This is a genomic window from Paracoccus laeviglucosivorans (genome assembly GCF_900182695.1).
In the GTDB taxonomy this organism is placed as follows: Bacteria; Pseudomonadota; Alphaproteobacteria; order Rhodobacterales; family Rhodobacteraceae; genus Paracoccus; species Paracoccus laeviglucosivorans.
Genome location: NZ_FXTK01000011.1, coordinates 55122 through 108619, shown reverse-complemented (window position 1 = coordinate 108619; position 53498 = coordinate 55122). Strand labels below are relative to the sequence as shown.

64 protein-coding genes and 2 tRNA genes (2 of these 66 cut by a window edge) are annotated in these 53498 nt (G+C 63.2%); 36 read left to right on the top strand and 30 right to left on the bottom strand.

From position 1 onward, the window contains the following. The 3 genes from FN835_RS12905 to FN835_RS12895 all read left to right on the top strand — a co-directional run. A protein-coding gene (locus FN835_RS12905; RefSeq protein WP_142663634.1) for a lysophospholipid acyltransferase family protein crosses the window boundary here: on the top strand, positions 1–744 show its 3' portion. Its footprint begins 42 nt before the window's first position; the window shows 744 of its 786 coding nt (coding positions 43–786); its start codon lies off the left edge, out of view; its stop codon occupies positions 742–744. 152 nt (positions 745–896) lie between these two features. Next, entirely contained in the window at positions 897–1835 is a 939-nt protein-coding gene (locus FN835_RS12900) for an ABC transporter ATP-binding protein (protein WP_142663633.1), read from the top strand. Beyond that, a complete protein-coding gene (locus FN835_RS12895; protein ID WP_142663632.1) occupies positions 1832–2593 on the top strand; it encodes an ABC transporter permease in 762 nt (253 codons plus the stop codon). The genes FN835_RS12900 and FN835_RS12895 overlap by 4 nt, the downstream gene beginning before the upstream one ends. A gap of 75 nt (positions 2594–2668) precedes the next feature. Here the strand turns inward: FN835_RS12895 and FN835_RS12890 are convergent, their stop codons facing one another. Continuing rightward, a complete protein-coding gene (locus FN835_RS12890; protein WP_142663631.1) occupies positions 2669–2875 on the bottom strand; it encodes a cold-shock protein in 207 nt (68 codons plus the stop codon). A gap of 169 nt (positions 2876–3044) precedes the next feature. After that, a complete protein-coding gene (locus tag FN835_RS12885) occupies positions 3045–3542 on the bottom strand; it encodes a hypothetical protein (RefSeq protein WP_246098731.1) in 498 nt (165 codons plus the stop codon). A 111-nt stretch (positions 3543–3653) separates the two neighbouring features. Between FN835_RS12885 and rimO the strand changes: the two genes are divergently transcribed. Beyond that, positions 3654–5027, top strand: coding sequence for a 30S ribosomal protein S12 methylthiotransferase RimO (gene rimO / locus FN835_RS12880; RefSeq protein ID WP_142663630.1), 1374 nt, complete (start codon positions 3654–3656; stop codon positions 5025–5027). Between the two features lie 6 nt (positions 5028–5033). Here rimO and FN835_RS21445 read toward each other — a convergent pair whose 3' ends face one another. After that, the gene (locus tag FN835_RS21445; RefSeq protein WP_221930418.1) at positions 5034–5732 is read right to left on the bottom strand and encodes a peptidoglycan-binding domain-containing protein; all 699 of its coding nucleotides are present in this window, start codon (positions 5730–5732) and stop codon (positions 5034–5036) included. A gap of 299 nt (positions 5733–6031) precedes the next feature. On the opposite strand from FN835_RS21445, the gene FN835_RS12870 reads away from it, so the two are divergent. From FN835_RS12870 to chrA, 3 genes are all read left to right on the top strand, one after another. Then, positions 6032–6889 carry a sulfotransferase family protein gene (locus tag FN835_RS12870; protein WP_142663629.1) on the top strand — a complete coding sequence of 286 codons (858 nt, stop codon included), beginning with the start codon at positions 6032–6034 and terminating at the stop codon, positions 6887–6889. Between the two features lie 86 nt (positions 6890–6975). Further along, positions 6976–8631 carry an energy-dependent translational throttle protein EttA gene (gene ettA, locus FN835_RS12865; RefSeq protein WP_142663628.1) on the top strand — a complete coding sequence of 552 codons (1656 nt, stop codon included), beginning with the start codon at positions 6976–6978 and terminating at the stop codon, positions 8629–8631. 82 nt (positions 8632–8713) lie between these two features. After that, positions 8714–9898: a chromate efflux transporter gene (gene chrA / locus FN835_RS12860; protein WP_142663627.1), complete on the top strand. Its 1185-nt coding sequence runs from the start codon at positions 8714–8716 to the stop codon at positions 9896–9898. Here chrA and FN835_RS12855 read toward each other — a convergent pair. Continuing rightward, a complete protein-coding gene (locus FN835_RS12855) occupies positions 9889–10329 on the bottom strand; it encodes an SRPBCC family protein (RefSeq protein ID WP_142663626.1) in 441 nt (146 codons plus the stop codon). The two genes, chrA and FN835_RS12855, sit on opposite strands and share 10 nt — an antisense overlap. Positions 10330–10435: 106 nt before the next feature. Here FN835_RS12855 and FN835_RS12850 point away from each other — a divergent pair, with 106 nt between their 5' ends. Continuing rightward, positions 10436–12169, top strand: a complete 1734-nt coding sequence (locus tag FN835_RS12850; RefSeq protein ID WP_142663625.1) for a hypothetical protein — start codon at positions 10436–10438, stop codon at positions 12167–12169. Here FN835_RS12850 and FN835_RS12845 read toward each other — a convergent pair. Continuing rightward, the gene (locus tag FN835_RS12845) at positions 12166–13326 is read right to left on the bottom strand and encodes a hypothetical protein (protein ID WP_142663624.1); all 1161 of its coding nucleotides are present in this window, start codon (positions 13324–13326) and stop codon (positions 12166–12168) included. The genes FN835_RS12850 and FN835_RS12845 overlap by 4 nt on opposite strands. Positions 13327–13468: 142 nt before the next feature. On the opposite strand from FN835_RS12845, the gene FN835_RS12840 reads away from it, so the two are divergent. Further along, positions 13469–13861: a GFA family protein gene (locus FN835_RS12840; protein ID WP_142663623.1), complete on the top strand. Its 393-nt coding sequence runs from the start codon at positions 13469–13471 to the stop codon at positions 13859–13861. Here FN835_RS12840 and FN835_RS12835 read toward each other — a convergent pair. Then, entirely contained in the window at positions 13858–15744 is a 1887-nt protein-coding gene (locus FN835_RS12835) for an acyl-CoA synthetase (RefSeq protein WP_142663622.1), read from the bottom strand. The two genes, FN835_RS12840 and FN835_RS12835, sit on opposite strands and share 4 nt — an antisense overlap. Before the next feature lie 130 nt (positions 15745–15874). Further along, a complete protein-coding gene (gene lysM, locus FN835_RS12830; protein WP_142663621.1) occupies positions 15875–16423 on the bottom strand; it encodes a peptidoglycan-binding protein LysM in 549 nt (182 codons plus the stop codon). A 132-nt stretch (positions 16424–16555) separates the two neighbouring features. On the opposite strand from lysM, the gene FN835_RS12825 reads away from it, so the two are divergent. Next, positions 16556–17107, top strand: a complete 552-nt coding sequence (locus FN835_RS12825; protein WP_246098730.1) for a CAP domain-containing protein — start codon at positions 16556–16558, stop codon at positions 17105–17107. Here FN835_RS12825 and FN835_RS12820 read toward each other — a convergent pair. Genes FN835_RS12820 through tsaD form a run of 5 tightly spaced genes read right to left on the bottom strand, consistent with a single transcriptional unit; the run spans position 17104 to position 21638 of the window. After that, entirely contained in the window at positions 17104–18891 is a 1788-nt protein-coding gene (locus FN835_RS12820) for an ABC transporter transmembrane domain-containing protein (protein ID WP_142663620.1), read from the bottom strand. The two genes, FN835_RS12825 and FN835_RS12820, sit on opposite strands and share 4 nt — an antisense overlap. Positions 18892–18941: 50 nt before the next feature. Next, on the bottom strand, positions 18942–19367 hold the full coding sequence (locus FN835_RS12815; protein WP_142663619.1) for an EVE domain-containing protein: 426 nt from the start codon (positions 19365–19367) through the stop codon (positions 18942–18944). Then, positions 19367–19642 (bottom strand): YciI family protein, encoded by a 276-nt coding sequence (locus FN835_RS12810; RefSeq protein WP_142663618.1) that lies wholly within the window; start codon positions 19640–19642, stop codon positions 19367–19369. The genes FN835_RS12815 and FN835_RS12810 overlap by 1 nt, the downstream gene beginning before the upstream one ends. Continuing rightward, positions 19639–20577, bottom strand: coding sequence for an NAD(P)H-dependent glycerol-3-phosphate dehydrogenase (locus tag FN835_RS12805; protein ID WP_142663617.1), 939 nt, complete (start codon positions 20575–20577; stop codon positions 19639–19641). The genes FN835_RS12810 and FN835_RS12805 overlap by 4 nt, the downstream gene beginning before the upstream one ends. Next, entirely contained in the window at positions 20574–21638 is a 1065-nt protein-coding gene (gene tsaD / locus FN835_RS12800) for a tRNA (adenosine(37)-N6)-threonylcarbamoyltransferase complex transferase subunit TsaD (RefSeq protein WP_142663616.1), read from the bottom strand. The genes FN835_RS12805 and tsaD overlap by 4 nt, the downstream gene beginning before the upstream one ends. 63 nt (positions 21639–21701) lie before the next feature. Here tsaD and FN835_RS12795 point away from each other — a divergent pair, with 63 nt between their 5' ends. From FN835_RS12795 to FN835_RS12780, 4 genes are all read left to right on the top strand, one after another. Next, positions 21702–22376, top strand: a complete 675-nt coding sequence (locus FN835_RS12795; RefSeq protein ID WP_142663615.1) for a uroporphyrinogen-III synthase — start codon at positions 21702–21704, stop codon at positions 22374–22376. A gap of 119 nt (positions 22377–22495) precedes the next feature. Further along, positions 22496–23878 (top strand): COG4223 family protein, encoded by a 1383-nt coding sequence (locus FN835_RS12790; protein WP_142663614.1) that lies wholly within the window; start codon positions 22496–22498, stop codon positions 23876–23878. Positions 23879–23888: 10 nt separating this feature from the next. Then, complete coding sequence (locus tag FN835_RS12785; RefSeq protein WP_142663613.1) at positions 23889–25640, top strand: heme biosynthesis protein HemY; 1752 nt, start codon at positions 23889–23891, stop codon at positions 25638–25640. A 60-nt stretch (positions 25641–25700) separates the two neighbouring features. Then, positions 25701–25776 (top strand) — tRNA-Thr (locus tag FN835_RS12780). A 199-nt stretch (positions 25777–25975) separates the two neighbouring features. Here FN835_RS12780 and FN835_RS12775 read toward each other — a convergent pair. Continuing rightward, the gene (locus tag FN835_RS12775; protein ID WP_142663612.1) at positions 25976–26155 is read right to left on the bottom strand and encodes a hypothetical protein; all 180 of its coding nucleotides are present in this window, start codon (positions 26153–26155) and stop codon (positions 25976–25978) included. A 44-nt stretch (positions 26156–26199) separates the two neighbouring features. After that, the gene (locus tag FN835_RS12770) at positions 26200–26601 is read right to left on the bottom strand and encodes a hypothetical protein (RefSeq protein ID WP_246098729.1); all 402 of its coding nucleotides are present in this window, start codon (positions 26599–26601) and stop codon (positions 26200–26202) included. A 54-nt stretch (positions 26602–26655) separates the two neighbouring features. Here FN835_RS12770 and FN835_RS12765 point away from each other — a divergent pair, with 54 nt between their 5' ends. Continuing rightward, positions 26656–27969 carry an MFS transporter gene (locus tag FN835_RS12765; RefSeq protein ID WP_142663611.1) on the top strand — a complete coding sequence of 438 codons (1314 nt, stop codon included), beginning with the start codon at positions 26656–26658 and terminating at the stop codon, positions 27967–27969. Positions 27970–28021: 52 nt separating this feature from the next. Further along, positions 28022–29122, top strand: coding sequence for a cell division protein ZapE (gene zapE / locus FN835_RS12760; protein ID WP_142663610.1), 1101 nt, complete (start codon positions 28022–28024; stop codon positions 29120–29122). A gap of 9 nt (positions 29123–29131) precedes the next feature. On the opposite strand, the gene FN835_RS12755 is transcribed toward zapE, so the two are convergent. Beyond that, positions 29132–30394, bottom strand: coding sequence for a bifunctional folylpolyglutamate synthase/dihydrofolate synthase (locus FN835_RS12755; RefSeq protein ID WP_142663609.1), 1263 nt, complete (start codon positions 30392–30394; stop codon positions 29132–29134). Continuing rightward, positions 30394–31329 (bottom strand): acetyl-CoA carboxylase, carboxyltransferase subunit beta, encoded by a 936-nt coding sequence (gene accD, locus FN835_RS12750; protein WP_142663608.1) that lies wholly within the window; start codon positions 31327–31329, stop codon positions 30394–30396. The genes FN835_RS12755 and accD overlap by 1 nt, the downstream gene beginning before the upstream one ends. Before the next feature lie 91 nt (positions 31330–31420). Between accD and cls the strand changes: the two genes are divergently transcribed. From cls to FN835_RS12730, 4 genes are all read left to right on the top strand, one after another. Further along, positions 31421–32848: a cardiolipin synthase gene (gene cls / locus FN835_RS12745; protein ID WP_142663607.1), complete on the top strand. Its 1428-nt coding sequence runs from the start codon at positions 31421–31423 to the stop codon at positions 32846–32848. 12 nt (positions 32849–32860) lie between these two features. Next, positions 32861–33178, top strand: a complete 318-nt coding sequence (locus FN835_RS12740; protein ID WP_142663606.1) for a 4a-hydroxytetrahydrobiopterin dehydratase — start codon at positions 32861–32863, stop codon at positions 33176–33178. 217 nt (positions 33179–33395) lie between these two features. Next, positions 33396–34181: a DUF6478 family protein gene (locus tag FN835_RS12735; RefSeq protein ID WP_142663605.1), complete on the top strand. Its 786-nt coding sequence runs from the start codon at positions 33396–33398 to the stop codon at positions 34179–34181. Positions 34182–34190: 9 nt separating this feature from the next. After that, positions 34191–34571 carry a hypothetical protein gene (locus tag FN835_RS12730; protein ID WP_142663604.1) on the top strand — a complete coding sequence of 127 codons (381 nt, stop codon included), beginning with the start codon at positions 34191–34193 and terminating at the stop codon, positions 34569–34571. A 6-nt stretch (positions 34572–34577) separates the two neighbouring features. Here FN835_RS12730 and FN835_RS12725 read toward each other — a convergent pair whose 3' ends face one another. Next, the gene (locus tag FN835_RS12725) at positions 34578–35294 is read right to left on the bottom strand and encodes a GNAT family N-acetyltransferase (RefSeq protein ID WP_142663603.1); all 717 of its coding nucleotides are present in this window, start codon (positions 35292–35294) and stop codon (positions 34578–34580) included. Beyond that, positions 35291–36031 (bottom strand): competence/damage-inducible protein A, encoded by a 741-nt coding sequence (locus tag FN835_RS12720; protein ID WP_142663602.1) that lies wholly within the window; start codon positions 36029–36031, stop codon positions 35291–35293. Before FN835_RS12720 ends, FN835_RS12725 begins: the two co-directional genes overlap by 4 nt. A gap of 112 nt (positions 36032–36143) precedes the next feature. Between FN835_RS12720 and map the strand changes: the two genes are divergently transcribed. Next, positions 36144–36947 carry a type I methionyl aminopeptidase gene (gene map, locus FN835_RS12715; protein ID WP_142663601.1) on the top strand — a complete coding sequence of 268 codons (804 nt, stop codon included), beginning with the start codon at positions 36144–36146 and terminating at the stop codon, positions 36945–36947. Positions 36948–36984: 37 nt separating this feature from the next. Here map and FN835_RS12710 read toward each other — a convergent pair whose 3' ends face one another. Then, entirely contained in the window at positions 36985–38004 is a 1020-nt protein-coding gene (locus tag FN835_RS12710) for a LacI family DNA-binding transcriptional regulator (protein ID WP_142663600.1), read from the bottom strand. A 95-nt stretch (positions 38005–38099) separates the two neighbouring features. On the opposite strand from FN835_RS12710, the gene FN835_RS12705 reads away from it, so the two are divergent. Continuing rightward, positions 38100–38176: transfer RNA gene (locus tag FN835_RS12705), tRNA-Arg, on the top strand. A 24-nt stretch (positions 38177–38200) separates the two neighbouring features. Here FN835_RS12705 and FN835_RS12700 read toward each other — a convergent pair. Together FN835_RS12700 and FN835_RS12695 are read right to left on the bottom strand one after the other, a co-directional pair. Further along, entirely contained in the window at positions 38201–39292 is a 1092-nt protein-coding gene (locus tag FN835_RS12700) for a tyrosine-type recombinase/integrase (RefSeq protein ID WP_142663599.1), read from the bottom strand. Next, positions 39289–39525 (bottom strand): helix-turn-helix domain-containing protein, encoded by a 237-nt coding sequence (locus FN835_RS12695; protein ID WP_142663598.1) that lies wholly within the window; start codon positions 39523–39525, stop codon positions 39289–39291. Before FN835_RS12695 ends, FN835_RS12700 begins: the two co-directional genes overlap by 4 nt. A 49-nt stretch (positions 39526–39574) precedes the next feature. Between FN835_RS12695 and FN835_RS12690 the strand changes: the two genes are divergently transcribed. Continuing rightward, positions 39575–39871: a DUF982 domain-containing protein gene (locus FN835_RS12690; RefSeq protein WP_246098728.1), complete on the top strand. Its 297-nt coding sequence runs from the start codon at positions 39575–39577 to the stop codon at positions 39869–39871. Between the two features lie 153 nt (positions 39872–40024). Here FN835_RS12690 and FN835_RS12685 read toward each other — a convergent pair whose 3' ends face one another. The 8 genes from FN835_RS12685 to FN835_RS12655 form a co-directional block, all read right to left on the bottom strand. After that, complete coding sequence (locus tag FN835_RS12685) at positions 40025–41038, bottom strand: hypothetical protein (RefSeq protein WP_142663597.1); 1014 nt, start codon at positions 41036–41038, stop codon at positions 40025–40027. Beyond that, the gene (locus tag FN835_RS12680; RefSeq protein ID WP_142663596.1) at positions 41035–41865 is read right to left on the bottom strand and encodes a ParB/RepB/Spo0J family partition protein; all 831 of its coding nucleotides are present in this window, start codon (positions 41863–41865) and stop codon (positions 41035–41037) included. The genes FN835_RS12685 and FN835_RS12680 overlap by 4 nt, the downstream gene beginning before the upstream one ends. Continuing rightward, positions 41862–42104, bottom strand: a complete 243-nt coding sequence (locus FN835_RS12675; protein ID WP_142663595.1) for a hypothetical protein — start codon at positions 42102–42104, stop codon at positions 41862–41864. The genes FN835_RS12680 and FN835_RS12675 overlap by 4 nt, the downstream gene beginning before the upstream one ends. Next, a complete protein-coding gene (locus tag FN835_RS12670; protein WP_246098727.1) occupies positions 42101–42625 on the bottom strand; it encodes an MT-A70 family methyltransferase in 525 nt (174 codons plus the stop codon). Before FN835_RS12670 ends, FN835_RS12675 begins: the two co-directional genes overlap by 4 nt. A gap of 140 nt (positions 42626–42765) precedes the next feature. Beyond that, positions 42766–42915, bottom strand: coding sequence for a hypothetical protein (locus tag FN835_RS21260; protein ID WP_185958663.1), 150 nt, complete (start codon positions 42913–42915; stop codon positions 42766–42768). Next, positions 42915–43112: a hypothetical protein gene (locus FN835_RS12665; RefSeq protein WP_142663593.1), complete on the bottom strand. Its 198-nt coding sequence runs from the start codon at positions 43110–43112 to the stop codon at positions 42915–42917. The genes FN835_RS21260 and FN835_RS12665 overlap by 1 nt, the downstream gene beginning before the upstream one ends. Further along, entirely contained in the window at positions 43112–43300 is a 189-nt protein-coding gene (locus FN835_RS12660; protein WP_142663592.1) for a hypothetical protein, read from the bottom strand. Before FN835_RS12660 ends, FN835_RS12665 begins: the two co-directional genes overlap by 1 nt. 250 nt (positions 43301–43550) lie before the next feature. Continuing rightward, the gene (locus FN835_RS12655) at positions 43551–43850 is read right to left on the bottom strand and encodes a helix-turn-helix domain-containing protein (protein WP_142663591.1); all 300 of its coding nucleotides are present in this window, start codon (positions 43848–43850) and stop codon (positions 43551–43553) included. 57 nt (positions 43851–43907) lie between these two features. Here FN835_RS12655 and FN835_RS12650 point away from each other — a divergent pair, with 57 nt between their 5' ends. The 8 genes from FN835_RS12650 to FN835_RS12615 all read left to right on the top strand — a co-directional run bounded on the left by FN835_RS12650 (position 43908) and on the right by FN835_RS12615 (position 48937). Next, the gene (locus FN835_RS12650) at positions 43908–44213 is read left to right on the top strand and encodes a helix-turn-helix domain-containing protein (protein ID WP_142663590.1); all 306 of its coding nucleotides are present in this window, start codon (positions 43908–43910) and stop codon (positions 44211–44213) included. A gap of 31 nt (positions 44214–44244) precedes the next feature. Then, entirely contained in the window at positions 44245–44523 is a 279-nt protein-coding gene (locus FN835_RS12645) for a hypothetical protein (protein WP_142663589.1), read from the top strand. A 254-nt stretch (positions 44524–44777) separates the two neighbouring features. Continuing rightward, positions 44778–45107: a hypothetical protein gene (locus FN835_RS21255; RefSeq protein WP_185958662.1), complete on the top strand. Its 330-nt coding sequence runs from the start codon at positions 44778–44780 to the stop codon at positions 45105–45107. A 31-nt stretch (positions 45108–45138) separates the two neighbouring features. Then, complete coding sequence (locus FN835_RS12635) at positions 45139–45414, top strand: hypothetical protein (RefSeq protein WP_142663587.1); 276 nt, start codon at positions 45139–45141, stop codon at positions 45412–45414. Then, a complete protein-coding gene (locus FN835_RS12630) occupies positions 45411–45707 on the top strand; it encodes a hypothetical protein (RefSeq protein WP_142663586.1) in 297 nt (98 codons plus the stop codon). The genes FN835_RS12635 and FN835_RS12630 overlap by 4 nt, the downstream gene beginning before the upstream one ends. After that, entirely contained in the window at positions 45704–46858 is a 1155-nt protein-coding gene (locus FN835_RS12625; protein ID WP_142663585.1) for a DUF7146 domain-containing protein, read from the top strand. Before FN835_RS12630 ends, FN835_RS12625 begins: the two co-directional genes overlap by 4 nt. Further along, on the top strand, positions 46845–47084 hold the full coding sequence (locus tag FN835_RS12620) for a hypothetical protein (RefSeq protein ID WP_142663584.1): 240 nt from the start codon (positions 46845–46847) through the stop codon (positions 47082–47084). The genes FN835_RS12625 and FN835_RS12620 overlap by 14 nt, the downstream gene beginning before the upstream one ends. Beyond that, positions 47081–48937 carry a DNA primase family protein gene (locus FN835_RS12615; protein WP_142663583.1) on the top strand — a complete coding sequence of 619 codons (1857 nt, stop codon included), beginning with the start codon at positions 47081–47083 and terminating at the stop codon, positions 48935–48937. The genes FN835_RS12620 and FN835_RS12615 overlap by 4 nt, the downstream gene beginning before the upstream one ends. A gap of 466 nt (positions 48938–49403) precedes the next feature. Here FN835_RS12615 and FN835_RS12610 read toward each other — a convergent pair whose 3' ends face one another. Further along, positions 49404–49637, bottom strand: coding sequence for a hypothetical protein (locus FN835_RS12610; RefSeq protein ID WP_142663582.1), 234 nt, complete (start codon positions 49635–49637; stop codon positions 49404–49406). A 39-nt stretch (positions 49638–49676) separates the two neighbouring features. On the opposite strand from FN835_RS12610, the gene FN835_RS12605 reads away from it, so the two are divergent. The 5 genes from FN835_RS12605 to FN835_RS12585 all read left to right on the top strand — a co-directional run. Then, the gene (locus FN835_RS12605; protein ID WP_142663581.1) at positions 49677–50132 is read left to right on the top strand and encodes a hypothetical protein; all 456 of its coding nucleotides are present in this window, start codon (positions 49677–49679) and stop codon (positions 50130–50132) included. Positions 50133–50404: 272 nt separating this feature from the next. After that, positions 50405–50761, top strand: coding sequence for an HNH endonuclease (locus tag FN835_RS12600; protein ID WP_142663580.1), 357 nt, complete (start codon positions 50405–50407; stop codon positions 50759–50761). Positions 50762–51122: 361 nt separating this feature from the next. Continuing rightward, a complete protein-coding gene (locus FN835_RS12595; RefSeq protein WP_142663579.1) occupies positions 51123–51614 on the top strand; it encodes a hypothetical protein in 492 nt (163 codons plus the stop codon). Beyond that, entirely contained in the window at positions 51614–53341 is a 1728-nt protein-coding gene (locus FN835_RS12590) for a terminase large subunit (RefSeq protein ID WP_142663578.1), read from the top strand. The genes FN835_RS12595 and FN835_RS12590 overlap by 1 nt, the downstream gene beginning before the upstream one ends. Beyond that, on the top strand, positions 53341–53498 hold the start of the coding sequence (locus FN835_RS12585; RefSeq protein ID WP_221930417.1) for a phage portal protein. It continues 1111 nt past the right edge of the window; 158 of the gene's 1269 nt are visible here — the first part of the coding sequence; the start codon lies at positions 53341–53343; its stop codon lies beyond the right edge, outside the window. Before FN835_RS12590 ends, FN835_RS12585 begins: the two co-directional genes overlap by 1 nt.

Below are 53498 nucleotides of genomic sequence, written 5' to 3'. Positions count from 1 at the left end.
GTGCGGGTGGTGGTTTATTACGTCTATGTCGCGCTTGCGACGCTGGTGGTCGGACTTTGGGGCCTGCCGCGCACGCTGATCAACCCGGCCAATGCCAACCGCACCGCCAGCGCATGGCTGCGCCAGATGATGGGCGCGGCCCGCATCATTCTGGGGGTCAGAATCGAATATCGCGGCACGCCGCCTGCGGGCGACATGCTGATCGCGGCCAAGCATCAAAGCTTTCTGGACATCCTTGCCATCGCGCAGGCCTGTCCGCGCCGGGCCTTTGTCATGAAGCGCGAGGTGATGAACGTGCCGATCATGGGCTGGTTCGCACGCAAGGTCGGCAGCATCCCGATCGACCGCGCGCGTGGCAAGGAAGCCATGCGCCAGATCATCGCCGAGGTCGAAACCGCCCGTGCCCGTCCGGAAGGTCTGGGGCAACTGATCTTTTACCCCGAAGGCACGCGCACGCTGCCCGGCACGGCGGTTCCCTATAAACACGGTGTCACCATCGTGCAGCGCGCCACCGGCCTGCCCATCGTGCCCGTCGCGGTGAATTGCGGCATGTTCTGGCCCAAGCGCGGCTATCCGATCCGGCGCGGCACGGCGATCATCGAATTCCTGCCGCCCATCCCCGCAGGCGCGAAGGCCGAGGCGGTTCTGGCGCAACTGACCGACGTGATCGAACCTGCCAGCCTGCGGCTTTATGCCGAAGCGGGCGGTCTGCCACCCGTGCCCGAAACGGTGATCCCAAGGTAAAATTTTCCAAGACCGTTGCGCGGCGGGGAACGGGATACTATCTCGGAACCCGCCCGGCACATCCTTGTCCGGGACCAGCTTTGACACCGGACGAAAAGGCGCATCCCGCACAGACGGGCCGCTTTTCCGACCGTTGACGGAACGGAGGCGGCATGAGCCCCATCATCGACATCGACCACCTGTCGAAACGCTATGACAGCGGAACATTCGCGTTAAAGGACGTCTCTTTGCAGATGCAAGAGGGCGAGATCCTGGCGCTGCTTGGCCCGAACGGCGCGGGCAAGACGACGCTGATTTCGATCATATGCGGCCTTGTGACCCCGACCGAGGGCACGGTCCGCGTCGGCGGCCACGACATTCGCACCGACTGGCGCGCGGCGCGCAAGCTGATCGGCCTTGTCCCGCAGGAAATCACGCTTGAGCCCTTTGAAAAGGTCATCGACTGCGTGCGTTTCACGCGCGGTCTGTATGGCGAGGCGCCTGACGACGCCTATATCGAAAAGCTGCTGCGCAGTCTTGCGCTGTGGGAAAAGCGCGATGCCAGAACGCGCGAGCTTTCGGGCGGCATGAAACGCCGCGTGCTGATCGCCAAAGCGCTGTCGCACCGCCCCAAAGTGCTGTTCCTTGACGAACCGACCGCAGGCGTGGACGTGGCGCTGCGCCGCGAGATGTGGGAAGTCGTGCGCGAATTGCGGGCCGAGGGTGTGACCATCATCCTGACCACGCACTATCTGGAAGAAGCCGAGGACATGGCCGACCGCATCGGCGTCATCAATCGCGGTCAGTTGTTGCTGGTGCAGCCCAAGGCGGAACTGATGGGCGAATTCGGCAAGAAACGCCTGATGATCGACCTGTATGAGCCGCTGGCAAACCTGCCGCCGGAACTGGCCGAGCGCGGCCTGACGCTTTCGGCGGATGGCAGGCAGCTGGGCTATGACTATGACACCCGCGCCGAGCGCACCGGCATCGCGCGGCTTCTGGGCGATCTGACCGCCCATGGCATCGCCGTGCGCGATGTCGCGACCAAGCAAAGCAGCCTTGAAGACATCTTCATGTCCCTTGTGGCCGAGCCGAAAAAGGAAACCGCATGAACTGGCCATCTGTCAAAGCGGTCTATCACCATGAAATGTCGCGGTTCTTCCGCACGGTGTTTCAGTCTCTCGCCTCGCCGGTTTTGTCCACGGTGCTGTATTTCGTGGTCTTTGGCGCGGCCATTGGCGGGCGCATCCAGTCGGTCGAAGGCGTGGCTTACGGCGCGTTCATTGTGCCCGGTCTGATGATGCTGACTGTGCTGCAGCAATCCGTCAGCAATGCCAGCTTCGGCATCTATTTCCCGAAATTCTCGGGGACGATCTATGAATATCTGGTCGCCCCGACCGGCTGGATCGAGGTGACGCTGGGCTTCGTCGGTGCCGCCGCCAGCAAGGCCGTGCTGATCGCGCTGGTGATTCTGCTGACCAGCTTCTGGTTCAACGGGGTCCATATCGCGCATCCGTTCTGGATGATGGCATTCCTGATCCTGACCGCACTGGCATTTTCCATGCTGGGCTTCATCATCGGGCTTTGGGCCAAGTCGTTCGAGCAGTTGCAGATCGTGCCGATGATGGTCATCACGCCCTTGGTTTTCCTTGGTGGCGCGTTCTATTCGGCATCCATGCTGCCGCCGTTCTGGGAAGGCGTGGCCAAGCTGAACCCGGTGCTTTACCTGATTTCAGGCTTCCGCTGGAGCTTCTTTGATCTGGCCGATGTGCCGGTCTTCACGTCGCTGGTGGCCGTGGCCGTGATGATCGTGGTCTGCATGGCGATCATCCGCTGGATCTTTGCGACCGGCTGGCGGCTGCGCGAATAAGCGCGGCCCCGAAAAAAGTTCAGCCCGGCCGATGGGGCCGGGCTGAACGTCAACGTCCGAGAATCAGGCTGGCGATTATGCCAGAGCCAGATTGCGGGCCGACTCGCGACCGTCGCGGCCAGCTTCGATGTCGAAGGTCACAGCCTGACCGTCAGCGACGGATTGCAGGCCGGCGCGCTCAACCGCCGAGATGTGCAGGAACACGTCCTTGCCGCCATCAGCGGGGGCGATGAAGCCGTAGCCCTTCGTTGCGTTGAACCATTTCACGGTGCCATTGGCCATCGTGTCTCTCCTTTTCAAGTTTGTCGCCCCCATCATGTGACGACCCGGCGCAGTCAGATCAAATACAGACTGAACCCGAGAAGGAGACAGGTTGCAAAGAAAAAAACAGGCGCTACGAAATTAGGCTGCGGCGCGCAAAAGATCAAGGTTTCTTGCCTTCAACCCTGTGTCAGTTCCGACACAGCCGAGTCTGGGGGTCCAACCGGACGTATTCTCTGGCAGTGATCTTGTGCATCTCGATCGAGCGATTCCAGCCGCCATTCCATTTTTGCAGGATGCCGTTGCGGTAATAGCGGGCCATCAGTTCATCCACGATCGGCGGGATGATCTGCGTGTTGGGGATGCGCGGCGCGTGAAAACCCACACGGGCCTGCGGGCCAAGGCAGGCATTGGGCAGCGTGATATAGATCGTGCAGGCCGACCGGCAATAACCGCGGATCTCCACCCGACGCCCCGAGGCGGCCAGTTTTTCGCGATATTGCATCGCCTTGACCACGTTGCCGCCCTTGTTGTTCCAGATGACGATCGGGTCGCCCTGACCACGGGTCTGCGCCTGTGCGGCAGGCATGGCCAGCGTCACGGCGATCATCGCCAGGGCGGCAAGTCGGGTCATGGTTCGAAGCATGTGGCGGATCACGATCTGGGGCTGGGCACGCGGAATCATCATGGCAGAATCATTGCCATGACGCCACGGCACTTGAAAATGACGTTCAGGTGTTTGGCCCCGTTACGCTTCGTGCTTAACAACTGCCCCCGTGCGCACTATATGCCGCGCATCATGAGCCAGAACCCGCCCCTGTTGCGCCCCGATCTAGCCCCAAGCCCGATCTTCGACACCACACGTCGGGACGGTCAGCCCACGATTGGTATGGTCAGCCTTGGCTGCCCCAAGGCGCTGGTCGACAGCGAACGCATCCTGACGCGCCTGCGGGCCGAAGGTTACGCGATCAGCCCCGATTACAAGGGCGCGGGTGCGGTCATCGTGAACACCTGCGGTTTCCTTGATTCGGCCAAGGCGGAATCGCTGCAAGCGATTGGCGAAGCGTTGTCGGAAAACGGCAAGGTCATCGTGACCGGCTGCCTGGGGGCCGAGCCCGAATACATCACTGGTGCGCATCCGTCCGTGCTGGCCGTGACCGGGCCGCAGCAATATGAACAGGTGCTGGACGCGGTGCATCTGGCCGTGCCGCCGTCGCCCGATCCGTTCATCGACCTTTTGCCTGCGTCCGGGGTCAGTCTGACGCCGCGCCATTACAGCTATCTGAAGATTTCCGAAGGCTGCAACCACGCCTGCAAGTTCTGCATCATCCCCGACATGCGCGGCAAGCTGGTCAGCCGCCCCGCCCATGCCGTCTACCGCGAGGCTGAAAAGCTGGTCGAGGCGGGTGTGCGCGAGCTGCTGGTGATTTCGCAGGACACCAGTGCCTATGGGCTGGATCGCCGCTATGCCGAGGAACGCGGCCACCGCGCGCATATCGTGGACCTTGCGCGGGATCTGGGCGGTCTGGGTGCCTGGGTGCGCCTGCACTACGTCTATCCCTACCCGCATGTGCGCGACCTGATCCCGCTGATGGCCGAAGGTCTGGTTCTGCCCTATCTGGACATTCCCTTTCAACACGCCCATCCGGACACGCTGAAACGCATGGCGCGCCCCGCGGCGGCGGCAAGGACGCTGGATGAAATCGCGGCATGGCGCGCGGCCTGCCCGGACATCACCCTGCGGTCCACCTTTATCGTCGGCTATCCGGGCGAAACCGAAGCCGAGTTCCAGACCCTGCTGGATTGGCTGGACGAGGCGCAGCTGGACCGGGTCGGCTGCTTCCAATACGAAAACGTCAAGGGCGCACGGGCGAACCTGCTGCCCGATCATGTGCCCGATGATGTGAAACAGGACCGCTGGGACCGCTTCATGGAAAAGGCGCAGGCCATTTCCGAAGCCAAGCTGGCAGCCAAGGTCGGAAGCCGCATCGACGTGATCGTGGACAGCGTGGACGCCGAAGGCGCGACCTGCCGGACCAAGGCGGACGCCCCCGAAATCGACGGCAACCTGTTCATTGACGAAGGTTTCGAGGATTTGACCCCCGGAGATATCGTCAGCGTCACCGTGGACGAGGCCGGCGAATATGATCTTTGGGGACGTCTTGATACCTGAGAGAGATTAAGTCAGGTCGATTTTCAGTTTCTTTGCTGTATTCGGCCCGACCTGTCCATCAACGATCAGGCCTTTGGCCGCTTGATATGCCCCGACTGCTGCTGCAGTCATTGGACCATATTCTTTGTCGATCGGACCTGGATCAAAACCGGCCGCAGCAAGTGCCTTTTGAATCTTCTCGACAGCTTTTCCTGTCGCGCCCAATTTGAAAACAAGAACGGTCTTTTCTTTCATGACGAAACCGGTCGGCGTGTCATAGGTAAAATCCGGGATCAGGACGCCGACATCCCAGACTCGACCGGCTATCTTTCCGCGCCGAACACCGTAGTTTTTTCCCATGGCCTCGACGGTGCCGCCTTTGCCGTCAGATATGGCGATGTGGCCAGTCTTCCCGCTGCCGGGCGGATAACGCAGCACGAAAGCACCACGGATCTGTGCTGCCTGCGATATAGGTATCCTGATCCCAAGGCTCTGGCTATCATTTTGCCAGGCACCCGTGTAGTCATCCGCTGACGCCGGATGGCTGTTATTGTCGGTGCAGCCATATAGCACCTGCCCGATCTGATAAACCAACCATGATGTGAATTCGGCGCAATCCCAGGGACCATGCCAATTCGAATTGTTTTTCGGGACCGGAGCGCCGAGGATATATTTTTCTCCGATCCGCGTTTCTGACAATGCAAACATCTTACTTCCGTCCGACATTTCGAACTCCATAACAAATCGACATTTATATAGGGGGAAGTGACGGCGGATCGGAAATTCAGCACCGTCATTTAATTATCGTCACACTCGTCGGTGATTCGTGCAAGCGGATTGTCTTTTTTGATATGCGTGGCAGCGTATTTTATAATATTGACGCCGATTGCCGAACGGGCTGACTGATCAGCGCAATGTATGGGAAGTATTCGCCTCTGATCCACTCGCGTTGCGATTGAAGGCTTTCCCCTTGCCGCAGCCTGCCGTAACAAAGGCGCGTGACGATCCACGGCAAAGGCGCAGCGATGAACTGGAACCCTGACGGCAAGCCACGCAAACCGGATTTTCTGGGCATCGGCGCGCAAAAAGCGGGCACGACCTGGCTGTCGCAGATGCTGGGCCAGCACCCGGACGTGTGGACGCCCCCCTTTAAGGAAGTGCAGTTCTTCAACCACCGCTTTGTCGAGGAGCACCGCAACTGGCTGCCGTGGCATTACAAGCGCGCCAAGCAGAACATCGAAAAACGCTATGAGACGCGGGGCGAGGATGTGCCCAAGGACATGGCGAAGTACCTGTCCCGCGTTACCCGCGAACCGATGTTCACCAATCACTGGTACAAGCTGGTGTTCTCCCCGGCGCCGGATGACGCGAAAACCATCGACGTGACGCCAGAATACTCGACCCTGCCCGAGGAGGGGGTCGAGTTCGTGTCCAAGTTCCTGCCGGATGCCAAGTTCATCTATATCATCCGCCACCCGGTCGATCGCGCCATCTCGCAGCTGAAGATGAACCTGACGCGGGCGCGGCGCAAACCCGCCTCGGCCGACGAATGGCTGACCGAGGTGCAGGATCCCGTGCTGCTGGACCGGGGCGACTACCAGACCTATGTGCCGCGCTGGAACGCGCATTTCGGCGCCGACCGGATGCTGTATCTGCCCTTTGGCATGATCGCCCGCGACCCCATCGGCTTCCTGCGTCAGGTCGAAAGCTTCCTTGGTCTTGCCCCCTTCGACTATCGCGATGTGGGCAAGAAGGTCTTTGCATCCGATAACGGTCTGGTCGTGCCCGACAAAGCCCGCGCCGCGCTGCGCGAGATGCTGGAACCCCAGTTCGCCTTTGTCGATCAGACCTTCGGCAAGGAATTCTCGGCCCAGTTCCGCTAAGGCGGGTTTGCCCGGACTTTCACTTTCCCTGCGGCCCCGTTAAACAGGCGCGCAGCATCTGAACGCATACTCAACGGGGAAAGATCATGGCCTCTTACCAGTTCGTTTACCACATGGACGGGGTTTCCAAGACCTATCCCGGTGGCAAGAAAGTTTTCGAAAACATCCACCTGAACTTCCTGCCCGGCGTCAAGATCGGCGTCGTCGGCGTGAACGGCGCCGGTAAATCGACGCTGCTGAAGGTCATGGCTGGTCTGGACAAGGATTTCCAAGGCGAGGCATGGGCCGCAAAAGGCGCCAAGGTCGGCTATCTGCCGCAGGAACCGTATCTTGATCCGCAGCTGAACGTGCGTGCCAACGTCATGGAAGGTGTCAAGGAAAAGCAGGGCAAGCTGGATCGCTACAATGAACTGGCGATGAATTACTCGGACGAGACCGCCGACGAGATGTCGCGGCTTCAGGACGAGATCGACGCCGAAAACCTGTGGGATCTGGACAACCAGATCGACATCGCGATGGAAGCCCTGCGCTGCCCGCCCGATGACGCCGATGTGGAAACGCTGTCGGGCGGTGAACGCCGCCGCGTCGCGCTGTGCAAGCTGCTGCTGGAAGCGCCGGACATGCTGCTGCTGGACGAACCGACCAACCACCTGGACGCGGAAACCATCGCCTGGCTGCAAAAGCACCTGATCGAATACAAGGGCACGATCCTGACCGTGACCCACGACCGCTATTTCCTTGACGACATCACGACCTGGATTCTGGAACTGGAACGCGGCCGCGGCATCCCGCACGAAGGCAACTATTCGTCGTGGCTGGAAGCCAAGGCCAAGCGCGTCGCTCAGGAAGCGCGCGAGGACAAGTCCAAGCAAAAGGTCATGGAGAAGGAACTGGAATGGATCCGCGCCGGGACCAAGGCCCGTCAGGCGAAATCCAAGGCCCGTATCGCCGCCTATAACAAGATGGCGGACGAATCGGTCAAGGATCTGGTCGGCACGGCCCAGATCGTCATCCCGCACGGCCCCCGCCTTGGCGGCAAGGTCATCGAGGTCGAAGGTCTGTCCAAGGCGATGGGCGACAAGCAACTGATCGAGAACCTGTCCTTTAGCCTGCCACCGGGCGGCATCATCGGCGTGATCGGCCCGAACGGTGCGGGTAAATCGACGCTGTTCAAGATGCTGACCGGCAATGAGACGCCGGATGCGGGCACCGTGACCATCGGCGATACGGTCAAGCTGGCCTATGTCGATCAGTCGCGCGACAGTCTGGACCCGAACAAGAACGTCTGGGAAGAAATCTCGGGCGGGGCGGAAGTGATCGAACTGGGCGATGCCTCGGTCAACTCGCGCAACTATGTCGGCTCGTTCAACTTCAAGGGCGGCGATCAACAGAAAAAGGTCGGCCTGCTTTCGGGCGGTGAACGCAACCGCGTCCACATGGCCAAGCTGCTCAAATCCGGCGGCAACGTCCTGCTGCTGGACGAACCGACCAACGACCTTGACGTGGAAACGCTGCAAGCACTGGAAGCCGCGATCGAGAATTTTGCCGGCTGCGCGATCATCATCTCGCACGACCGCTTCTTCCTTGACCGTCTTTGCACGCATATCCTTGCGTTCGAGGGCGACGCCCATGTCGAATGGTTCGAAGGCAACTTCGAGGATTACGAGGCCGACAAGATCCGCCGCCTTGGCCCGGATGCGGTCGAACCCAAGCGCGTGAAATACAAGAAATTCACCCGCTGATCCGCGATCACAGGCCTCCGCACCGTGCGGGGGCCTTTTTCATTCTGCCCCAGCCCGTTTCCAGCCAAGGCGCATAACCACCATGAGCGATCAGGGCCGCGTGGCCGAAGTGTTCGGGGCATTCCTGAAACTGGGGCTGACCTCATTCGGCGGTCCTATCGCGCATCTGGGCTATTTCCGCGATGAGTTGGTCACGCGGCGGAAATGGCTGTCGGATGCGGCCTATGGTGATCTGGTGGCGCTGTGCCAGTTCCTGCCCGGTCCCACCTCAAGTCAGATAGGCTTTGCCCTGGGGATGATGCGCGGTGGCTGGGGCGGGGCGCTGGCGGCGTTTCTGGCCTTTACGCTGCCCTCGGCTATTCTGCTGCTGGTGCTGGCCCTGACGGCGGCGCGGCTGGACGGGGTTCTGGCGCAGGGCATGCTGCACGGGTTGAAGATCGTGGCCGTCGCCATCGTCGCGCAGGCAGTCTGGGGCATGGCCAAAAGCCTGTGCCCGGATCGGGCGCGTGCGGCCATTGCCGTGGGGGCGATGTTCGTTCTGGCGCTGGCCCCCGGAGCTATCGCGATGATCTGTGCCATCGTTCTGGGGGCGCTGGCAGGTCTGGGATTGAGGCGCGGGAAACCGGGGCAGGGCGCGACGCTGGCGCTGCCCGTGACGCCGCGTGCGGGCGTTGCCGCGCTGGCGGTGTTCGCGCTGCTGCTGGCGACATTGCCGCTGCTTGCCGGGCTGGGGCCGGGCATGGCGATGGTCGATGGGTTCTATCGCTCGGGCGCGCTGGTCTTCGGCGGCGGGCATGTCGTCCTGCCGCTGCTGGAAACCGAGATGGTCGCCACGGGCCGCGTCGGTCAGGATGCCTTTCTGGCCGGTTACGGCGCGGCGCAGGCCGTGCCGGGGCCGCTGTTCACCTTTGCCGCATGGCTTGGCGCGGTGATGGAGCTGCCGCCGAACGGCGTTCCGGGCGCGGTCATCGCCCTGCTGGCGCTGTTTTTGCCAGGTTTTCTGATCCTGATCGGCGTCTTGCCCTTTTGGGACCGTCTGCGCCCGCGCGCATGGGCGCAATCGGCCATGCAGGGGGCCAATGCGGCGGTGGTCGGCATTCTTGCCGTGGCACTATACGATCCGGTCTTTACCACGGCGATCACCGGCAAGGCCGATCTTGCGCTGGCCGCCGCCTGCTTTGTCGCGCTGGTCATGGGACGCGCCGCACCTTGGGCCGTCGTGCTGATCGCGGCCTTGGGCGGTGCGGCAATCAAGGGCTATTTGTAGAACCCTTGGCGCAGCTTCACGCCATGTTCCAGCCAGACCTTCATCGCGCAAAGCATCCCGGTCCAGCCCTCGCAATTGCCGTAGCTGGCCTTTAGCCCGGCTTCGGTATCGGGCCAGCCTTCTTCGGTGATGCGGACCAGCGTGCGGTCGGGATCGATCGCTTCGAATGTCATGGTGATCGTGGTCCAGACGCCGCCTTCGGCTTCCCATTGCAAGACGATGCGTTCGTTGGCATCGACCTGCTGCACCTTGACCGGAAAGGCGCCGGGAAAGTCATGGAAATCCCATGTCACCGTGGTCCCTGCCACCAACCGGCCCTTGGCCCCGCCAGTGGTGAAATAGTGCGACAGGCTGTCGGGGTCCGCCACAGCCTCGAACACCTGGGCCAGGGGGCGGGCGATCCGACCGCCCACGGTGAATTTCGGTTCCATCCGGCGATCCTCCCATGTCATCGCGGTTCACCATTTATTAACCACCCCAAGGCTAAAGCGGTTCAGCAAATCCCTGTCTTTCGCATGGACGCATCAGGAGACCGCGATGACCGACACAAGATTTTCCAGCATTGATCAGGACATCAAGCTGGTCATCTGGGATCTGGATGAGACGTTCTGGAACGGCACCCTGTCCGAAGGCGGCGCGACGGCGGTGCAGGCGCATATGGATATGGTGAACCTGCTGGTCGATCGCGGCATCATGTGTTCGATCTGTTCCAAGAACGATTTCGACACCGCTCGGGCCAAGTTGCAGGAATTGGGCATCTGGGACCGCTTCGTCTTTCCCCATATCGCATGGTCCCCCAAAGGTGCCGCCATCCGCGACATGCTGGAGCGGATGGGCCTGCGTGCGGCGAACGCCGTCTTTCTGGACGACAACCACCTTAACCTTGAGGAAGTGCGCTTTTTCTGCCCCGAGATTGCCTGCGTCGATGCCTCTGGCGCGGCCGACGGCACGGGGCCGGACCTGTCGGGCCTGCTGGACCTGCCGCAATGTCAGGGCAAGGACGACCGCAAGCACAGCCGCCTCGCGCAATATAAGGTGATGGAGCTGAAAGAGGCGGATCAGAAATCCGGCAGCCTCTCGAACGAGGAATTTCTGCGTCAGTCCGATGTTCAGGTCAGGATCATCACCGATCTGGACGACCAGATGGAGCGGGTGCTGGAACTGATCAACCGCACCAACCAGCTGAACTTTACCAAACAGCGCGTCCACACCCCCGAACAGCGCGCCGAACTGGCGCAGCTTTTGCGGATTCCGGGTGTCCATGCCGGGCTGATCCACGTGCAGGACCGTTACGGCGATTACGGCATTGTCGGCTTTTTCTGCGTGCGCAAGCGGTTCAACGGCACGACGGTGCATCACTTCGCGTTTTCATGCCGCACGCTGAACATGGGCGTCGAACAATGGGTCTGGCACCATCTGGAGCGTCCGCAATTCGACATCGTGCAGCCGGTGGCGAACGGGCTGGAACAACCCGAACGTCCCGATTGGGTGCGGCAGGTGGCCGAGTTCGGGCAGGACGGCAGCCAATCCGCACGCAGCCTTGCGCTGGTGGGGGGCTGCGATCTGCAGCAGGTGTCATTCTATTGCGGCACGCAGCGCAGCGAGTTCGTCAACAAGGTGGACGATAGCGGCGTGATCGTGCGCTATGACGATGCGGGTTTTTTGCTGAACCCGCGCGATCCGTCGCTGGCCGGGAACTGGGTCACGAACACCGTCGCCGGTCATCGCCTGCAAGAGATGCTGGATGCCGACCGCGCCTTTGCCGAGGTGGATCTGATCATCCTGTCGATGTTCTTTGCGTTCCGCACCGACAATATGTTCACCCATGAAGGCCATGAACAAGCCGACCGCTATCTGGTCACGGTCCCGCCCAAGCGGCTGGCTGCGCTGATAAAAGACCCGCGTACCGCCACGCGGATGCTGCGCAGCCTGCGGCATCTGCGGCTTGGGACCGAAGAACGGCTGGACATCATCCGCGCCGCATTCCAGCGGGTCCACTCGCTCAAGCGGGAACAGGCGACGCTGTTCATCCTTGGCGTGTCGCTGCAGGGCACGATTGCTGCGCGCACCAGCGATCAACGCATCGCCTATAACCAGATGTGCCGCGCCTTTGCCGTCAGCCATGCGGGGGTCGAATTCATCGACATCGACGCCACCGTGCCGGCGGGTGAATTCGTGGACAGCGACCACTATACCCGCACCGGCTATTTCAAGATCGCCGAACGCATCAATGCCCACGAGGCGCAGACACCGCTTTTGGAAATCGCCTAGGTCGCGGTGCGCAGGCTGGATTGCCATGGCATTCCGGCCCTCGGCTTTGACGCGCCGTCGCGCATCTGCTGCCACGGGCTTTGGGGCGCATCGACCGGCGATTGGTTGGGGGCACTAAGCTGCGGTCCCGCGTCAAGGCTGCGCGGGTTTTCCCGATACGCCAGCTTGCGCGGGGGCTGCGGGCGGTTCAGCAGACCCGCTTCGGCGGCGCGTTCGCGGATGCCGCGCAGCACCATCGGGCCATAGCCGGTATTGCGCAGCGCCGCCATCAGACGGTTCAGGCGGTCAGCGTTGCCATCGGCGATGATCCGGTCCGCAACGCCGTGGACATACCAAGGCAGCGCACGACCCCGGCGATACAGGCCGAAAAAGCTGCTTTCGCTTAGCGTTCCGGCCATTGCTTCGCGCATGATGGTGGACAAAATCTCGGCCCGGCGCAGGAACAGCGCGGATTTATGGCCGGAATAGCGGGCAGGCAGCCGGATCGCGCGGTCATGGGTAAAGCGGGCGACATGCTGCACATCCGGCCCGAAATGCGGATCATAGATCAGCCAGACGCGCGCCGCGGCGGCGGATTGGGTCGCGGCATCGGCGAAATCGCCCGACCAGTCGGCCTTGCGCCCTGAGGCGAACCGCTCCTCCCACGGGACCAATGCGGGATCAAGCGTCGATTGCGGCGAGAATGCGACCACCGTGCAGCCCGGCACCAATGAGGCAAAGGCGCAAGCCCCATATCCCCCCATCGACGTCCCGGTCAGCGTCACCGAACGAAAGCGGCGAAAGAACCCGCTATCGGCCAGCGTGCGCATTTCCTGAAACAGCGCGGGGTCGCGAAACCAGCTTGGCTTGAACGCCATGAACCCAAGCTGCGACCAGCCGTTCTTGGCGGCGAAGCTGTATCCCCAAGGGTCGCGGTTCATCGCATCGTCGCGCGCCGAGGACAGGTTGTCGAAGCTGACCAGCAGGTGATCGTCGCCGCGATCGGCAAAGACCAGCGCGTGATCGCCCAGCGTGCGATAAAAGCCGCGCTTGCGCTGTTCGCGAAAATCCACTAGCCAGCGCGGCGCCATCTGACGGGCAATGTCGGGGGAAATAGCCTGCAATTCCTGCGGGGGCCGGGTCTCGCCTTCGGGAAGGTCGTCGCGTTCGTCGCTCATCCGGCAACTCCTTGTAGGCATTGCCACTTATTAGACATATGCAGCTTGTGGTTGCAACGCATGATGGTCGCAAGCTGGCGTATATGGGCAAAATGCGTCAGTTTGGCGATGATGCGGCATCGCTTTGCCAAAGGGAGCAGCAATGGAAAATGTCAGCGGCGGTTGTCTGTGCGGCGCGCTGCGGATCACGGCGCGGGGGCGACCTTACCGCACGGGCATCTGCCACTGCCTTGATTGCCGCAAGCATCACGGGGCGCTGTTTCACGCCTCGGCGATCTTTGCCGAAACCGCCGTGACGATCCGTGGACAGGCGCGGGAATATCAGGGGCGCTGCTTTTGCCCCAATTGCGGCTCGTCGGTCTTTGCGCGCAGCGGGGATGAGATCGAGGTCAATCTGGGCGCGCTGGACGCGCCCGATCAGTTCATGCCGACCTATGAGCTATGGACGATCAGGCGCGAAGGCTGGCTGCCGGAATTTCCGCTGGCGCGGCGCTATGACCGCGACCGCGACAGCACCGACCGGGCCGAGGATTAGGCCCATTCCCATGCGCAGGTGAATTTGCCAAGGCAATCGGCTGCGGCCTTTTCGTCGATCTTGCCGCGCCGCTCCAGCCGGGCGACAAGGCCGCGCCGCTTGTCGTCCACCACCTCGCCCACGGCGGCGGGAATGCCGGCTTGGACAAGGGCCGCGTCCAGCACGCGCCGGATCGCCAGCTTGCGCAGATCGGGCTTGAAGATCTTGCCGACCGCCGTCTTGGGCAGTTCTGCCAGCACCTCGACATGTTTCGGGACCGCTGCGCGTTCCGGGATATGTTCGGCGGCATGGGCCAGCAGTTCATCGGAGCTGACTTCGGCCCCGGCGACCAGTTCGACATAGGCGCAGGGCAGTTCGCCCGCAAAGGCATCCGGCTGACCGATCGCGCCCGCAAAGGCGACCTTGGGATGCGACAGCAGCGCGTCTTCGATCACCGCCGGGTCGATATTATGGCCGCCGCGGATGATCAGATCCTTGGCGCGGCCTGTGATCCACAGATAGCCGTCCACGTCCAGCCGCCCCAGATCGCCGGTGCGCAGAAAGCGCCCTTCGGCGAACAGATCGCGGTTCTTGTCGGTTTCGGTATAGGTCGAACCTTCAAAGACGCCGGGGCTGGCCACACAGATCTCGCCGATCTCATCGGTGGCGCATTCGTGGAAACCTTCGGGCGTCTTGCGCAGGATGCGGACATGCGAATAGGGCAGCGGTATCCCGACCGATCCGACCTTCTTCAGCCCGTCCATCGGGTTGCAGGATACAAGGCAGGTCGCCTCGGTCAGGCCGTAGCCTTCGGCGATACCCACCCCGGTCGCGGCCTTGAAGCGGTTGTAAAGCTCGATCGGCAGCGGGGCCGAACCCGAGATCGCGGTCTTGAGCGAGCTGACATCGGCATTCACCGGCCGCTGCATCAGGGCCGAGATCGCCGTCGGCACCGAAATCAGGAATGTCGCCTGCCAGCGTTCGATCAGTTTCCAGAAATTGTCGAACACCCCTTCGCCGCGATACCCGGCGGGGGTCGGCATGATCAGCTGCGCGCCGGATGCGACACAGGACATCAGCACCGGATAGGCCGCGAAGACGTGGAACATCGGCAGCGGGCACATCAGGACATCCTGTTCGGTGAACAGCATTTCCGCGCCAAGCCAGCCGTTATAGATCATGCCCGATTGCTTGTGCTGCGCGACCTTGGGCATCCCTGTCGTGCCGCCGGTGTGAAAGAACGCGGCCACGCGGTCGGGACCGCCTTCGTCAAAGGTCAGGCGGTTATGGCGCTGGCCGCTGGCGGCAGCTTCGAAATCCAGATATTTCGCATGGTTCTGCACGGTCTGCTTGGGCCGGACAAAGGGGATCGCCAGCCGCTTCAGCCCGGACAGGTAGTGCCGCAGATCGACCTCCAGCACGGTCTTGACGTTCGGGGCAAGCGCCACGGCCTGCGCGGCCTTATGCGCCACGTCCGATTTCGGAAAGGGCTTCAGCGTTACCAGCACCTTGGCCCCGGTTTCGCGCAGGATGGCGGCGATCTGTTCGGGGTCCAGCAGCGGGTTGATCGGGTTCACGATGCCCGCCGTCGCACCAGCCAGCAGCACCACCGGGGTTTCGATCGCATTGGGCAGCAGATAGGCCACCACATCGGTCGGCCCGATACCCAGCGTGCGAAACAGGTTCGCGGTTTCGGTGACCCGTTCGTGCAGATCGTTCCAGCTTAGCGTTACGGCCTTGGATCGGGGGTCGGACAACAGCTGAAAGCTGATCGCGGGGCGGTTCGGAAAGCGTTCGCGGGTGCGGCCCAGCATCTGATAGATCGAGGCGGGCAAGTCCCGCCGATCATAGGGCATCTCGGCCTCGACCGCTTCACGATCCGCGACAGTTGCGAACTTGGCCATGTTGTCTTCCCTCCCAGGCATTCCTTGAGGCACTCCCCCTCGGAGGTAAAGAATGGTGCAGAAATGCGTTTCGGGGCAAGGCTTCAACCCCTTGCCCCGATATATCAATACGCAGCGTCAGATGACCAGATCAGGCGGCGGGAATGCGAAGCGTCTGGCCGGGATAGATCTTGTCGGGGTGCGACAGCATCGGCTTGTTCGCCTCGAATATCTCGGGATAGCGGCCAGCTTTGCCCAGATATTTCGCGGCGATCGCCGACAGGGTTTCGCCCTTTTGCACGGTGTGGAACACCGATTTCGGGCCGGGGGCGCTTTCCTTGGGCGCGGCGGCGGGGGCAGGGGCCGGGGCTGCTGCCGCAGCTTCGGGTTCTGCGGCCAGTTCGACCCGTGCGATGCCCTTGATGTTGCCAAGCGCCAGGATCAGCTTTTCCAGCGTATCGTCATCGGCTTCCTTGTCCTTGACGATGACCGTATCACCACCGCGCAGCGTCAGGTGAACGTCTTTCGATGTCAGGCCCAGAGCTTTCAGCTCGGCCTTGAGTGCCGCCACCTTGCGGTCGGTCTCGGGGTCGCCTGCGGCGCCGGCGGCGGCGGGGGGCGTCGTTGGGGCGGCGGCGGCATGCGCCTCAGAGCCCAGAACGGATTTTCCCGCATCCTTGACGAAATCCCAGAAGGCCATGGCAGTTCCTTTCAGCATTGGTTTCGCTGCCGAAAGCTGGCCCGATCGGCAGATGCTTGCAAGTCTAATCATTCGCCATTTGAGCCGGGCGGCCGGAGTTCCTATATCAAGCACAACCAAAAGGGGAACGAAATGCTGCCAAGTAACGCGACAGGAAAGTGGGCCGGAGCGATGCTGACGCTTTCGCTGCTGGCTGGCTGCGCCCAGACCGGCGACACGGTCAGCAGCCATCCCAAGGGCTATCCCGATGTGCAGGCGACGGCTGCGGGTGACGCTACATGCTATCAGACCAGCACCGCGGAAAACCATGCCGTGGCGCAATCGACCAGCGCCGCGCGGCGGGCCAACGGCCTGCCCGGCGTGTCGCCCGACACCGCGCTGGCGCGGGCCGCGGCGGATCATGCCTGCGACATGGCCAAGCGCGGTCTGATGACCCATACAGGCACCAGCACCAAAGGGCCGATGCAGCGCGTCAAGGCGCAGGGCTATGCGCCGCGCCTGACGGCGGAAAACATCGCCGCCGGGCCTTACGGTCAGGCGCAGGTGCAGCGCGAATGGGCCAATTCTTCGGGGCACGCGGCCAATATCATGATCCCGCAGGTGCAGGATGTGGGTATCGGCAAGGCCGTGGGGTCTGACGGGCGGACCGTATTCTGGGCCGCCGTCTATGGTGCCCCGCGCTAGGCTGCGTCCGCGCCTTCGGTGAATTGCAGCCGGGCCAGCCGGGCATAAAGTCCGCCCTGCGCCACCAATTCGTCATGGCGCCCCTGTGCCACGATGCGCCCATGGTCGAATACCACGATGCGGTCGGCCTTTTTCACCGTCGCCAACCGGTGCGCGACGATGATCGTGGTGCGCGACCGCGCCAGCTCATCGACCGCATCCTGCACCAGTCGTTCGGATTCCGCGTCCAGCGCGCTGGTCGCTTCGTCCAGCAGCAGGATCGGCGCATCGCGCAGGATGGCGCGGGCGATGGCAATGCGCTGTTTCTGGCCGCCCGACAGCATCACGCCGCGTTCGCCGACATAGCTGTCGTAGCCTTCGGGCAGGGCGGACAGGAAATCATGGGCATGGGCGGCGCGCGCAGCCGCCTCGACCTCGGCGTCCGATGCGTCGGGGCGGCCAAAGCGGATGTTTTCCCGTGCTGTGGTGGCAAAGATCACTGCGTCCTGCGGCACCAGCGCAATGTCGCGGCGGAAATCGGCACGGGCCATGTCGCGCAGATCAACGCCGTCGATGCGTACCACGCCCGCAGCCGGATCCCAAAAGCGCAGCAGCAATTGCACAACGGTCGTCTTGCCCGCGCCCGAGGGACCGACCAGCGCCACCGTCTCACCCGACGCGATGTCCAGCGAGATCCCCTCCAGCGCGGACACATCCGGGCGCGAGGGGTAATGGAAGCTGACGTTTTCAAAGCTGATGCGACCCTGAACCGGGCGCGGCAGCGTGGCGGGATTGACGGGATCGTTCAGCGTGTCCTGCGCGACCAGCAATTCGCTTAACCGCTCGGTCGCGCCGGCGGCGCGCTGGAGTTCGCCCCAGATTTCCGACAATGCGCCCACCGCGCCCGCGACCAGCACGGCATAGATGACGAACTGCACCAGTTCACCCGCCGTCATCACATCAGTGCGCACGTCGCGCGCGCCGATCCACAAGACGCCCAGCACGCCGGAAAAGATCAGGAAGATGACGATCATCGTCATCACCGTGCGCGTCTTGACCCGCGATATGGCCGAGCCATAGGCGCGCTCGGTCACCTCGGCAAAGCGGGTGCGGGTGGGGTTTTCGTGGGTGAAGGCCTGCACGGTCTGCGCCGATAGCAGGCTTTCGGATGCGGCGCCTGAGCTTTGCGCGATCCAGTCCTGATTTTCGCGCGACAGCACGCGCAGGCGGCGGCCCAGCACGACGATCGGCACGACGACCAGCGGCACCAGCAGCAGCACCAGCCCCGACAGCTTGGCCGATGTCCAAAGCAGCATTGCCATGCCGCCGATCAGGATCAGCAGGTTGCGCAGTGCGATGGATACCGACGATCCGATGACCGACTGGATCAGCGTGGTGTCGGTGGTGATGCGGCTGATGATCTCGCCGGTCAGGACACGTTCGTAAAAGGCCGGGCTAAGGCTGATGACGCGATCAAAGACCGCCTTGCGCATATCGGCCACGACCTGTTCGCCCAGTCGGGTGACAAGATAATAGCGCAGGCCCGTGCCCACCGCCAAAAGCCCGACGATGGCCAGCGCCGCGCCGAAATACTGATCCAGCAGATGCGCCCCTGCATCGAAGCCGTCCACCACCCGGCGCACGGCCAGGGGCAGGATCAGGCTGATGCCCGCCGTGACGACCAGCGCCCCCATCGCGGCCAGCAAAAGCGCGCGATAGGGCCGGATGAACGGCCAAAGGGCGCGCAGCGCGCCGATGCGTTTCGTCGTGGGACGGTCGGGGCGGATCGTCGTGCCGCGTGCCATGCTTCGTTCTTCTCCGGTTGGGACCGGCTGCGGGGCCGGTTGCCTTGTCGTCAGATGGCGCGGGTGCCGCCGGCCATTTCCAGAATGACCTGCCATTCCGCATCCGAGACGGGCTGCACGGAAAGCCGCGAATTGTTGACAAGGATCATGTCCTTGAGCCGCGGCTCGGCCTTGGCGTCGTCCAGCGTGACGGGGTTCACCACCCATGCCACGGCCTTCAGATCGACGCATTCCCATTTCGGATCATCGGCGGTGCTGTCGGGATGCGCAGGGGCGATGACTTCGCAGATGCCCACGACTTCCTTGCCGATATTCGAGTGATAGAAGAAGCCGCGTTCACCCACTTTCATGGCACGCATGTTGTTGCGGGCCTGATAGTTGCGCACGCCGTCCCATTGCTCGCCCTTGTCGCCTTTGGCGATCAGGTCGTCAAAGCTGAAGACATCGGGTTCCGACTTGAACAGCCAATGCGCCATCAGCCGATCACCTTTTTCCACTCGATCACTTCGGCCGATTGGAACAGACCCGCCGCCTTGTAGGGGTCGCCCGCCGCCCAGCCTTGGGCCGAGGCGAGATCGTCGAATTCCACGACCAGAAGCGAGCCGCGCATCTCGCCCTCTTCAAGCAGCGGACCGGCCATGCGCAGGGCGTCGGTCGATTTCAGAAAGGCCAGATGCGCGTCGCGCGTGTCCAGACGGGTTTGCAGCTGGCCGGGTTTGTCACGGCAGATCACAGCGAAAAGCGGCATCATTCCTCCTTCAGGGGGCGGTTCAGCAAAATATCCAGCGCATGTTCCATGGCGATGTGGCCTTGGGCAAGTCCTGCAACCAGCTGGGATATGGGAAGATCGACGCCAAGCTGCGGCGCCAGCGCGGCAACGGCGCGGGCGGTCGCGGCACCTTCGACCGTGGTGCCCGCGCCAAAGTCGCGCCCATGCCCCAGCGCCAGCCCAAAGCGGAAATTGCGCGACTGTTCCGAGGTTGAGGTCAACACCAGATCGCCCAGCCCGGAAAGGCCGGTCAATGTTTCGGGGCGTGCGCCAAGGGCAGTGGCAAGCCGCGTCATTTCGGCAAAGCCGCGCGTGATGACGCTGGCCCGTGCGCTGTCGCCATAGCCCGCGCCGATGGCCGCCCCCGCCGCGATGGCGATGACATTCTTCAACGCGCCGCCGAATTCCGCACCCGTCACATCGGTCGAGCGGTAAAGCCGCAGCGCCCCCGTCGAAAGCTGTGCTTGCAATGCCTCTGCGGCATCCGCGTCCTCGCAGGCCAGGGTCAGTGCCGTGGGCAGGCCGCGCGCGATGTCGGCGGCAAAGCTGGGTCCGGTCAGCACCGCCACCGTGGCATCGGGACAGGCCCCGCGGATCAGGGCAGACGGACCTTGCAGCGTTTGCAGGTCGATCCCCTTGGCGCAGCTGATCAGGTTGCGCCCGTCCAGCATCGCACCGTGCTGCGCCAGAAATCCGCCCAGAACCTGCGCGGGCAAGGCCAGCAGCACCGTTTCGGCCAGCGCATCATCAAGCCGGTCGGTCGGGCGCAGCGTGTTGGGCAGCACCACACCGGGCAGGCGGGGGTTTTCCCCCCGCCAAGCCACGTCGCGGCCCCATAGCGTGACCGGACCCTTCGCCGCCAGAACCACGGCCAGCGCCGTGCCAAAGGCACCCGCCCCGATGACGGAAACGCTCATGCCTTGGCCCCGCGCTTGCCTGCGCCCAGCATGGGGGCGGCGGTCTGGTCCAGCGGCCAGCGGGGGCGGGCGGCAAGGTCCATGCCGTCGCGCTGGCCTGCGTTGTAAGCCTCGATCCCGGCCCATGCGATCATCGCGGCATTGTCGGTGCAAAGGCGCAGGGGGGGCGCAAGGAATTCGGCCCCCGCCGCTGCCGCCACATCCTGCAATGCCGCGCGCAGGGTCTGGTTTGCGGCGACACCGCCCGCCACGGCCAGCACGGGCGCTGCGGTCTGGATCAGGGCGCGGCGGGTCTTTTCGGCCAGAACGGCAGCGACTGCGGCCTGAAAGCCCGCGCAGATGTCGTTGCGGTCCTGTTCGTGCAGGCCGCCCTGCGCGGCGGCCAGTTCGTCGCGCTGACGCAGCACGGCGGTTTTCAGGCCCGAGAAGCTCAGGTCACAGCCGGGGCGGTCCAGCAACGGGCGCGGAAAGGCAAAGCGCCGGGGATCGCCCGCCTGCGCCGCCGCCTCGACCGAGGGGCCACCGGGTTGTGGCAGGCCCAGAAGCTTTGCCACCTTGTCGAACGCTTCGCCGGGCGCGTCGTCGATGGTGCCGCCAAGGCGGGTGAAATCCTGCGGGCCGGAAACCGACAGGAACTGACAATGCCCGCCCGAAACCAGCAGCATCAGATAGGGATAGGCCACGCCATCAGTCAGGCGCGGCGTCAGCGCGTGGCCCGCAAGGTGGTTCACGCCGACCAGCGGCAGGCCCGAACCCACGGCCAGCCCCTTGGCCAGCATCACGCCCGCCAGCACGCCGCCGATCAACCCCGGACCCGCGGTCACCGCGATCCCGTCCAGATCGGCAAGGCCAAGCCGGGCTTCGCGCAGCGCCTCCTCGACGCACAGATCCAGCTTTTCGGCATGGGCGCGGGCGGCGATTTCCGGCACGACGCCGCCGAAATCGGCATGCAGCGCCGTCTGCCCGGCCACGACCGAGGCGAGGATGGTGCCATCCTCGCGCACGACTGCCGCCGCCGTATCGTCGCAGCTGCTTTCTATGCCCAGAAAGGTCAGTGCCATGCTTGTCCTTGGATCAATGCGCGCCTAGGCATGATGCACTAGCACCCAAAGGGGCCGAATGCCATGCCGCCCAGCCTTTTGCTGACCCGCCCGCAAAGGGCCGCAGAACGCTTTGCCGCGCGGGTGGCGGGGCTGGGGCTGGATGTCGTCATCTCTCCGATCCTGCGCATCGTGCCGGTGGCGCATGACGCGGATTTGCTGCGCAATGCGCAGGGGTTGGTGCTGACTTCGGTGAACGCGATCCCTGCGGCGGGGCCGGGCAGGGGACGCCCCGCGATCTGCGTGGGTCCGGCCACCGCCAAGGCCGCCCGCGCCGCCGGTTTCGACGTGACCGAGGGGCCGGGGGATGCGGCGCGGATGCTGCCCCTGCTGCAAGGGCTTGGTCCCGGCTGGCTGCATCCGCATGGCGCGCATGTCGCGGCGGATTTGCCCGTGCCGGGGGTCGTCGTCTATGACCAATTGCCGCAGCCTTTGTCGGCGCAGGCGGTCGATCTGCTGTCGGGGTCCGAGGCGGTGATCCTGCCGCTTTTTTCGCCCCGCTCGGCGCGGTTGCTGGCGGATGCGGCACGGGATGCGCGGGGGCCGCTATGGCTTGCGCCGATCAGTGCGGCGGCGCGGGATGCGTGGCATCTTCGCGCGGCGCGTGTGGCGGTGGCGCGGGTGCCGGATGCTTCGGGCGTGCAGGCGGCGATCGAAAGCTTGCTGGCGGCGGAACGATCCACCGACAGGACGGGTTGAGACGCCTGAATGCCCCGACTAGACTGCGCAAAAGGGCATGATCGGCTGTCGCGCCATCGTCGCGATATCCGCGCCATAAGGCTGAAACGGAACGGGGATTTATAGTGAACGAGCAAGACATGACCTCCAGCGACGCCCCTGCAACCCCCGGAACCGATAAGAAAAAGCAGCCCGTGACCGGCGCTGCCATTGAAAACCGCGCGGCTGACACCGCCAAGGATGCCGCGACGGAGGCACCTGCGGCTAAGCCGCAAATCGAATCGACGCTGGTGGGCAAGCCCGTGTCCGGCCACCCCGCCGCCGCCAAACGCAGCGATACCGCCGCCCAGGCAACCCCCGTCCCCGCCGTCAGCAAGCCCGAAACCAAGGCCGAACCCCGTCCCGAGCCCGTCACGCGCACGGTAGAAACGCGCGTCGAGGTCCGTAAAGGCGGTTTCATGCCGACCTTCCTTGGTGGTCTGGTCGCCGCTGGTCTGGGTGCCGCTGCAACCTATTGGGCTATCCCGCATCTGCCGCCACCGCTACGCCCCGGCGCGGTCGAGGCCGTGTCGCCCGAGGAGCAGCTTGACGCCGCCCGCAGTGCCGGGACCGAAGCTGCCCGCGCCGAAATCTCGGCTCAGGCCGAGGCGCTGAGCAGCCGTGCCGCCGATGCGGGGGCCGATGCCGCACGTCAGGCGCTGGCTGACTCGGCGCCTGCCGCTGCCGCGCCGGCGGGCGTCCCTGCCGAAGTCACCGACAAGATCACCGCGCTGGAGCAGGGCGTGGCCGACCTGACCAACCGCATGGCGCAGCAACCCGGTGCGCCTGCGGATGCCGCGACGCAAACGCCAGCACCGGTCGCAGCCGCGCCCGCAGGTCCGTCGCAGGCCGAATTCGACGCGCTGGCCGCGCGGCTGAACGAGCAGCAATCGCGTATCGACGAGCTGGCAGCGCGTCCGGCGGTCGATCCCGCGACCGCCCAGCAGGTGCAGACATTGGCCAGCCAGGCCGAGGAGCTGCAGAAAACCACCGAGGATGCAAACCGCCGCGCCCAGGCCGCCAGCGCCGCAGCCGCACTGCAATCGGCGATCGAAGGCGGCGCGCCCCGCGATCAGGCGCTGGCCGATCTGACCGGCGCGGGCATCGAAGTTCCTGCTGTCCTGACCGGCGACGTGCCGCGTCTGGACCAGCTTCGCGCCGAATTCCCCGCAGCCGCCCGCGAAGGGCTTCGCGCCTCGATCGAGGCGCAGCCGGCGAATGGCGGCGTGATGAGCGCGGTCGGTGACTTCTTGCGTGTGCAGACCGGCGCGCGTTCCGTTGAACCGCGCGACGGAACTGATCCCGATGCTGTCCTGTCGCGCGCCAATGCGGCGGTCGAGGCGGGCAATATTCAGGGTGCGATGACCGAAATCGCAGCTCTGCCGCAGGCCGGCCAGCAGGCCATGGCGCAATGGACCGGGCGGGCACAGGTCTGGGTCGATGCCAATGCCGCGCTGAACGCGCTGGTTTCGGGCAGCAGGTAAGGGGCGGGCCATGCTGCTTTCAGCTTTGAAAATCCTGATCTTTTTCGCGGTCGTTCTGGCGATCACCCTTGGCGCGGCGCAGCTTGCCGAATACGGTCACGCGCTGCGCGTGGTCTATGGCGGCGTCGAATATTCGCTGGGGCCGTTGCAGGCGCTGATCGGACTTGTGGTGCTGTTCGTGATCGGCTGGCTGCTGTTCAAGCTGGTCGGCATCCTTGTCGCCTTCCTGCGGTTTGTCGCGGGCGACCAGACCTCGATCAATCGTTACTTCGACCGCTCGCGCGAGCGTAAAGGCTACGACGCGCTGTCCGAAGGGATGCTTGCCGTCGCCTCGGGCGAGGGGCGGCTGGCACAGGACAAGGCGGCGAAGGCCGCGAAGTTTCTGGACAAACCGCATGTCACCGACCTTCTGGCCGCGCAGGCTGCCGAAGTGGCGGGCGATCATCGCAAGGCCGCTGAGGTCTATCGCCGCCTGCTGTCCGATGACCGCACCCGTTTCGTCGGCGTTCGTGGCCTGATGCGGCAGAAGCTGGCCGATGGCGATACCGCCACCGCGCTGAAGCTGGCCGAGAAAGCCTATGCGCTGAAGCCGAAACATGCCGAGGTGCAGGACACGCTGCTGCAGTTGCAAACCTCTCAAGGGGATTGGAAGGGCGCGCGGGGCGTGCTGAAGGATAAGCGCAAGCAGGGGCTTTTGCCGCAGGACGTGCATATCCGCCGCGACGCGGTGCTGGCATTGAAAGAAGCATCCGAAATTCTGGCCGAAGGCAATTCGATCAGCGCACGCGAGGCCGCGATTTCGGCCAACCGCGCCAGCCCGGACCTGATCCCGGCTGCCGTTCTGGCCGCGCGCAGCTATATCGCGCAAAAGGATTACCGCAGCGCCAGCCGCGTCCTGCAAAAGACCTGGAGCGTGCGGCCCCATCCCTCGATCGCGGCGACCTATGCCGAAATCGTGCCCGATGAGACGCCTGCCGCCCGCTTGCGCCGTTTCGAGGATCTGATCCGCAAGAACCCCGATCACGAAGAAGCCAAGCTGCTGAACGCCGAACTGATGCTGGCCGCCGAAGATTTCCCCGGCGCGCGCCGCGCATTGGGTAATCTGGCCGAAAAGCATCCGACCGTGCGGTCGCTGTCCATCCTTGCCGCCGTCGAACGCGGCGAGGGGGCGGCGGATACGGTCGTGCGCGGCATTCTGGCCAAGGCGCTGGTCGCCAGTCGTGGCCCGCAATGGGTCTGCGACAAATGCCATAATGTCATGGCCGATTGGGCCCCCGTCTGCGACAGCTGCGGTGGGTTCGACACGCTGACATGGCGGGAACCAGACCGTGCCACGGCATCCTCGGGCATCGTTCCGAACGGGGTCGAAATGCTGCCGCTGCTGGTCGGCGACCGGCCGACCGAGGCGGGTCCTGCGCCTGCGCCTGCCATCCGCGATGCCGCGCCAGGCATGATCGAACGGTCTGCTCCGACACCCGCGCCTGTGCCCGAACCGCCGCGCGTCAAGACGCCCGACGTGGCCGATGTGGCCCCCGGCATGGTCCCGCGCGAGTCGGACTATGCCCGCGCAAAACCGGCCGCGCATGACAGCGAACCGGCGATGACCGTAACCGATCCCGAGCCGGTCGAGGTGGTGCATCCCGCCCCGAAACCCGCCCCGGTCGCGGCAAAATCGCAGATCGTGGACGCAGCCGATATTGTGCCCGTGCGTCCCGATGTCGAACCGCCCGAAGATGAAGTGGCGGGCGGCGCTAAAAAATAGCGCCTCCCCCCTTTTCGCCCGCGCTGTAACCTGCTATCCGGCGCGGCACATAAGCGAGATGCCGGTGTAGCTCAGCTGGTAGAGCACGTCATTCGTAATGATGGGGTCGGGGGTTCGAGTCCCTTCACCGGCACCATTTCGCTTCTGGATAAAAGGCCGCGCGGTTGCCATACCGCGCGGCCTTTCCCATTCAAGCGCCTGCCTTTTGTCGGTCCAAAGCGGTCAAGTCGGTGCGATTTCGCGGATGCTTGCCACCAGAAAACGCCAAGGGTCGCGCATAAGCGTTTCGCTATCCGTCAGCGATTTCGGGGCGGCGCATGGCCGCCCCATCCGGGTCATCCGATCAGGAATTGTGCGCCAACAGCAATGGCGCAAAAGCCGCCGATCATGATCAGCCAATTCAGCGCGACGCGCTTGCCGGTATGGCTCTGCTTGGGTGGCGGGATGATCTTGGGATCAGTTTCGGAAAATGGGCTATCGCCCCGGCCTGCGGGTTTTTCGTCATGCGTCGTCATCTGTCGTCCTTGTCTGAACGCAAGTATCTTGGAGTCGAAACGGTTCAGGTCAGGGACGGGGGTGCGCGGGCGCAGGGCGCGATCTGGCGCGATGCGGCGCAGGGCCGCGCGACTCGTGCATAGGCGACGCTGCCGCTGAGACGCGGTGGGGGCAGTGCGATGCCCGGTGGCAGGATGTCCGTCGCAATCAGCGGGCGGATCTGGACGACATCCTTGCGGGCGACGAATTCGCGACCCTGATGCGCCGTCAGGGCCGGGGTCACAGAGGTCAGCCATGTCTGGCCCTGGATTTCGGCCGCTTGTGGGCCGGGCAGCAGCGCGACCAACAGGGCCAGCGCAAGCGCCAGCCAGACCCGTGCGGGACTGGCGGTATCGGGCTGTTCCTGCGTGCCTTGCGTCATCCGCGCAAAATCCACGTTTTGCACCGTCAGGGCAAGCAGTTGCACAGCCGCGCCGCTTATGGGCAAATGGCGCCGAACGCGGGGGCAAAGGATTTTCCCATGCAGATGACCATTGACGAGGCGCTGGCCACCGGCGGCGCGGGCCGGTTTCAGAAACGGCTTTTGGGGATCTTCGGGTTGGTCTGGGCGGCGGACGCGATGCAGGTCATCGCAATCGGCTTTGCCGCCGCCTCGATCGCGGCCAGTTTCGGGCTGACCGTGCCGCAGGCCCTGCAGGCCGGGACGCTGTTCTTTCTGGGCATGTTCGTGGGGGCGGCGGTGTTTGGCCGGATCGCGGACCGGATCGGGCGGCGCAATGTGCTGCTGCTGACGGTGACCTGCGATGCGTTTTTCGGCCTCGCTTCGGTTTTCGCGCCCAATTTCGAGATGTTGCTGGTGCTGCGCTTTTTGACCGGCATGGCGGTCGGCGGCACGCTGCCGGTCGATTACGCGATGATGGCGGAATTCCTGCCACCCCGGAATCGCGGGCGCTGGCTGGTCTGGCTTGAGGGGTTCTGGGCCATCGGCACCATCGTCATCGCGCTGACCGCCTGGGCTGCGCATCTGCTGGGCGCGACCGAGCCGTGGCGCTGGGTCTTTGCCGTCGCGGCACTGCCTGCGCTGATCGGGGTGTTCCTGCGGCTTTGGGTGCCGGAATCGCCGATGTTCCTGCTGCGCCGTGGCGACGGCGAAGGCGCGCGGCGCATCGTGGACCGGGTGCTGATCGCCAATGGCGGGCGCGAATTGCCGCCGCATGTCGAACTGGTCGCGCCGGGCGTGATTCAGTCGGGGCAGGGCATCTTTGGCCCGGAACTGCTGAACCGCACCATTGCAGTGTTGGCGGCATGGTTCCTGGTTTCGTTGTCCTATTACGGGGTGTTCGTCTGGCTGCCGTCCGAGCTGGTCAAGACGGGCTTCGGCTTCGTGCGGGGCTACGGCTTTCTGGTGCTGCTGGCTTTGGCGCAGATCCCCGGCTATGCGCTGGCCGCCTATGGGGTTGAGGCGTGGGGCCGCAAGCGCACCTTGCAGATTTTCCTGCTGCTGAGCGCGGGGGGCTGCCTGCTGTTCACGCTGGCGGCCAGCCCGTGGCTGATTGCGGTTGCGTTGATGCTGATGAGCTTTGCTTTGCTGGGCACATGGGGCGCGCTATACGCCTTTACGCCCGAACTTTACCCAACCGCGCTGCGCGGCACAGGCATGGGCACGGCAAGCGCGGTCGCGCGGCTTGGGGGCGTGCTGGCGCCATCGCTGCTGGGGCTGGTGGTGGCCAAAGGTTTCGGCATGGCGATCGGGGTCTTTGCGGGGCTGCTGTTGCTGGCCGCGCTGACCACGTTGCTGATCGGGACCGAGACGCGAAACAAGGCCATTGGCTAAGGATTGAAGGCCGGTCCTTGCGGGCGGCAGATTGATTTGGCAAGGGAAGGCCATGGCGACCGTATCCGAACTGTATGAAAGCCGCGTCCGCGCAGGCCAGCTTGAACCCGATCCCGCGCAGCGCGGGGTCTTGCCCGCAATGGACCGCGTGGTGCGCGACCTGTCCAGCGCGCCCGCAGCGGCACCTGCGAAATCGGGCTGGCTGTCGCGCCTGATCGGCAGCGCACCCAGTGCCGCGCCCGCGCCCAAGGGGCTGTATCTTTGGGGCGGGGTCGGGCGCGGCAAGTCGATGCTGATGGACCTGATCATGGATGCCGCCCCCATGCCGCAAAAGCGGCGGGTGCATTTTCATGAATTCATGCAGGAAATTCAGGCCGGGCTGAACGCTGCCCGCCAGCGCGGCGAACAGGATGCCGTCCGCCCGGTTGCCAAAAAGGTCGCGGCGGAAACCCGGCTGCTGTGCTTTGACGAAATGCAGATCACCGACATCGCGGATGCGATGATCGTGGGCCGCCTGTTCCAGATCCTGCTTGAGGAGGGGGTAACGATTGTCACCACCTCGAACCGCGTCCCCGAGGATTTGTATAAGAACGGGCTGAACCGCCAGCTTTTCCTGCCCTTTATCGCGCTGATCCGCGAGCGGATGGAAGTAGTGGAGCTGGCCAGCGCAACCGACCACCGTCAGGACCGCGCGGAAGGCGGTCAGGTGTGGTTTGCGCCCGCCGATGCCATGGCTACCGCGCAGATGAACAAGCTGTGGCGCGAAGAAACCGGCGGTGTCCCCCCGACGCCCCTGGTGCTGGAGATCAAGGGCCGCAAGGTCGAGATCCCGCAGCGCGTCGGGCGGATTGCCCGCGCCAGCTTCTGGGATCTGTGCGGCAAACCTTTGGGTCCGGCGGATTATCTGGCCGTAGCCGAGGCGGTGGATCTGCTGTTCATCGACGGCGTGCCCCGGCTGAGCCAGTCGAACTATAACGAGGCGAAACGCTTCGTCACCCTGATCGACGCCTTGTATGAGGCGAAGGTGCGGCTGATCGCCAGCGGCGCGGACGACCCAGAACGCCTTTATGCCGAGGGCGAAGGCGCGTTCGAATTCGAACGCACCGCCAGCCGCCTGCGCGAGATGCGCGATGCCGACTGGGGCAAGTCCTAAGCCCCAGCCTTAGCCGTTATCGCGCAGGATCACGCCCGCAAGGTAAAGCGAACCGCAGATCAGGATACGCGCGCCCGGCTCTTCGCGGGCGATGCGGCTGACGGCATCCAGCGTATCGGGCGCGGTGGTGGCGGGAATGCCTGCGTTCATCGCCGCCGTCTCGGTTTCCTCGGCGGTCAGGGTGGCTTCGGCTTCGGGGATCGGCACGGCGATCAGGCTGCGCACCTGCGATTTAAGCGGGCGCATATAGCCGATCACGTCCTTGGTGTTCAGCATTCCGCAGACCAGATGCGTCGGACGCCCCGGCATTGCGGCCAAGGTCGCGGCGACGGCTTCGCCACCTGCGGGATTATGCCCGCCATCCAGCCAAAGCTCGCAATCCTGCGCGGCATCGACCAGCGGACCATGCGTCAGGCGCTGCATCCGTGCAGGCCATTGGGCGCGGGTCACTGCAGCCTCGGCGGTGTCGAAGCCCAGTTCGCGCAACGCCGCGATTGCGGTTCCGGCGTTCACGATCTGATGCGGACCGGGCAGGTTCGGCAAAGGCAGGTCCAGCAGGCCTTTCTGATCGAAATAGACCAGCCGCCCATGTTCGACATAGCTGTCCCAGTCCTGCCGTGCGATGTGCAGGGGGGCGGCCAGTGCCTCGGCGCGGGCTTCGATCACCTCGCGCGCTTCGGGGGCTTGGGGGGCGACGATGCAAGGCACGCCGCGCTTGATGATCCCGGCCTTTTCGCCCGCGATTTCGGGCAGGGTCTCGCCCAGATATTGCGTGTGGTCGATGCTGACGGGCGTGATGACGGTCAGGCGCGGGGCGTCGATGACGTTCGTGGCGTCCAGCCGCCCGCCCAAGCCGACCTCCAGCAGGGTGTAATCCGCAGGCACGCGCGAAAAGGCCAGAAAGGCCGCTGCCGTGGTGATTTCAAAGAAGGTGATCGGCACGCCGCCATTCGCGGCCTCGCATTCCTCAAGGATCGCGGCCAGATCGTCTTCGGCAATCAGCGAACCCGCCAGACGGATGCGTTCATGGAACCGCGCCAGATGCGGCGAGGTATAGGCGTGGACGCGCTTTCCCGCCGCCTCAAGCCCCGCGCGGATCATCGCTTGGGTCGAGCCTTTGCCATTCGTCCCGGCGATGTGGATCACCGGGGGAATGTTGCGTTCCGGGTTTCCCAGCGCGGCAAGGATGCGATGCATCCGGTCCAGCGACAGGTCGATGACCTTGGGATGCAGCCCCATCAGCCGCGACAGGATGGCGTCGGAATGGCGCATCAGGCGGGCTTCGCCTCGGCGGCTTCCGGCTCGGGCAGGGCTTTCGCGATGCTGCCGGGGGCGGGCAGATCACCCGCGACGGGTGCGGGCAGGCCGCCGACCATGCGCAGGATCGAGATCAGTTCCTCGCGCATCGCCTTGCGATGGGTCACGCGGTCCAGCATGCCGTGTTCCAGCAGGTATTCAGCACGCTGGAACCCTTCGGGCAGCTTTTCGCGGATGGTCTGTTCGATGACGCGGGGACCGGCAAAGCAGATCAGCGCATTGGGTTCTGCAATCTGGATGTCGCCCAGCATCGCATAGGACGCGGTGACGCCGCCGGTCGTCGGATGGGTCAGCACGACGATATAGGGCAGGCGGGCTTCCTTCAGCATCTCGACCGCGACCGTGGTGCGCGGCATCTGCATCAGCGACAGGATGCCTTCCTGCATCCGCGCGCCACCTGCGGCGGAAAACAGCACCAGCGGGCGTTTCAGTTTCACGGCGCGTTCGGCGGCGGCAATGATCGCGTTGCCGACATACATGCCCATCGACCCGGCCATGAAGCTGAAATCCTGCGCGGCCATGACGACGGGGGTGCGGCCCATCTCGCCCTCGGCGACCAGCATGGCTTCTTTTTCGCCGGTGGTCTTTTGCGCGGCCTTCATCCGGTCGGGATATTTCTTCTGGTCGCGGAATTGCAGCGGGTCTGCGACGGGTTCGGGAACCTTCACCTCGTTGAAGACGCCGCCGTCGAACAGCGCGGCGAAACGGGCGCGCGGCGTGATCGCCAGATGGTGATCGCAATGGGTGCAGACGTTCAGGTTGTCATCAAGTTCCCGGTGAAACAGCATGTTGCCGCATTCCGGGCATTTCGTCCAAAGGTTCTCGGGCACTTCGCGGCGCGAGAACAGCGAGTTGATGCGCGGACGCACATAATTGGTGATCCAGTTCATCGGAAGGGCCCCTTTGCGCTGCGTTTGCTCGCTGACTTAGGGCCACAGGCGCAGAATTGCAATTCCATCCCCGTCGCGCTTTGATGCCCTGATGTGGACCCAGAGCTTTGCGTTCCTTCACTATGCCGTCGCACTTGCCGTCTCGATACGGGTGCTTTTGCGTCCGCGGCTGGAACCGACCGTCCGGCTGTCGTGGATTTTGGTGATCGAGCTGGTGCCGCTGGTCGGTATCCTTGCCTATGTTCTGTTCGGTGAAATCCGGCTGCGCGGGGCGGATGTCGAGACCCGCGCCAATATCCGGTCGCGCCTGTCGGGCCTGTGGAAACCCAGCCCCGAGGCGATCCGCCATCCCCCCGATTTCGCAGCCCCCGTGATCGCCGCGAATCGCGCGACCACGGGATTTGCCGCCGTGGCCGGAAACCGCGCCCACCTGCTGTCCGAGGAGGACACGGCAATCACCGATCTGGTCCATGCGATCGACGGCGCGCGCGACCATGTGCATCTGCTGTTCTATATCTGGCTGGACGACAATTCGGGGCAGGCAGTGGCGCAGGCCGCGATCCGCGCCGCGCAGCGTGGCGTCAAGGTGCGCGCGGTCATCGACGCATTCGGTTCGCGCAGCTTCAGCTATTCCGATAGCTGGCAGGAAATGCGCGATGCGGGCGTCGAATGTATCGAGGCGCTGCCCCTTGGCCTGCCGATCCTTGGCAACCTGACCCGCCGCATGGATTTGCGAAATCACCGCAAGATCGTGGTGATCGACCACGTGACGGGCTTCACGGGCAGCCGCAATTGCTCGGACAAGGCGTTTGCGGTGAAGCCGCGCTTTGCGCCTTGGATCGATATCCTGCTGCGCATCGAAGGCCCGGTGGTGCGTCAGATGCAGGCCGTCTTTTTGCAGGACTGGATGAGCTATACCGGCGAAGATCTGGGCGACATGCTGCATATGAACCAACCCGTCATGGCGCCGGGCGAAATCGCGCAGGTCGTGGCGACGGGGCCGGACGACCGGCAGGGTTCGCTTTCGGACTGCATGGCGACGATGATCCATGCCGCCCGCGAAAGGCTGGTCATCACGACGCCTTATTACGTGCCCGACGCCTCATTGGACAGTGCGATCCGCACCGCGGCGCGACGCGGGGTCGAAGTGACGATCATTCTGCCCGCCCGCAACGATTCGCTGGTGGTGCAGGCCACCTCCGAAGGGTTCTATTACGGCCTCGTCTCGGCCGGGGCTAAGCTGATGCTGTTCCATGACGGCCTGCTGCATTCCAAGATCATCACGGTGGACGGGCGCATGGCGATGATCGGCAGCGCCAACATGGACCGCCGCAGCTTTGAGCTGAACTACGAGATGAACATGCTGTTTCTGGGCGGCGATCTGACCGAGGAACTGGACGCAAGGCAACAGACCTATATCGCCCGCGCCGAATCGATCACCTTGGGCGAAATCCGGGCATGGTCGCTGTGGCGGCGACTGCGCAACAACCTTCTGGCGCTGGCCGCGCCCATCCTGTGAGGAGACCTGAAAATGTCCGAACTGGCACAGCAAAAGATCGTCGATGGCGCAGCCGCGCTGGAAGGTGCCGAAATCCGCAAGATGCTGGCTGATCTGCCGGGCTGGGAATTCGACGGCAAGGCAATCCGTCGCGAATGGAAGCTGAAGAACTTCAAACAGGCGGCCCAGCTTGCCAATCTTGTCGCGTGGCAGGCCGAGGCGGCGAACCATCATCCCGACATCACCTTTGGCTGGGGGCAGGTCAGCGTCCTGTTCACGACCCATTCGGCAGGTGGTGTGACGCTGAACGATCTGGTTATGGCCGCGCGCCTGAACCGGGCAGCGGACTGACGCACGGCCCATCAACGCGACAATCAACCACCGCGCGAGTGTTTTAGCCCACGCGCCCCTTGCCCATCAGGCGAGTGGCGCATATCCCTGCCTTAGCTATAGGGCCGCGATGCAGACCAGACGGTTCAGAATCTCGAATCTGTCCGGCAACATCGCTACATCGCAATCGGGCAGGGGCGACGGCCTGCCCATCGCTTACTAGGCACGAGGTCAGGGGATGGCGGTGCGTCCGCGCAAGTGGCTGGAACGAAAGACCCGCGAACGGGCGCAGCGCCAATGGGCCGATATGGCCGAAAGCGTCGAGTTCATGGGCTGGAACCGCATCCGTGGCCTTACGGATGAGGCGCTGGCCCTGCGTGCCAGCCTGAACCGCTTTCTGATGCGCGGTGACAGCAAGGCGGCCGTGTCGCGCATGGCGCTGGACGGGTTGCATCTGCCGGGCGGGACGGATTGGCGCTGGCGGCCCGGTTTCATGGCGGGCAAGGTGTCGCCTCGTGGCATATGTGCACCAGAACCCGGAACGCGGCTGGGTGATCGCGCTGCCGTCTGGCACGATTGCTCCGAACATGCGCTGATCCTTGAACAGGTCAACAATCCCCGCGCGACCGATCTGTCGCCCTATGGTATGCGGCTTGAGGTCTTTGGCTTTACCGGCAGTTTCCTGTCCATCTCGATCGACCTGCCGACCGAGGCGCTGGAGGGGCTGACGCGCAGCCACATCATCCGGCTTGAAGCGTCGCTGGTCGTCGAACGCCCGATCAATGTCTATGCCCGGCTGAATGTCGGCCACGGCCCCAATACCGAAGAACTGTTGCAACAGCTTCGCGACATGGATGCGGGGCTGCAAAGCCAGCAGGTCGTGGAATTCGACCTTGCCTATACCGAGATGAACGAAAAGCGTCTGGAAAAGATCTGGCTGGACCTGATCTTCGAAGCCCCGCAAATGAGCGCGGTCGAACTGCGCGAGCTGTTTTTGTCCCGCAACCTGCGCGCCGATTTCTAAGAGGATGCGATGACCGAATTTGAATCGCTTGGACTGAAAAGCGGCATCTGGCAGGGCACCTTGCGGCGCAGTACACCGCCGGGGCGGCTGATCCTTGTGCATATGGGAACCCGCGTGACCGATGCCCGCGCCACCGCGCAGGCGGATGGCAGCTGGCGCATCGCCGTGGCCATTCCCACCGAAAAGCTGTCCGATGGCGTGCAGACATTCATCCTGCTGGAAGACAATGGCAAGGATAACGAACCGCCGCAGGTGGGCGCGCTGCGACTGTCCAGCCTTAACATCGTTGCGGGCGAACCGCTGGACGAAGACATGCGCGCCGAAATCGACCTGATCCGCAGCGAACTGGACCTGCTGAAAAAGGAACTGCGCAGGTTGGCGGTCAGCTAGGGCGCGTCACGCCTTGGCCCAATACCCGTAGCCGCCGACTTCCTGAAAACCCATGCCGGTATAAAGCGCAAGTGCCGCGACATTCGGACGGCTGACAGCCAGTGCCAGATGGCTGGCCCCGTTTGCCTTGGCCCATTCGGCGGCGGCGCGCATCATGTGACGGGCAAGGCCGCGACGGCGGAAATCGCTTAGCACCTCAAGCGCGTGGATCATGGCCACATCGCCGTGGAGCGCGACAAAGCCAGCCCCGGCCGCACGGTCGTCCAAGCGGCCAAGGATCGCGGTCCTTGGCCCCGTCACGCGGTCCATCACCGCCTGCCGCGCCGGGTTGATATTGCCCGCAGCCCAGATCGTGCGCTGGATTTCCAGCGGCGGCCAGATGTCGAAGGTGGTCATGCGCGGGCGCGATATGTCCAGCGCGCCCAGATCGGCGGACAGGATCGCGGTCGGCGTTTCGGCCATATAGCCGCGTGCCGCCAGCGCCTGTTGCAGCGGTCGGTCGGTATCGGTCACGCGAAACATCGGGCGTTGCTGCCAGCCGTGATGGACGGCCTCGGCTGCCGAAATATCCGCCTCGGTCCAGTGGGGCGACAGGGCACGGGTCGAGCTGACCCGCCCGCCGGCGCCAAGCCCGCGCCCGCTGCGCAATGCGCCGCTATCCGCGAATTCGGCGGCGGGCCATGTCGCCTCGAACGCCAGCGCGATCCGGGGGTCGGGTGTCACAGGTCCAGCCGCGCGCGCAATGTGGCCATCGCCTCGGCGACGCGGGCGGCATCAAGGCCGCGCACGACCAGATTTGTGCCCCAGCCGTGCTCATTATGAAACGGATACGACCCCAGGGACAGGTCAGAGAATTCCTCGGCCACGGCCTTCAGATCCTCGGCCACCTCGCTTTCGCCGCGCCGCACCTCGACCGAGTCCGATTGCGTCGGGCGACCGCCGGGCAGCCGCGGGATCAGCCATGCGACCATTGCGCGAAACACCTCGGGGACGCCTGCCATGACATGCGTATTGCCGATGGTGAAACCGGGGGCGGCGGATACCGCATTGTCTATCAGCGTGGCACCGACCGGGATGCGGGCCATGCGCAGGCGGTTTTCGGTCATCTCGACCCCGATCCGGTCATAGCGGGCCTGCAGCATCGCGCGGGCCTCGGGGTTCACCTCGACCGTGGTGCCATGGGCGTCGCCAACGGCATCGGCGGTGATGTCGTCATGCGTGGGCCCGATCCCGCCCGAGGTGAAGACCAGATCGTAAAGTCCGCCCAGCGACTTGTCGAAGCTGCGGATCGCATCCACGATCTGGGCGTGATCGTCGGCCACGACGCGGATTTCGCGCAGGTCGAAGCCGGTGGCCGAAAGCACGCCCGCCAGATGGTGGGCATTGCCTTCGCGCGTGCGGCCCGAGAGGATTTCGTCCCCGATCACAAGGATGGCGGCGGTGGGATTGTCGGATTGCATCGTGACGCTCCTGCGGCGTTCTATCTGTCGCCCAAAGGTATAGGCCCGCGCAGAGGACTGGAACAAGTGGGCAGACGGGACTATCTGTGGTTCAGTGAAAGACGAGGACCAGATGAACGACGCACGCCAGACCCGCGAAGGTATCCGCATCCACGAGCCCGCCGATTTTCAGGGCATGAATGCGGCGGGGCGGGTCACGGCGCAGATTCTGGACGAGGTGGGGGCGCTTGTCGTGCCCGGAACCACCACCGCCGCCCTTGACGATTTCATCCGCCGCCGCGTCACGGAACTTGGCACGACCAGCGCGACCATCGGTTATCGCGGCTATCAGCACGCAAGCTGCATCAGCGTGAACCATGTCGTCTGCCACGGTATCCCCGGCGAAAAGCTGTTGTCCGAAGGGGACATCCTGAACATCGACGTGACGGTGATCCTTGACGGCTGGTATGGCGACAGCTCGCGCATGTATGTCGCGGGCAAACCCAGCGTGAAATCGCGCCGCCTGATCCAGGTCACGCATGACGCGCTGATGAAGGGGATCGAGGCCGTGCGCCCCGGCGCGACCTTTGGCGACATCGGCTGGGCGATCCAGTCCTATGTCGAGGCAAACCGCATGTCGGTTGTGCGCGATTTCTGCGGTCATGGTCTGGGCCGCACCTTCCACGCGCCGCCGAACGTGCTGCATTTCGGTCGCCCCGGCAAAGGCCCGGTGCTGGAGGAAGGTATGTTCTTTACCATCGAGCCGATGGTGAACCTTGGTCGCCCCGAAACCAAGGTGCTGGCCGATGACTGGACCGCCGTGACCCGCGACAAGTCGCTGTCGGCGCAGTTCGAACATTCGATCGGTGTGACGGCGGATGGGTGCGAAATCTTCACCCTGTCGCCCGAAGGCAAGTTCTATCCCGATCTGGGCTGACGCATGAAAGCGGGGTTGCGCGCAGCCCCGCCCCGCATCAGCCCTTTCTGATCGTATCGCCCGGCAGGAAAGTCGGCGACAATGCGACGATGCCGTTTTCCGGGCGCGGCTCTTTGCCCGCCACGATCCGCGCGGCTCGGCGGCCAATATCCACGCGCCGCGCATCCGTCGTGGTCAGCCGCATCGGAAGCCCGTCCAGCAGATCGACGCCGTTAAAGCCCGCAAGCCCCAGCTTGCCGGGAATGTCATAGCCCTTTTCCAGACACCAAAGCAGGCCGCCCGCGCCGATCATGTCGTTGGAAAAGTAAAGGAAATCCAGTTCGGGTTCGCGCGCCAGAATACGCTCGGTCAGCTCGCGGCCCTTTTGCAGCGATGAACCGCCCTGATAATATTCCCGCGCGGCCAGCGTGATGCCCGCCTGTGCCAGATGCTCCTCGAATCCGGCCAGCCTTTTGCGGGCGCGATGATCCTCCGGCATATGCGTGCCGATGAAGCCGATGCGCCGATAGCCTGCCGCAAGGATTTCCGCGGCCATTTCGGCACCGGCGCGGCGATGCGAGATTCCGACCGCGGTGTCGATGGCGTCACCGTCGATATCCATGATCTCGACCACCGGCAGGCCGACATTATCCAGCATCGCGCGTGCGGGCAGACTGTGTTCCAGCCCGGCAAGGATCACCCCCGAGGGACGCCATGACAGCATATCATAAAGCACCGCATCCTCGCGCGAGGGGCTGTAGTTCGTGACACCCACCACCGGCTGCAACCCGGTATCATCCAGTTCCGCCGAGATGCCGCCCAGCACTTCGGGGAAAACCATGTTCGACAGCGACGGAATGATGACGGCCACCAGATTGACGCGCTGGCTGGCCAGCCCGCCCGCGATCTTGTTGGGCACATAGCCCAACGTCCGGGCTGCCGTCAGAACCTTTTCCCGCGTTGCTGCCGAAACATCGCCACGATTGCGCAGAACGCGGCTGACCGTCATTTCGGAAACACCCGAGGCTTCGGACACATCACGGAGCGTCAGGGGGCGGCTGGTTCTTTTCGTTGTCATACGGGTTCCGTCGCGAAATGATGTTACCGTTACCAACCTTTCATCTGCGCGGCAAGCTTGCCAATCCCACGCGCAGCGGGCAAAAGGACGGCGGCGGTCCCGTGGCTCAACTGGATAGAGCAGCCCCCTCCTAAGGGGCAGGTTACAGGTTCAAGTCCTGTCGGGATCACCACCCCCGATAAATAATCAATAGATTTCAGGTGCTAGCGTTATGGTTTCCAGTTTGGGTGGGCTCGGTTTCTAAAACTTGTTCCTCATCCACCCTAGAAAGGATGCGCTTGCGGTCTGCCGCCTTGCTGTAACGCTGCACTTCCGACAGGCTTTCATGCCCCGTCCATGCCGCTATCTGGTGGGCTGTTGCGCCCGCCTCGGCCAGCGCCATGGCGCGTGCCTTGCGTAGCCCGTGCGCAGACTTTCCCTCGATCCCAGCTGCCCTTGCAGCACCAGCGAACCAGCTGCTAAATGCTTTGTCAGATCGGGCCTTCCCGTGTTCGGTGACAAGCCATGTCATGTGGCGTGGCGCGTGGCTTATAGCGAGCTTGAACATGTCCAAGTCAGCTTTCATGCCGACGGCGAACGCCGGTAGGGTTCGATTGAACGGGACTGAAACTTCACCACCTGTCTTCTTCTGTCGGAAAGTCAGCCAACCGTCCTTGGTGACCATGCCTGGGCCGATCCGGACTGCGTCGGAGGCGCGTGCTGCCGTCCAATAGATCAGCTCCAATGCGAGGCGCTGTGCCGATTCAGGGTGCCAATACTCTCGGAATGCCTCGATATCGTCGATCGACCATGGCACGAAGCCGTCGCTCTTTGCGGTGCTGGACTTGCCTATGTCAATGGATGGATCGTTGGTGATGAGCCGCCTGGCCTTCGCCCAGCGACAGAACGATCGCCAAGTCTTGAGGCGGTTGTTGGCTGGGTGGCCGGACAACTTGGCCAGATCGGCCTCAATATGGTGGATCCGCAAGTCAGCCAGCCGGGCTCTACCCCAGGTGTCGGCAATTTTGCTGAGGTGACCTTTGCGCTGTTGCTTCGTGGTATTCGCCATCTCGGCGAATTCGGAGCCGCGCTGGTAAGAAATGATAGCAGCTGCGATGCTGCCTGTTGCGACTGGTCGCCCCTTGAGCTCGGGACCCGATGCCGACAGGGCTGTTGCATAGGCGATCAGAAACTCTGGGCTATCTTTCGGTCCATCCGGCAGGCGGACGAGTTTGTGTCCGGGAATGGCAAGATAGGTGAAGCGAACGCCGTTGCGCTTGGTGATCGTTTTGACGTGCTTGAGCTTCACCGCATTTCCCGCAGGATTTCGTCGCAAGAGTTCAGCCCTTCGAGATCTTCGCCTTCGACGGGCAGGCTGGATGCGTACTCATCCAGGGTCAACCTGTCGAAAAGGCGCTTGCCGCCAAGCATCCGGCGCGGCAAGCCAAGTCCCCTAAGCGTTGTTTCGCTGACGCCTAGATAGTGCGCGGCTTCTGCAGCCGGCAGGAGCCTAGGAGCGAAGGCGGGGTCATGCTTGCCCATCGTTATCTCCTTTTGCAGGCTTCGGTAGGGGTGGACAGGATGGCGCGTGATGGCACACTGCCTTGCTTTCTCGACATCCAATTCCCATATGCTTTCGATGATAGAAATAAGCTGGGGAAAACCCCTGACACTCGTCGTCACCGAAAGCGGTGACACACAGAAGATCTCGACAATTGAACAAGCGAAGTATTGGCTGAGAAAGCATTGGCCGATTGCTGATGATGCCCGGCAGCGCGCGATGAACTCGATCGACGGCGCTATGGAGTGCATGCTTCCAGTCCAAATTGCGCGCAGGGCGTTCGAGGATGCCGCAGGCACCGCCGGTTATGCTGTCCGCGCCGCATGAAATCAGGGCAAAAATGATATCGACCGGGGCGGATATACCGCCCCGTTTTTTTTGGGCTTGGGACGATCTCATACTGGCCACCACAACGGCCCGCTGTAAATCGCGGCGATAATTGCCAGCAGCACAGCCAGATAGGCAGCAAGCTCTAACAGATCACGAAGCATCGTCGGCCTCGCTTTCCGGGTTGAAACGGTCGCGCACAAGGCTGGCGGTCGGGCTGTCGTGGCGCAGGGTTTTGGCCTGACGGTCCAGCCGCTCGATCTCGGCAAGAATCAGCGCGCCTGCTTTGACAAGGTTTCGACGTGGGGTGGTCGGCTTCCACCATGCATCAGCCCACGGCCATTTTGGCGGTGCTGACCCAATTACGCTAGAGTTACCGATGGCATAGCAGGCAGCGGCAAGAGCCATTTCTTCCCGCCAGTGCGCGTCATCATGCTCCGGCGTCCAGCCTTCGGCGCTGATCTGGCGCTGCCTCTCGGCCAGAACGTCGCGGGCGGCATCCGTCACCTGCGCGGCGGGCGGGGCTTCACGGCTGGCAAGGGCGTCTGCTGCCTCGGCCACGCACGGGTAATTCTGCTCTATGTATCGATGCTTACTGGCACTACGCAGCCGAGTTACCAGCCCCGTGTTGTCTGTGGTCGCGGCGGGCGGGGTGGCGTTGGTGCTGTCGCTGGTGAATGTCGGAACGTATGGATACGCGCTTGGCATCTCCATATTCCCCGCCTCGGTTGGCGGCGAGGCCTTTGCCATCATTTCACCGAGTGGTTTGCGCCCACACATGCAACCGCCGAGGCTGTCGATAAAATACCCGCATCTATCGCAGGCAGGGTTTGGACCGTCTTCGGGGTGCCATTCTTTCTTAGCCTCGGTCGGCAGCGGCGCGGCTTTCAGCACCTCTTGAGGGATCAACGTGACCCGCTGGCAGTGCTGGCAAACCGTCTTTGCAATGGGCAGGTCAGCCCCCATCCCTGCGCGGGCGGGCTGATCGGCGCGGCGGTTCATCGAACTGGCAATCAGGTGAGCGTTTTCTTGGGTCCAGACCCTGCAGACCTCAACGCCCTGTCTCAATTCCACGACGCCGTAGTCACAGCAGTCCGACGGTATGCCTTTGCAGAACTGGGCCTCATACAGCGGCGCATCGTCGCGGGGCGGGGTCGGGTTGGTCATTTATCGCCCCCCTCGTGCCGCATCATCATGGAAAAGAATTCGCGTCGGCAGGCCAGCTTCGGCCTGCCGTCTTCCTCAGCTAACTTGTCGGCCGAGGAGATCACCAGCCAGGGGCGCCGCGCCATCAAGACGTTGAGGTAGGCCTCGCGCTTCCCTGGATGTTCGGCGCAGGCCCCTAGCCAGGGCGCCAGAAAAGCGTCGCTGTAATTGGCGGTGGCCTCGGAGTCGTATTCCCGCAGCGTGGACAGGCCATCCGTCACGGCTTGCCCATGCCCTGCATTCACGAGATTGCGGATCAGGCCGATGCAGTAGATCTGCCCCGGCTTCTTTTCGTTCTTGCTGACATTGTTGCGCGTCATCAAATGGCATCCTGCTGCCGCAACGGCCTCGCAACAGGCCAGCGCCCACGGCTCGCCAGCCGTCAGCGCGGCGCGGTAGACGACATGCGGTGAGACGCGGATCTGCTGAGTGTTGATCTCGACGAAGGCCAGCGCCTGTTCCTGGGGCGCGACCAGGGCCACCATGGCCGGGATCGAGCGAATCCCGCACAGCGCGGCGGCGTGGGCGCGGTGCTGGCCGTCGATTACGGCGTAGCGGCCGCCCTCGACCGGTGCCACCATTACCGGCGAAAAGCGCGACCAGCGGAAGTCCCTCGCGATGCGCTTGATTGCGGTCCAGTTGCTGGTGTTTAGCGGGCGCTGGTATCGGTCATCAATGACCAGATCGGCAACCTTGACCCACATCAGTTGCGGGGCGGGCTGATCGGCCAGAGGGAACGGGGCGATGCCCTCGACGCTAACCGGTCGCAGTTCGTCAAGCGGGCTCATGAGGTCACCTGCGGGTAGTGCCGAAGCACCTGTGCCGAATCTTCGCCACTTTCGGCCAGATCAGCATCGCGTATCCGCGCAATCGTGACGCGGGCAAAGCTGGTGCCTTTGTTGAGCCGCCGTCCGATGCTGCCGGATGATTCCCCGGATCTGGCGCAGGCCAGCATGTGCAGGCGCATTTCGTCGTCTTGGCGTGACGCGGTCACCACGCGTGCGGTTCGGGTTTGCGGCATCTTCATAAATCTGCTCCAAACTTTTGGGATTCGTTGCCCCAATTCGTCCAGCCGGGGCGCTGCTGGCGGCTGAACAGTTCCAGCCGGCGTGCGTTTGGCATCAGCTTCTCGGCTGCTGCGAACGCTTCGTCAGGTTTGCGGGAATGTTCGCGCAGCGGCCCCTCGATCACCGATCGGACAGACCGCGTCGTCTTGGGTGAGCCGCGCGTGCCGATCAGGAACGGTTCGCCTGCGCATCGCAGGATGTAGCCGGTGCCGAAGGCGAGCTTGCCGTGCTTCGTGCGCTTGGCCCAGTGTCCGGCGGTCTTGAATGTGAAGCCCCACGCCGCCATGACATCGATGCCTTCCCGAAGCATGGGATTGGTCGCCCAAAGCCAGAGGATGCAGTGGTCTGCCGCGAGGATGGATACCGGCATAGCCTTGATATCCTCGAGCGTCATGAGCCCGTACTGCCCGCCAGCGCCTTTTACCGTAATGCCCTTGGCCGACCGCGTTGCAAAAGCCCATGGCGGATCGGCCATGATCATGTTGAAGCCGTCAGCTGGACGAAGATCGAAAAAAGATTGGACCAGTGGGCTATTCGAAGCAGGAAAAGGCCCCCGGCGCGAGCAGTGGCCGGGGGCAGTTATGCCCGGCAGGACAGGCGAGTGTTCTGCGGGCAGGCCCATCACTTCGCGCGCCCCTTGGCACGAGCGATGGCATTACGTCGATCAGCGAAAAACTGCAGCAGCTGCTCATCCTGATCATCAAGCCGGTCCTTGATCGCCGGAATGGGCGACCCGAACAGCGTGTGGTTGGTGTCGGATCCGCGGGCCATCACTGCATTCCCCGCAGGAGGCTCAGGTTGCTCAGGTAGATCCGCTCGATCGTCAGAGGCGTCGCCGTGACAGACTGACGCGCGATGAGCTGGCGCAGTTTGCGAACCAGCTGCTGCACGCGCGTCGGCTTCTTCTCGGCCGGCGACGGGCGTCCGGTCCTGATCCGATCGATGTCGCATTGCTCAAGCGCGCTCATCAGAATTTCCCCCGGCTGTTCGGAGGGCGGTGCCGCTGAACAATCGTGAAGCCGAATGCGCTGGCGGCAATCTTCACGGCCAGCAGGCGCATGCTCTCTGGCAAAGCGGCCGCTTGCTCGGGGTTGGACATGATGTCGCGCGCGGCCTTAATCGCGACGTGGTCGAGAGGAAGGGAAGGGGTTCGCATTACGCGCTCCATCCTGTTGAAGGTTTCGGATGGGCAGAAAATGAATGTCAGGAATATTCCTGTCAATCCTGAAAATTCTTGGTAGGAATTTTCTAGCGTGTCTAAATGGGCAGGCTGCTATGCCGAGTCGATGCACGGGGGTGCGTGACCGGCAAATTTTTAAGCCTGCCGTTGGAGTTGATTTTGGATAACGAAGCGAGGTTCGCAGGACTGTTGGCTGTAATGACAGACCAGCAGTTTGATGATCTGCTTAAGGCTTTGGTGGAGGAGGCTCGGCAATCATGCGCGCCATGTCCAACCACCCCTGCTGACGTTCGGGTGAAAGTCCCCGGAATGACTGGACCAGAGCGCGCTCGGCGACGGTCCTGTCGTCACTAAGCAAGTCAATCACTTCGACGTCCAAGGCTGCGGCTAGCTTGCGCAATACGCGCAGGGTCACGCCGTCGAAACCGTTCTCGATCTTTGAGATCATCGACTGTTCGACTTTTGCCATCTCGGCAAGCTCGGCTTGGTTAAGGCCGCGAGCGCGGCGAATCCGTTGCAGGTTCATCCGGGGATATTCATCCCGCGGGTATGAAAACTCAAACCCAGATCAGGAATAAAATGCTTGACGGGAATATTCCTCACGTTCATATCGTCAAGCATGGTCACACTCGAAACTCATCTCAGGCAGTCGGGCGAGAAGCAGGCGGACTTCGCTGTGCGGGTGAACGTCAGACAAGGAACCGTTTCCAAGCTGTGCAGGGGGCAGATGATCCCCAGCATGATGCTTGCCCAACGAATTGAGCGAGCCACTGGAGGCAAGGTTCCGGTGGCGATTTGGGTATCGGGCGAAACCGTTGATCAGGCGGCGATTTCGCCGCCTCCCCCTAACCTCGAGCATCCTCATGAAAATGCACCTACAAGTACCTGATCCCCACCTGACTGCGCCCGGCGCCCGTCAAATGTCCCGTGACAGGGCATTTGACGGCCGGGGTCGGTCACCTGACGCAGCCCGCCGCGCGCATGTCCATCACGGCCCCGACCGTGACCTGTTCATGCGCCGGTGGTCGCTGCTGATGATCGCCAGCTTCACCTCCCGCGAGGCCTGCGCCGTTCATTTCGCCGTCACCTTCCAGACGGCCTGCAACTGGTTCGATGGTCACTGTCGGCCCTATGGCCATGTGGTGGATTACGCCATCGAAACGCTGCCCCGCTATCACGAGATCATGCGGGGTGATTGATGGGGATCGGGCTTTCAGGTTGCCCGGGGCGGGAGGAGGGTGGGGCCGCAGCGCCTGACCTCAAACCCGTCACGATCCTGCCGCTTCGGGCGGTGCATCGACAGGATCGTGGAACCTGCGGCTGGCCCGGCCGAGAGCTGCTGACCAAGGCAGCGGGGCATAAATCCATCGGCAGCCTCCCTCCCAAGCCGATGAACAGGCGCGGCGGTCATGACCCATCACACCGCCGCGCCGCCTTTCATCAGGAACCAGTCATGAATGTTCAGATCGAATACCGCGAGACGCCGGTCATGCCGGTTTCTGGTGATCCATCGGTGCGCGCGCGTTTCGCCATGCTGGCCATCGGCTATAGCGCGCTGTCCGGCATCCTTGACCGATCGGCTGTCGATCGGGTGGGCGGCGAGATCTACCGGACCTTTGGCGCCGGCAGCGACCTGACCCATGAAATGGACCGGTTCATCTCTGCGTTTCCCTGCGCGCGGCACCGTCAAGAAGATTTGAGTGAGGCCGGATACCGTCTGATTCATGCCGTCGAACGCAGCACCTGGACCGGCCAGAGACGCAGGGCGGATCTCGATGGCTGAGGGGCAAAAGCTTTCCACCGCAGATCACGTCATGCTGCATGCGATGGCGCTGCTGTCTCGCCCGCCGCTGGTCGATCGCGCCAACGTGCCAATGCAGATCGATGCGCTGCGTGCCGCCTTGCCGCGCGTATCGCGCGATGCCCCGCGGCTGCGCCCAATCATAGAGATCGCCGAGAAGTTTGCGACGTTCGCGCCGATCGAGCCGGGATATTACGGCGGGCTGCATCACCGCGCCGCCCAGGTGATGAATGCGTGGGATGCCCGCAGGCTTGCAGACGGCTGCGAAGCGCTGAGGGCGGGGCCATGACGCGTCTGGTTCTGACACCCGCAATGCAGGTTTCTCCGCCGGTGTTTTCGCGGGGCGAGCTGCGCGGCATCGAGCTGCTGGCGAAAAGCACGGGCGTGAACGCAAACGACCTGTCCTCGGTCCTGGCCACGTCGCAGAACTGTGCGCGCCGTCGCAACAGCGTTGCCCAGACGATCGATTTCGCCATTCGGCTGGAGGAAATGGAAGAGGCCGATCGCCGGGAACGCAAGGCGCTTCTGGCGTGTGCCTCGGCCATCCTGCTCGCGGCCATCGTTGTTTGGACGGTGCTATGAAGCCCGATGACCACCGCATCGAGGAGGCCAAGGCGATGCCGATCGCCGATGTCGTTGCGCGGCTCGAGCTATCCAATCTGGTGCGGACCGGCGGTGAGCTGGTCGGGCCGTGCCCGCAATGCGGTGGCCGCGATCGTTTTGGCATCAACCTGCAGTCAGGCATGTTCCAATGTCGGAAAGAATGCGGCCCGCAGGCGAAAGGCGACCAGATTGCGCTGGTCCAGCATGTCATGGGCATGGATTTCCGCGCTGCGCTGGAATGGCTGTGCGGTCCTGCGCAAGGCATCTCGGATGCAGAGCGGCAGGAACGCCGGCGCAAGGCTGAGGAAAACCGCCGGCGGCAGGACGCCAAGGCGCAGAAGATGCGCGAAAGCTCGATCTCCGGCGCGCGGGACATCTGGTTCAAGGCCCAGCCTGCAGAGGGAACGCCGGTTCGGGATTATCTGACGCTGCGCGGCATTGATCCAATGCTTTACCCGACCTTGCCGCAGGTCATCCGCTTCGATCCGCAGGCTCGCTACACCATCCCGGTCGAGGGCGAAGCGGGGAAATGGCGCACGATCCATACCGGGCCCGCGATGGTTTGCGCTGTCGTCGATGCGGCATACCGCGTGACAGCGGTGCATCGGACATGGCTCGACCTATCCCAGCCCAAGGGCAAGCTGATCCTGCCGGATCCGCGCAGGGAGGGTGAGACGCTGCCGGCCAAGAAGGTGCTGGGTTCAAAGAAGGGCGGGGCAATCAGGTTCGCCACGCCGAAGGACTGCGACACCATGATCATGGCCGAGGGGGTCGAGACGACCCTTTCCGCCCTGATCGCGGAGACTGTTCCGGGGGCTTCTGCCCACTGGTGCGGCGTCGATTTGGGGAACATGGCCGGACGCGCGCAACGGGGCCCCGGCCTGAAATATGCCGGCCTGCCCGACATGGACGATTCCGAAGCTTGGCTGCCCCCGCCATGGGTGCGCCGGCTGATCTTCGTCCAGGACGGGGACAGCGACCCGAAGCTGACCCGCGCGCGACTAGAAACAGGTTTGCGCCGCGCGATGCTGAAACGGCCCGGATTACGCGGGTCGATCGTCCATGCCGGGGAGGGCAGGGACTTGAACGATATTCTGATGGGAAAGACTTATTTTGATGCCCAACCCTGATCCTGAAACTGCTGCGGCAATGCACGCGACAGTGCTTGCCATCTTCAATAATCTTCCGCCGGCCGAGACCGATGCCGAGATTGAAGGGCAGATAATTGCGCTCCTGCGGATGGCCTGTTCGCTGTCGATTCCATGCGGGCTTTCGCTAGGCGATATTATTGATCGCTTGGACGAAGCGCACTTGTTTTTGACGAATGCGATGCGTCTGGAAGGCCGGTTGCAATGACTGGCGATAGCGACGACGACAGCATCGGCAAGGTTCGCGCCGTCATGCAGGCCGCCGAGGATGTTGATCTGCCGGATGGGATGGAAGCACCCAGCGACGACGCAGCGGGCGACAACTACCCCGACGATTACACTCCCCCGCCGCCCCCTCCCGAAGACGGGACACAATCGGACGAGCCCGAGCCTCCGGTTTCGATCGCCTCGCGACAGCCGCTCAACGATATCGGCAACGGCCATCGCTTCCGCATCCATTTTGGCGAAAACATCCTGTTCGTATCTCAGGTGGGCTGGTTCGTCTGGGACGGCACCCGCTGGAAGCGGGATCCAGAAATCAGCCGGGACTGTTCGCCGCTCATTCGGGGCCGCGCCCATGGCATGACGGATCTGATTGAGAAAGAGGTCGATTGGCTGCAGCCGTCCAAGCGCGATCGACAGCTGCTGATCGAGGAGCGAAAGCTGCGGACGCGGCGGATCGAGATCGAGGCCACGCCCGATTACGCCGGCAATGAGGAACTGATCACGGAACTCAATGAGATCGGCAGTCGCCTTCGGACGATCGATGGCGCGCTGAAGACCCATAAGAGCCTGATCGGCCGTCGCATGACGCATGCCAAGAATGCGGGCAACAGCGGCCCGATGTCGAACATGATCAACGAGGCCCGGGTGATGCTGGCCCACGCGGTCGATGACATGGATCGCGGTGACCTCGACGTAAACACCTTGTCCGGCGTCTTGCGCTTCTCCCGCATCGCAGGTGATCCGAAAGAGGGCATGTCGCCCATGGCGGAGGTCGAGTTGGTGCCGCACGATCGGCAGCAGCTGCTGACCAAGGTGATGCCCGTCGAATATGATCCTAAAGCGGAATGCCCGCGCTTCGATGCCTTCCTGCAGCAGATCCAGCCCAATATCGAGATGCGCCGGTTCCTGCAGCGCTGGTTCGGCCTCTCGATGTCAGGGCTCGATATCCAGAAGCTCGCCTTTTTCCACGGCGGCGGTGCGAACGGTAAATCCGTCCTGGTGGATCTGATGGCCCGGATGATGGGCGATTACGCCGCAACGGCAAAAATCGAGAGCTTGACCGGCAAGAACAAGAAAAGCGGATCGGATTCGCAGCCAGACCTGATCCCGCTGATCGGCGCGCGGATGGTCCGCACATCGGAACCAGAAGAGGGCGAGCGCCTGCAGGAAGGCTTGGTCAAAGCCCTGACCGGCGGCGAGCCAATGATGGTACGGGCGCTGTACACAGACATGATCACCTTCCAGCCGATCTTTAAGCTCACGATCTCGGGCAACCATCTGCCCGACATTCGGGGCGGCGATGACGGGATCTGGCGCAGGCTCATGTTGGTCACCTTCCCCGTCCAGATTGCCGAGAAAAATCGGATCCCAAAAAAGGAATTGGATGACATCCTGTGGGCCGAACGGTCGGGGATCCTGAACTGGCTGGTCGCTGGACTGCTGGATTACCTCGAGGGCGGCTTACGCGAACCCGAAGAGGTCATGGCCGCAACAGAAGGCTATCGCAAGGACAGTGACCCGATCGGGACGTTTCTTGCCGATGCCACGGTCGTTACCGGGTTCGAGCGGGACTTCATGACCGCCCGCGAGCTGATGGACGCCTTTAACTTCTGGATCGAAGAGCGGGGCGAAACGCGATGGAGCCCGCGCACAGTCTCCCTGCGCCTGAAGGCAAAGGCGGACATATGGCGACACCCCGACACGCAGAAGACCTTTGCGCCTGGGAAATCCGGTGTGACCGGTTATCGCGGCATTCGCCTTTCCGAGGAACTCGGGGCGCGGATGCGTGCGGCTGAGGCCTCTGCAGCACAGTCGTCGTCGGGGTGGCCGAGATGACCCCGCACCCCTCTCATCATCATCTACCGATTGGCGGGCCTGCGGGCCCGTCGCGCATTTCTGGGGCTTGGCTTCGGTGTTGGGCGCGACGGGTCCGAGATGCGGCGAGTGTGGGCTTGAGATTTATCAGGGGTCAGGGGGTGCGCTCTGTGTGATTTCAGATGCTTAGGCCATGATTTTGGGCGCGACGGGCGCGACGGGCTTGAAAAAGCTGCATGTACCCGCGCGCGTCTTTCCGGGGGGTTAGGGGGAAATCCCTCTTACGCAAAGGGTAAAATCTCAAGCCCTTCAAGCCCGTCAGGCCCAAAAAAAAGTCCTAAGCTATTGATAATTAACAAACGATGTTGGGAATTTTCCCTGCATTTCTCGGGCCCTTTTCTCAATTCTCAAGCCCGTCAAGCCCATTTCAATTTTAGCCACCACAATAGGTAGTGCCATGACAAAGAAAGGCCACAAAATGCAGGCATCAGAAGGGCAGAACAGCGTGCTGTATGTCGATCGTCGTGGGGTTGCGGTGGAAAGTGACCGTGCGGAGCGGTTCGCTGCTGAAACGGAACGGCTCGCCGAAATCCTTGCCGCCAGCGCCATCCCCGAGGAATGCGGCTTCCGTATCCGGCCTGCACCCGCCCGAGGCGGATTTGCCATTCATCGCAGCATCGAGATCACCCCGGTCGGAACCGATGGGTTTGAGGCGGTCCATCGGGGCGCGGGCGGTCGATCGGCGATCCGGGCGGCTGACGTGTTTGATCGCATGATCAACTCGGCGCAGCGCCGCAAGCAGCCGTGGCCGCTGACGCCCGGCCAGATCGCCATGGGGCGGCGTTATGCTGCGCTGGTCGAGTTCCTTGCATCGGATGGCGTCAAGTTGTCGAAGTTGGAAGCATCATTCGGCGGCGGCGACGGCGGGAACTGGATGGATCGCCGTTTGCAGCTGTCGGATGAGGTTGCTGGCATGCGCAAAAGAATTGGAACCGGGATCGCCATGGCAGTGCGTCGGGTGCGGCCTTCGGAACGTGGCGATGCTCATCGTGGCCCGATCCTCGATCGAACGCTGGTTGATATGGTCTGTTTACAGGGCCGCTCTCTGGAAGATGTTTTGAAGGCACACGGCTGGATGAAGAATGCCCGGACCCACAGAGGCGTCACAGAGGCGCTCTGCGGGGCACTGGACCGCATGATCGGGTATCGGGCTTAAGAAAAGGTATTGACGCCTTACGTCACTCTGTGAGACAGAATTCACTATTATCGCGAAATGTGCCCGCCGGGATCATCCCTAGCGGGCATTGTCATTTCCGGGCTTCGGTTGGTGCAGTTTTTAGGGCTTTGCCCGGGAGGTCTTCGCTTGAAGGCTGCTGCATCATCCCGAGCGCGGAAGGTTAAGCACGGTCGGGAAAGTGCGCGCTTCACCCCGGCGACCTTGCGGAGTGTTAGCCGCGATCCGCGCTCGACCATTCCGAAAGGATCAGCATGGCCCGGCTCAAGCAGCTCGCCCCGCGTGTCGGGTCGATGTCGTCACGCGTCAAGTCCATCGGTGCTGGTCCGGATCGCCTCAAGCGGCGTGACCAACTGGTGGCATGGCGCAAGTGGTATAAGACGGCTGAATGGCAGCGCCTGCGCTGGGATTGCATCTCGGCGGCGCTGTTCACCTGCGTCCGGTGCGGTCGCATTCATCGCAGCCCCGACTTGGTGGCTGACCATATCGAGCCGCATCGTGGTGACCGTGCCCTGTTCTTTGATCCGAAGAACCTGCAGTGCATGTGCGCCGCCTGCCACAACAGCGACAAGCAGCGTGAGGAAAGGGCGGGACATGCCGCCCGGAGTTAGGCCGCCGCGCCCCGGTGCATCCCCTCCGGTTCTGCGACTGCCGCCATGCAGCTATTGTGGGACCACCGCGACCGGGTAGCGGTGCCCGTCCTGCGGTGCCCCGACCCCGTGGGCGGTGCCCCCGTCGCGCAAGTGACCGGCCTGCCTCGGTCCGACCGCGCAGCCCTAGAAAATCCGGCGGATCGGACCGATCCGGCATCGGGTTTTCGCGGGTGTGGCGAAAATGCAACGAAAATCGGTCGAAAATGCCCGATTTCCGGGCAAATCGACCCATCGGACCCCGAAATGGGGGGGTGGGTCGAAAGTCCGGGGGCCGGTTTGGCCTAGACCCGCGCCCCCCTCAGCTGGAGATTTTTTTCCTGTGGATCACGAAAACTCCGATGGCGGGCAGGAGGTCGACCTGTTCGGCCAGCCACTGCTGCCGATCCGGGATCGCCGTGGTCGCAAATCGTTCTGCGTTAGCAAAGAAAATCAAGCCTTTGTGGCCCGCCGCGCGGCTGACGGCTGGACGCATGACATGATTGCCGAAGATATCGGCTGCGATGCGAAGACCTTGCGGAAGTATTTTTCCCGTGAGCTGTCTTCCGGACGCGTGTTCATGGTCGGCGAGATGCTGGACATTTTGCACCGCCGTGCGCGCGAGGGTCATGTACCATCGGTCAAAGCATTGCTCGATCGATACGAAGACGCCGCGCCGGTCGCGCCTCGCAATCGCAAGGATGCCGAGGACCGCGATGACGGCGACGCGGCACCGGCCGCGCCGATCGGCAAGAAAGAACAGGCGGTACTCGAAGCGCAGAACGTGCCTGAAACCTACGGCGATATCTTCAACCGCCTGAAGAGCCGTCACTGATGCCGCTCGATGGCGTGTCTTTTTCCTGCCCTGACTGGGCGGATAAATTGCGCCAGGGCAGGACGCCCATCCCGGATCTGCCGCTGGATGATGTCCTTGCCGATGCCGCGGTGGACCTGTTCAACCTGCTGCGAGTGCCCGACATTCCCGGTCAGCCGACGATGGCCGAGGCTGGCGGCGACTGGATCCGGGACATCGTTCGTGCCGCATTTGGTTCGGTGGATGCGAAAACGGGCAAACGGTTTGTGGGTGAAATCCTGAACCTGATCCCGAAGAAGAACTCGAAGACGACCAATGCTGCCGCGCTCGGGCTGGTCGCCATGATGATGAACCGGCGCCCGAACATCGATGGCGTCATCATCGGTCCGACGCAGGAGGTGGCGGAAAAGTGCTTCGCCCAGGCGGCCGGGATGATCGCTGCCGATCCATACCTTACCAAGCGCTTCAAGGTGATCGAGCACAAAAAGACGATCCTCGACCTGCACAAGGACGAAGACACCGGCGTGCGGATGAACGCAAAGCTGAAGATCAAAAGCTTCGACCCGAAGGTCGTCACCGGCTCGATCCCGGCATTCGCGATCATCGACGAGCTGCATCTCATGGCCGAAATGAACCATGCGGCGCGTGTGATCGGCCAGATTCGGGGCGGCATGATCACCAATGACGAAAGCCTTCTGATCATCATCACCACGCAATCGGAGATCCCGCCCGCCGGGGTTTTCAAGGCCGAGCTGCAATATGCGCGTGGCGTGCGCGACGGGACGATCACCGCCGGGGTGCGGATGCTGCCGATCCTCTACGAATTCCCCGTGGAGATGCAGAGCTCCGAGGACAAAGCATGGCGGGATCCGAAGGTCTGGCCGATGGTGCTCCCAAACCTCGGGCGTTCGGTGACGCTCGACAGGCTGGTCGCCGATTATCAGGGCGCGGTCAGCAAGGGGATCGAGGAGGAAATCCGCTGGGCCTCCCAGCACCTCAATATCGAAATCGGCATGGGCCTGCATGCCAATCGCTGGCCGGGTGCGAATTACTGGATTGCCTGCGGTGACAGGAAGTTCACCTTCGACGATCTGATCGACCAGTCCGAGGTTTGCGTGGCCGGTGTAGATGGCGGGGGATTGGACGATCTTTTCGCGCTTGCCGCCATTGGCCGGCACCGTATCACCAAGAAATGGCTCCATTGGGCACATTGCTGGGCGTTCGATGATGTCTTGAAGCAACGGCAGGACATTGCGCCGCGCCTGCGCGACTTCGAGAAGGATGGTGATCTGACCATCTGCGAGAACGTGAATGACGATGTTACGGGCGCCTGCGATCGCATCGATCAGCTCGAAGCGGCGGGCCTGCTGCCGATCGACAGCCCCGCAATCGCCCTAGACAGCCACGGTATCGCTGAACTTCTCGATGAGCTTGAGGCGCGTGGCTACGCCGACGACCGGCTCATCAGCATCGGTCAGGGATGGAAATTGCAGCAGGCGGTGCTCACGCTGCCGCGCCGCCTTAAAGACCGAAAATTCATTCACGGCTCTACCGGTCTGATGACCTGGAATGTCGGCAACGCGAAAACCGAGCTCAAGGGGAGCAATTACATCGTGACCAAGCAGGTGGCCGGAAGCGCGAAGATCGACGCCCTGATGGCGACCTTCAACGCCGCGATGCTGATGTTCGGCAACCCTGAAGGCGTGGGGCCGTCCGTCTATGAGACCCGCGGGATTCGGAGGGTCTGATGGGTTTTCTGAACTGGTTCCGCCGCGATGCGGCCCCCGCCGCACCAGAGCCGACCTCGGTCCGGGTCAGCGCGCTGAACGACTCGATGTTGATCGGTGATCTGACCGATCCTTATCTGGCCCAGTTCATGCGGGGCGGTCTGGCATCTGCCAGCGG

Bases quoted from the DNA above. Each gene is read 5' to 3' on its own strand.
- FN835_RS12600 (WP_142663580.1), top strand. From the start codon at position 50,405: ATGGCCCGGCTCAAGCAGCTCGCCCCGCGTGTCGGGTCGATGTCGTCA.
- FN835_RS12855 (WP_142663626.1), bottom strand. From the start codon at position 10,329: ATGGAACCGAAATTCACCGTGGGCGGTCGGATCGCCCGCCCCCTGGCC.
- FN835_RS12890 (WP_142663631.1), bottom strand. From the start codon at position 2,875: ATGGCCAATGGCACCGTGAAATGGTTCAACGCAACGAAGGGCTACGGC.
- FN835_RS12805 (WP_142663617.1), bottom strand. From the start codon at position 20,577: ATGAGCGTTTCCGTCATCGGGGCGGGTGCCTTTGGCACGGCGCTGGCC.
- FN835_RS12615 (WP_142663583.1), top strand. From the start codon at position 47,081: ATGACTGGCGATAGCGACGACGACAGCATCGGCAAGGTTCGCGCCGTC.
- tsaD (WP_142663616.1), bottom strand. From the start codon at position 21,638: ATGGCACTGACCTTTCTGGGCATAGAAAGCAGCTGCGACGATACGGCG.
- FN835_RS12735 (WP_142663605.1), top strand. From the start codon at position 33,396: ATGGCGGTGCGTCCGCGCAAGTGGCTGGAACGAAAGACCCGCGAACGG.
- FN835_RS12885 (WP_246098731.1), bottom strand. From the start codon at position 3,542: ATGATGATTCCGCGTGCCCAGCCCCAGATCGTGATCCGCCACATGCTT.
- FN835_RS12740 (WP_142663606.1), top strand. From the start codon at position 32,861: ATGTCCGAACTGGCACAGCAAAAGATCGTCGATGGCGCAGCCGCGCTG.
- FN835_RS12695 (WP_142663598.1), bottom strand. From the start codon at position 39,525: ATGGGCAAGCATGACCCCGCCTTCGCTCCTAGGCTCCTGCCGGCTGCA.
- FN835_RS12845 (WP_142663624.1), bottom strand. From the start codon at position 13,326: ATGAGCGACGAACGCGACGACCTTCCCGAAGGCGAGACCCGGCCCCCG.
- ettA (WP_142663628.1), top strand. From the start codon at position 6,976: ATGGCCTCTTACCAGTTCGTTTACCACATGGACGGGGTTTCCAAGACC.
- FN835_RS12680 (WP_142663596.1), bottom strand. From the start codon at position 41,865: ATGAGCCCGCTTGACGAACTGCGACCGGTTAGCGTCGAGGGCATCGCC.
- FN835_RS12755 (WP_142663609.1), bottom strand. From the start codon at position 30,394: ATGCGCCATTCCGACGCCATCCTGTCGCGGCTGATGGGGCTGCATCCC.
- rimO (WP_142663630.1), top strand. From the start codon at position 3,654: ATGAGCCAGAACCCGCCCCTGTTGCGCCCCGATCTAGCCCCAAGCCCG.
- FN835_RS12850 (WP_142663625.1), top strand. From the start codon at position 10,436: ATGACCGACACAAGATTTTCCAGCATTGATCAGGACATCAAGCTGGTC.
- FN835_RS12895 (WP_142663632.1), top strand. From the start codon at position 1,832: ATGAACTGGCCATCTGTCAAAGCGGTCTATCACCATGAAATGTCGCGG.
- FN835_RS12630 (WP_142663586.1), top strand. From the start codon at position 45,411: ATGACGCGTCTGGTTCTGACACCCGCAATGCAGGTTTCTCCGCCGGTG.
- cls (WP_142663607.1), top strand. From the start codon at position 31,421: ATGTGGACCCAGAGCTTTGCGTTCCTTCACTATGCCGTCGCACTTGCC.
- map (WP_142663601.1), top strand. From the start codon at position 36,144: ATGAACGACGCACGCCAGACCCGCGAAGGTATCCGCATCCACGAGCCC.
- FN835_RS12610 (WP_142663582.1), bottom strand. From the start codon at position 49,637: ATGGACCGCCTCAAACCCATCGGTTCCGACCGGGGTGATCTCGATGCT.
- FN835_RS12655 (WP_142663591.1), bottom strand. From the start codon at position 43,850: ATGAACCTGCAACGGATTCGCCGCGCTCGCGGCCTTAACCAAGCCGAG.
- FN835_RS21255 (WP_185958662.1), top strand. From the start codon at position 44,778: ATGAATGTTCAGATCGAATACCGCGAGACGCCGGTCATGCCGGTTTCT.
- FN835_RS12900 (WP_142663633.1), top strand. From the start codon at position 897: ATGAGCCCCATCATCGACATCGACCACCTGTCGAAACGCTATGACAGC.
- FN835_RS12625 (WP_142663585.1), top strand. From the start codon at position 45,704: ATGAAGCCCGATGACCACCGCATCGAGGAGGCCAAGGCGATGCCGATC.
- FN835_RS12835 (WP_142663622.1), bottom strand. From the start codon at position 15,744: ATGGCCAAGTTCGCAACTGTCGCGGATCGTGAAGCGGTCGAGGCCGAG.
- FN835_RS12670 (WP_246098727.1), bottom strand. From the start codon at position 42,625: ATGATCATGGCCGATCCGCCATGGGCTTTTGCAACGCGGTCGGCCAAG.
- FN835_RS12815 (WP_142663619.1), bottom strand. From the start codon at position 19,367: ATGGCGCATTGGCTGTTCAAGTCGGAACCCGATGTCTTCAGCTTTGAC.
- FN835_RS12665 (WP_142663593.1), bottom strand. From the start codon at position 43,112: ATGAGCGCGCTTGAGCAATGCGACATCGATCGGATCAGGACCGGACGC.
- FN835_RS12790 (WP_142663614.1), top strand. From the start codon at position 22,496: ATGACCTCCAGCGACGCCCCTGCAACCCCCGGAACCGATAAGAAAAAG.
- FN835_RS21445 (WP_221930418.1), bottom strand. From the start codon at position 5,732: ATGTCGGACGGAAGTAAGATGTTTGCATTGTCAGAAACGCGGATCGGA.
- FN835_RS12645 (WP_142663589.1), top strand. From the start codon at position 44,245: ATGTCCCGTGACAGGGCATTTGACGGCCGGGGTCGGTCACCTGACGCA.
- FN835_RS12870 (WP_142663629.1), top strand. From the start codon at position 6,032: ATGAACTGGAACCCTGACGGCAAGCCACGCAAACCGGATTTTCTGGGC.
- FN835_RS12775 (WP_142663612.1), bottom strand. From the start codon at position 26,155: ATGACGACGCATGACGAAAAACCCGCAGGCCGGGGCGATAGCCCATTT.
- chrA (WP_142663627.1), top strand. From the start codon at position 8,714: ATGAGCGATCAGGGCCGCGTGGCCGAAGTGTTCGGGGCATTCCTGAAA.
- FN835_RS12795 (WP_142663615.1), top strand. From the start codon at position 21,702: ATGCCGCCCAGCCTTTTGCTGACCCGCCCGCAAAGGGCCGCAGAACGC.
- FN835_RS12620 (WP_142663584.1), top strand. From the start codon at position 46,845: ATGCCCAACCCTGATCCTGAAACTGCTGCGGCAATGCACGCGACAGTG.
- zapE (WP_142663610.1), top strand. From the start codon at position 28,022: ATGGCGACCGTATCCGAACTGTATGAAAGCCGCGTCCGCGCAGGCCAG.
- FN835_RS12765 (WP_142663611.1), top strand. From the start codon at position 26,656: ATGCAGATGACCATTGACGAGGCGCTGGCCACCGGCGGCGCGGGCCGG.
- FN835_RS12685 (WP_142663597.1), bottom strand. From the start codon at position 41,038: ATGACCAACCCGACCCCGCCCCGCGACGATGCGCCGCTGTATGAGGCC.
- FN835_RS21260 (WP_185958663.1), bottom strand. From the start codon at position 42,915: ATGGCCCGCGGATCCGACACCAACCACACGCTGTTCGGGTCGCCCATT.
- FN835_RS12840 (WP_142663623.1), top strand. From the start codon at position 13,469: ATGGAAAATGTCAGCGGCGGTTGTCTGTGCGGCGCGCTGCGGATCACG.
- FN835_RS12785 (WP_142663613.1), top strand. From the start codon at position 23,889: ATGCTGCTTTCAGCTTTGAAAATCCTGATCTTTTTCGCGGTCGTTCTG.
- FN835_RS12810 (WP_142663618.1), bottom strand. From the start codon at position 19,642: ATGATGCCGCTTTTCGCTGTGATCTGCCGTGACAAACCCGGCCAGCTG.
- FN835_RS12660 (WP_142663592.1), bottom strand. From the start codon at position 43,300: ATGCGAACCCCTTCCCTTCCTCTCGACCACGTCGCGATTAAGGCCGCG.
- accD (WP_142663608.1), bottom strand. From the start codon at position 31,329: ATGAACTGGATCACCAATTATGTGCGTCCGCGCATCAACTCGCTGTTC.
- FN835_RS12675 (WP_142663595.1), bottom strand. From the start codon at position 42,104: ATGAAGATGCCGCAAACCCGAACCGCACGCGTGGTGACCGCGTCACGC.
- FN835_RS12720 (WP_142663602.1), bottom strand. From the start codon at position 36,031: ATGCAATCCGACAATCCCACCGCCGCCATCCTTGTGATCGGGGACGAA.
- FN835_RS12635 (WP_142663587.1), top strand. From the start codon at position 45,139: ATGCTGCATGCGATGGCGCTGCTGTCTCGCCCGCCGCTGGTCGATCGC.
- FN835_RS12730 (WP_142663604.1), top strand. From the start codon at position 34,191: ATGACCGAATTTGAATCGCTTGGACTGAAAAGCGGCATCTGGCAGGGC.
- FN835_RS12590 (WP_142663578.1), top strand. From the start codon at position 51,614: ATGCCGCTCGATGGCGTGTCTTTTTCCTGCCCTGACTGGGCGGATAAA.
- FN835_RS12820 (WP_142663620.1), bottom strand. From the start codon at position 18,891: ATGGCACGCGGCACGACGATCCGCCCCGACCGTCCCACGACGAAACGC.
- FN835_RS12690 (WP_246098728.1), top strand. From the start codon at position 39,575: ATGGCACACTGCCTTGCTTTCTCGACATCCAATTCCCATATGCTTTCG.
- FN835_RS12710 (WP_142663600.1), bottom strand. From the start codon at position 38,004: ATGACAACGAAAAGAACCAGCCGCCCCCTGACGCTCCGTGATGTGTCC.
- FN835_RS12825 (WP_246098730.1), top strand. From the start codon at position 16,556: ATGCTGCCAAGTAACGCGACAGGAAAGTGGGCCGGAGCGATGCTGACG.
- lysM (WP_142663621.1), bottom strand. From the start codon at position 16,423: ATGGCCTTCTGGGATTTCGTCAAGGATGCGGGAAAATCCGTTCTGGGC.